General features: G+C 61.8%; 69 protein-coding genes and 1 pseudogene (1 of these 70 running past the window's edge). 50 read left to right on the forward strand and 20 right to left on the reverse strand.

What is annotated here, in order from left to right:
* The 31 genes and pseudogenes from FFS13_RS15865 to bfr all read left to right on the forward strand — a co-directional run.
* Positions 1 to 105 (forward strand): annotated as a pseudogene (locus FFS13_RS15865) (elongation factor Tu); the annotation flags it as partial.
* A 140-nt stretch (positions 106 to 245) separates the two neighbouring features.
* Complete coding sequence (gene rpsJ, locus FFS13_RS15870; protein ID WP_003186070.1) at positions 246 to 557, forward strand: 30S ribosomal protein S10; 312 nt, start codon at positions 246 to 248, stop codon at positions 555 to 557.
* 84 nt (positions 558 to 641) lie between these two features.
* Positions 642 to 1,277: a 50S ribosomal protein L3 gene (gene rplC, locus FFS13_RS15875; protein WP_122453851.1), complete on the forward strand. Its 636-nt coding sequence runs from the start codon at positions 642 to 644 to the stop codon at positions 1,275 to 1,277.
* 12 nt (positions 1,278 to 1,289) lie between these two features.
* On the forward strand, positions 1,290 to 1,892 hold the full coding sequence (gene rplD, locus FFS13_RS15880; RefSeq protein WP_137820055.1) for a 50S ribosomal protein L4: 603 nt from the start codon (positions 1,290 to 1,292) through the stop codon (positions 1,890 to 1,892).
* On the forward strand, positions 1,889 to 2,188 hold the full coding sequence (gene rplW, locus FFS13_RS15885) for a 50S ribosomal protein L23 (RefSeq protein ID WP_002555488.1): 300 nt from the start codon (positions 1,889 to 1,891) through the stop codon (positions 2,186 to 2,188). Before rplD ends, rplW begins: the two co-directional genes overlap by 4 nt.
* A 14-nt stretch (positions 2,189 to 2,202) precedes the next feature.
* The gene (rplB, locus tag FFS13_RS15890) at positions 2,203 to 3,027 is read left to right on the forward strand and encodes a 50S ribosomal protein L2 (protein WP_137820056.1); all 825 of its coding nucleotides are present in this window, start codon (positions 2,203 to 2,205) and stop codon (positions 3,025 to 3,027) included.
* Between the two features lie 16 nt (positions 3,028 to 3,043).
* Complete coding sequence (rpsS, locus tag FFS13_RS15895; RefSeq protein ID WP_010486981.1) at positions 3,044 to 3,319, forward strand: 30S ribosomal protein S19; 276 nt, start codon at positions 3,044 to 3,046, stop codon at positions 3,317 to 3,319.
* 13 nt (positions 3,320 to 3,332) lie between these two features.
* Positions 3,333 to 3,665: a 50S ribosomal protein L22 gene (gene rplV, locus FFS13_RS15900; RefSeq protein WP_003103908.1), complete on the forward strand. Its 333-nt coding sequence runs from the start codon at positions 3,333 to 3,335 to the stop codon at positions 3,663 to 3,665.
* A gap of 13 nt (positions 3,666 to 3,678) precedes the next feature.
* On the forward strand, positions 3,679 to 4,365 hold the full coding sequence (rpsC, locus tag FFS13_RS15905; protein WP_119952552.1) for a 30S ribosomal protein S3: 687 nt from the start codon (positions 3,679 to 3,681) through the stop codon (positions 4,363 to 4,365).
* Between the two features lie 12 nt (positions 4,366 to 4,377).
* Positions 4,378 to 4,791 (forward strand): 50S ribosomal protein L16, encoded by a 414-nt coding sequence (gene rplP / locus FFS13_RS15910; RefSeq protein ID WP_110618209.1) that lies wholly within the window; start codon positions 4,378 to 4,380, stop codon positions 4,789 to 4,791.
* Positions 4,791 to 4,982: a 50S ribosomal protein L29 gene (gene rpmC / locus FFS13_RS15915; RefSeq protein ID WP_002555481.1), complete on the forward strand. Its 192-nt coding sequence runs from the start codon at positions 4,791 to 4,793 to the stop codon at positions 4,980 to 4,982. The genes rplP and rpmC overlap by 1 nt, the downstream gene beginning before the upstream one ends.
* Positions 4,983 to 4,984: 2 nt before the next feature.
* The gene (gene rpsQ, locus FFS13_RS15920; RefSeq protein WP_119952551.1) at positions 4,985 to 5,251 is read left to right on the forward strand and encodes a 30S ribosomal protein S17; all 267 of its coding nucleotides are present in this window, start codon (positions 4,985 to 4,987) and stop codon (positions 5,249 to 5,251) included.
* Between the two features lie 23 nt (positions 5,252 to 5,274).
* Positions 5,275 to 5,643, forward strand: coding sequence for a 50S ribosomal protein L14 (gene rplN, locus FFS13_RS15925; RefSeq protein ID WP_003289207.1), 369 nt, complete (start codon positions 5,275 to 5,277; stop codon positions 5,641 to 5,643).
* Between the two features lie 11 nt (positions 5,644 to 5,654).
* Complete coding sequence (rplX, locus tag FFS13_RS15930) at positions 5,655 to 5,969, forward strand: 50S ribosomal protein L24 (protein WP_119952550.1); 315 nt, start codon at positions 5,655 to 5,657, stop codon at positions 5,967 to 5,969.
* A gap of 20 nt (positions 5,970 to 5,989) precedes the next feature.
* Positions 5,990 to 6,529 carry a 50S ribosomal protein L5 gene (gene rplE / locus FFS13_RS15935; RefSeq protein ID WP_119952549.1) on the forward strand — a complete coding sequence of 180 codons (540 nt, stop codon included), beginning with the start codon at positions 5,990 to 5,992 and terminating at the stop codon, positions 6,527 to 6,529.
* A 13-nt stretch (positions 6,530 to 6,542) separates the two neighbouring features.
* Positions 6,543 to 6,848 (forward strand): 30S ribosomal protein S14, encoded by a 306-nt coding sequence (gene rpsN / locus FFS13_RS15940; RefSeq protein ID WP_137820057.1) that lies wholly within the window; start codon positions 6,543 to 6,545, stop codon positions 6,846 to 6,848.
* A 217-nt stretch (positions 6,849 to 7,065) separates the two neighbouring features.
* Positions 7,066 to 7,458 (forward strand): 30S ribosomal protein S8, encoded by a 393-nt coding sequence (gene rpsH / locus FFS13_RS15945; protein ID WP_137820058.1) that lies wholly within the window; start codon positions 7,066 to 7,068, stop codon positions 7,456 to 7,458.
* A 12-nt stretch (positions 7,459 to 7,470) separates the two neighbouring features.
* Positions 7,471 to 8,004, forward strand: a complete 534-nt coding sequence (gene rplF, locus FFS13_RS15950; RefSeq protein WP_137820059.1) for a 50S ribosomal protein L6 — start codon at positions 7,471 to 7,473, stop codon at positions 8,002 to 8,004.
* Between the two features lie 10 nt (positions 8,005 to 8,014).
* Positions 8,015 to 8,365, forward strand: a complete 351-nt coding sequence (gene rplR / locus FFS13_RS15955) for a 50S ribosomal protein L18 (RefSeq protein WP_119952545.1) — start codon at positions 8,015 to 8,017, stop codon at positions 8,363 to 8,365.
* A gap of 3 nt (positions 8,366 to 8,368) precedes the next feature.
* Entirely contained in the window at positions 8,369 to 8,887 is a 519-nt protein-coding gene (gene rpsE, locus FFS13_RS15960; protein WP_119952544.1) for a 30S ribosomal protein S5, read from the forward strand.
* A 2-nt stretch (positions 8,888 to 8,889) separates the two neighbouring features.
* Entirely contained in the window at positions 8,890 to 9,066 is a 177-nt protein-coding gene (gene rpmD, locus FFS13_RS15965; RefSeq protein WP_003186033.1) for a 50S ribosomal protein L30, read from the forward strand.
* Positions 9,067 to 9,069: 3 nt separating this feature from the next.
* Complete coding sequence (gene rplO / locus FFS13_RS15970; RefSeq protein ID WP_119952542.1) at positions 9,070 to 9,504, forward strand: 50S ribosomal protein L15; 435 nt, start codon at positions 9,070 to 9,072, stop codon at positions 9,502 to 9,504.
* Positions 9,505 to 10,833 carry a preprotein translocase subunit SecY gene (gene secY, locus FFS13_RS15975; RefSeq protein WP_137820060.1) on the forward strand — a complete coding sequence of 443 codons (1,329 nt, stop codon included), beginning with the start codon at positions 9,505 to 9,507 and terminating at the stop codon, positions 10,831 to 10,833.
* 28 nt (positions 10,834 to 10,861) lie between these two features.
* Complete coding sequence (gene rpmJ, locus FFS13_RS15980; protein WP_002555468.1) at positions 10,862 to 10,978, forward strand: 50S ribosomal protein L36; 117 nt, start codon at positions 10,862 to 10,864, stop codon at positions 10,976 to 10,978.
* A gap of 131 nt (positions 10,979 to 11,109) precedes the next feature.
* On the forward strand, positions 11,110 to 11,466 hold the full coding sequence (gene rpsM / locus FFS13_RS15985) for a 30S ribosomal protein S13 (RefSeq protein ID WP_108096520.1): 357 nt from the start codon (positions 11,110 to 11,112) through the stop codon (positions 11,464 to 11,466).
* Positions 11,467 to 11,496: 30 nt separating this feature from the next.
* The gene (rpsK, locus tag FFS13_RS15990; protein ID WP_002555466.1) at positions 11,497 to 11,886 is read left to right on the forward strand and encodes a 30S ribosomal protein S11; all 390 of its coding nucleotides are present in this window, start codon (positions 11,497 to 11,499) and stop codon (positions 11,884 to 11,886) included.
* Between the two features lie 17 nt (positions 11,887 to 11,903).
* Positions 11,904 to 12,524 (forward strand): 30S ribosomal protein S4, encoded by a 621-nt coding sequence (gene rpsD, locus FFS13_RS15995; protein WP_119952540.1) that lies wholly within the window; start codon positions 11,904 to 11,906, stop codon positions 12,522 to 12,524.
* A gap of 22 nt (positions 12,525 to 12,546) precedes the next feature.
* A complete protein-coding gene (rpoA, locus tag FFS13_RS16000) occupies positions 12,547 to 13,548 on the forward strand; it encodes a DNA-directed RNA polymerase subunit alpha (protein WP_119952539.1) in 1,002 nt (333 codons plus the stop codon).
* A gap of 42 nt (positions 13,549 to 13,590) precedes the next feature.
* Positions 13,591 to 13,977 (forward strand): 50S ribosomal protein L17, encoded by a 387-nt coding sequence (rplQ, locus tag FFS13_RS16005; RefSeq protein WP_119952538.1) that lies wholly within the window; start codon positions 13,591 to 13,593, stop codon positions 13,975 to 13,977.
* 354 nt (positions 13,978 to 14,331) lie between these two features.
* Positions 14,332 to 15,780 (forward strand): catalase, encoded by a 1,449-nt coding sequence (locus FFS13_RS16010; RefSeq protein ID WP_137820061.1) that lies wholly within the window; start codon positions 14,332 to 14,334, stop codon positions 15,778 to 15,780.
* Between the two features lie 147 nt (positions 15,781 to 15,927).
* Positions 15,928 to 16,392 (forward strand): bacterioferritin, encoded by a 465-nt coding sequence (bfr, locus tag FFS13_RS16015; protein ID WP_137820062.1) that lies wholly within the window; start codon positions 15,928 to 15,930, stop codon positions 16,390 to 16,392.
* Between the two features lie 58 nt (positions 16,393 to 16,450).
* On the opposite strand, the gene uvrA is transcribed toward bfr, so the two are convergent.
* The gene (uvrA, locus tag FFS13_RS16020) at positions 16,451 to 19,297 is read right to left on the reverse strand and encodes an excinuclease ABC subunit UvrA (protein ID WP_137820063.1); all 2,847 of its coding nucleotides are present in this window, start codon (positions 19,295 to 19,297) and stop codon (positions 16,451 to 16,453) included.
* A gap of 129 nt (positions 19,298 to 19,426) precedes the next feature.
* Here uvrA and FFS13_RS16025 point away from each other — a divergent pair, with 129 nt between their 5' ends.
* The 4 genes from FFS13_RS16025 to FFS13_RS16040 are packed head-to-tail and all read left to right on the forward strand — an operon-like array spanning position 19,427 to position 23,165.
* Positions 19,427 to 20,821, forward strand: coding sequence for an MFS transporter (locus tag FFS13_RS16025; RefSeq protein WP_137820064.1), 1,395 nt, complete (start codon positions 19,427 to 19,429; stop codon positions 20,819 to 20,821).
* A 9-nt stretch (positions 20,822 to 20,830) separates the two neighbouring features.
* The gene (locus FFS13_RS16030; protein ID WP_137820065.1) at positions 20,831 to 21,334 is read left to right on the forward strand and encodes a single-stranded DNA-binding protein; all 504 of its coding nucleotides are present in this window, start codon (positions 20,831 to 20,833) and stop codon (positions 21,332 to 21,334) included.
* Positions 21,335 to 21,355: 21 nt separating this feature from the next.
* Complete coding sequence (locus FFS13_RS16035) at positions 21,356 to 22,240, forward strand: sugar nucleotide-binding protein (RefSeq protein ID WP_137820066.1); 885 nt, start codon at positions 21,356 to 21,358, stop codon at positions 22,238 to 22,240.
* Positions 22,233 to 23,165: an NAD-dependent epimerase/dehydratase family protein gene (locus tag FFS13_RS16040; RefSeq protein WP_137820067.1), complete on the forward strand. Its 933-nt coding sequence runs from the start codon at positions 22,233 to 22,235 to the stop codon at positions 23,163 to 23,165. The genes FFS13_RS16035 and FFS13_RS16040 overlap by 8 nt, the downstream gene beginning before the upstream one ends.
* A 57-nt stretch (positions 23,166 to 23,222) precedes the next feature.
* On the opposite strand, the gene FFS13_RS16045 is transcribed toward FFS13_RS16040, so the two are convergent.
* From FFS13_RS16045 to FFS13_RS16065, 5 genes are all read right to left on the reverse strand, one after another.
* Positions 23,223 to 23,891: an OmpW family protein gene (locus FFS13_RS16045; protein ID WP_137820068.1), complete on the reverse strand. Its 669-nt coding sequence runs from the start codon at positions 23,889 to 23,891 to the stop codon at positions 23,223 to 23,225.
* 132 nt (positions 23,892 to 24,023) lie between these two features.
* Complete coding sequence (locus FFS13_RS16050; RefSeq protein WP_137820069.1) at positions 24,024 to 24,557, reverse strand: DUF3299 domain-containing protein; 534 nt, start codon at positions 24,555 to 24,557, stop codon at positions 24,024 to 24,026.
* A 10-nt stretch (positions 24,558 to 24,567) separates the two neighbouring features.
* A complete protein-coding gene (locus tag FFS13_RS16055; protein WP_137820070.1) occupies positions 24,568 to 25,833 on the reverse strand; it encodes an ABC transporter permease in 1,266 nt (421 codons plus the stop codon).
* Position 25,834: 1 nt separating this feature from the next.
* Positions 25,835 to 26,545 (reverse strand): ABC transporter ATP-binding protein, encoded by a 711-nt coding sequence (locus FFS13_RS16060; protein ID WP_137820071.1) that lies wholly within the window; start codon positions 26,543 to 26,545, stop codon positions 25,835 to 25,837.
* A gap of 54 nt (positions 26,546 to 26,599) precedes the next feature.
* Positions 26,600 to 27,157: a DUF2796 domain-containing protein gene (locus FFS13_RS16065; RefSeq protein ID WP_137820072.1), complete on the reverse strand. Its 558-nt coding sequence runs from the start codon at positions 27,155 to 27,157 to the stop codon at positions 26,600 to 26,602.
* Between the two features lie 133 nt (positions 27,158 to 27,290).
* On the opposite strand from FFS13_RS16065, the gene FFS13_RS16070 reads away from it, so the two are divergent.
* Positions 27,291 to 27,629, forward strand: coding sequence for a hypothetical protein (locus FFS13_RS16070; protein ID WP_137820073.1), 339 nt, complete (start codon positions 27,291 to 27,293; stop codon positions 27,627 to 27,629).
* 59 nt (positions 27,630 to 27,688) lie between these two features.
* Here the strand turns inward: FFS13_RS16070 and trxA are convergent, their stop codons facing one another.
* The 3 genes from trxA to FFS13_RS16085 form a co-directional block, all read right to left on the reverse strand.
* Positions 27,689 to 28,561, reverse strand: a complete 873-nt coding sequence (gene trxA, locus FFS13_RS16075; RefSeq protein WP_137820074.1) for a thioredoxin — start codon at positions 28,559 to 28,561, stop codon at positions 27,689 to 27,691.
* 100 nt (positions 28,562 to 28,661) lie between these two features.
* On the reverse strand, positions 28,662 to 29,318 hold the full coding sequence (locus FFS13_RS16080; protein WP_137820075.1) for a methyltransferase: 657 nt from the start codon (positions 29,316 to 29,318) through the stop codon (positions 28,662 to 28,664).
* Positions 29,315 to 29,746 (reverse strand): hypothetical protein, encoded by a 432-nt coding sequence (locus FFS13_RS16085; RefSeq protein WP_137820076.1) that lies wholly within the window; start codon positions 29,744 to 29,746, stop codon positions 29,315 to 29,317. Before FFS13_RS16085 ends, FFS13_RS16080 begins: the two co-directional genes overlap by 4 nt.
* A gap of 124 nt (positions 29,747 to 29,870) precedes the next feature.
* Between FFS13_RS16085 and nrdR the strand changes: the two genes are divergently transcribed.
* The 12 genes from nrdR to FFS13_RS16145 all read left to right on the forward strand — a co-directional run bounded on the left by nrdR (position 29,871) and on the right by FFS13_RS16145 (position 38,721).
* Positions 29,871 to 30,335, forward strand: coding sequence for a transcriptional regulator NrdR (nrdR, locus tag FFS13_RS16090; protein WP_137820077.1), 465 nt, complete (start codon positions 29,871 to 29,873; stop codon positions 30,333 to 30,335).
* On the forward strand, positions 30,335 to 31,474 hold the full coding sequence (ribD, locus tag FFS13_RS16095; RefSeq protein ID WP_137820078.1) for a bifunctional diaminohydroxyphosphoribosylaminopyrimidine deaminase/5-amino-6-(5-phosphoribosylamino)uracil reductase RibD: 1,140 nt from the start codon (positions 30,335 to 30,337) through the stop codon (positions 31,472 to 31,474). The genes nrdR and ribD overlap by 1 nt, the downstream gene beginning before the upstream one ends.
* A gap of 46 nt (positions 31,475 to 31,520) precedes the next feature.
* A complete protein-coding gene (locus FFS13_RS16100) occupies positions 31,521 to 32,183 on the forward strand; it encodes a riboflavin synthase (protein ID WP_137820079.1) in 663 nt (220 codons plus the stop codon).
* A gap of 16 nt (positions 32,184 to 32,199) precedes the next feature.
* Positions 32,200 to 33,294, forward strand: coding sequence for a bifunctional 3,4-dihydroxy-2-butanone-4-phosphate synthase/GTP cyclohydrolase II (gene ribBA, locus FFS13_RS16105; protein ID WP_137820080.1), 1,095 nt, complete (start codon positions 32,200 to 32,202; stop codon positions 33,292 to 33,294).
* Positions 33,295 to 33,508: 214 nt separating this feature from the next.
* A complete protein-coding gene (gene ribE, locus FFS13_RS16110) occupies positions 33,509 to 33,985 on the forward strand; it encodes a 6,7-dimethyl-8-ribityllumazine synthase (protein WP_137820081.1) in 477 nt (158 codons plus the stop codon).
* Complete coding sequence (gene nusB, locus FFS13_RS16115) at positions 33,982 to 34,479, forward strand: transcription antitermination factor NusB (protein ID WP_137820082.1); 498 nt, start codon at positions 33,982 to 33,984, stop codon at positions 34,477 to 34,479. The genes ribE and nusB overlap by 4 nt, the downstream gene beginning before the upstream one ends.
* Positions 34,480 to 34,497: 18 nt before the next feature.
* Entirely contained in the window at positions 34,498 to 35,466 is a 969-nt protein-coding gene (gene thiL / locus FFS13_RS16120) for a thiamine-phosphate kinase (protein ID WP_137820083.1), read from the forward strand.
* Positions 35,459 to 35,947, forward strand: a complete 489-nt coding sequence (locus FFS13_RS16125) for a phosphatidylglycerophosphatase A (protein WP_256657924.1) — start codon at positions 35,459 to 35,461, stop codon at positions 35,945 to 35,947. Before thiL ends, FFS13_RS16125 begins: the two co-directional genes overlap by 8 nt.
* Positions 35,948 to 36,090: 143 nt before the next feature.
* Positions 36,091 to 36,738 (forward strand): TIGR02281 family clan AA aspartic protease, encoded by a 648-nt coding sequence (locus FFS13_RS16130; protein WP_137820084.1) that lies wholly within the window; start codon positions 36,091 to 36,093, stop codon positions 36,736 to 36,738.
* A 152-nt stretch (positions 36,739 to 36,890) separates the two neighbouring features.
* Positions 36,891 to 37,511, forward strand: a complete 621-nt coding sequence (gene ribA, locus FFS13_RS16135; RefSeq protein ID WP_137820085.1) for a GTP cyclohydrolase II — start codon at positions 36,891 to 36,893, stop codon at positions 37,509 to 37,511.
* Positions 37,508 to 37,924 (forward strand): MFS transporter, encoded by a 417-nt coding sequence (locus FFS13_RS16140; protein WP_137820086.1) that lies wholly within the window; start codon positions 37,508 to 37,510, stop codon positions 37,922 to 37,924. The genes ribA and FFS13_RS16140 overlap by 4 nt, the downstream gene beginning before the upstream one ends.
* A complete protein-coding gene (locus FFS13_RS16145; protein ID WP_137820087.1) occupies positions 37,924 to 38,721 on the forward strand; it encodes a cobalamin-binding protein in 798 nt (265 codons plus the stop codon). The genes FFS13_RS16140 and FFS13_RS16145 overlap by 1 nt, the downstream gene beginning before the upstream one ends.
* Here FFS13_RS16145 and dxs read toward each other — a convergent pair.
* Positions 38,718 to 40,625 (reverse strand): 1-deoxy-D-xylulose-5-phosphate synthase, encoded by a 1,908-nt coding sequence (gene dxs, locus FFS13_RS16150; protein WP_137820088.1) that lies wholly within the window; start codon positions 40,623 to 40,625, stop codon positions 38,718 to 38,720. The genes FFS13_RS16145 and dxs overlap by 4 nt on opposite strands.
* Positions 40,626 to 40,901: 276 nt before the next feature.
* On the opposite strand from dxs, the gene FFS13_RS16155 reads away from it, so the two are divergent.
* A complete protein-coding gene (locus FFS13_RS16155) occupies positions 40,902 to 41,771 on the forward strand; it encodes a phosphatase PAP2 family protein (RefSeq protein WP_137820089.1) in 870 nt (289 codons plus the stop codon).
* Between the two features lie 54 nt (positions 41,772 to 41,825).
* Here FFS13_RS16155 and ispA read toward each other — a convergent pair whose 3' ends face one another.
* The 10 genes from ispA to FFS13_RS16205 all read right to left on the reverse strand — a co-directional run bounded on the left by ispA (position 41,826) and on the right by FFS13_RS16205 (position 51,746).
* Positions 41,826 to 42,713: a (2E,6E)-farnesyl diphosphate synthase gene (gene ispA, locus FFS13_RS16160; protein WP_137820090.1), complete on the reverse strand. Its 888-nt coding sequence runs from the start codon at positions 42,711 to 42,713 to the stop codon at positions 41,826 to 41,828.
* Positions 42,710 to 42,952: an exodeoxyribonuclease VII small subunit gene (locus FFS13_RS16165; protein WP_137820091.1), complete on the reverse strand. Its 243-nt coding sequence runs from the start codon at positions 42,950 to 42,952 to the stop codon at positions 42,710 to 42,712. Before FFS13_RS16165 ends, ispA begins: the two co-directional genes overlap by 4 nt.
* A 117-nt stretch (positions 42,953 to 43,069) precedes the next feature.
* Positions 43,070 to 43,597, reverse strand: coding sequence for an inorganic diphosphatase (ppa, locus tag FFS13_RS16170; protein ID WP_137820092.1), 528 nt, complete (start codon positions 43,595 to 43,597; stop codon positions 43,070 to 43,072).
* Positions 43,598 to 43,704: 107 nt separating this feature from the next.
* Positions 43,705 to 44,523, reverse strand: coding sequence for a zinc-dependent peptidase (locus FFS13_RS16175; protein ID WP_137820093.1), 819 nt, complete (start codon positions 44,521 to 44,523; stop codon positions 43,705 to 43,707).
* A gap of 13 nt (positions 44,524 to 44,536) precedes the next feature.
* The gene (locus tag FFS13_RS16180; protein ID WP_137820094.1) at positions 44,537 to 45,202 is read right to left on the reverse strand and encodes a DedA family protein; all 666 of its coding nucleotides are present in this window, start codon (positions 45,200 to 45,202) and stop codon (positions 44,537 to 44,539) included.
* A 288-nt stretch (positions 45,203 to 45,490) separates the two neighbouring features.
* Entirely contained in the window at positions 45,491 to 45,946 is a 456-nt protein-coding gene (locus tag FFS13_RS16185) for a GNAT family N-acetyltransferase (protein WP_137820095.1), read from the reverse strand.
* Between the two features lie 202 nt (positions 45,947 to 46,148).
* Entirely contained in the window at positions 46,149 to 46,997 is an 849-nt protein-coding gene (eutC, locus tag FFS13_RS16190; RefSeq protein WP_137820096.1) for an ethanolamine ammonia-lyase subunit EutC, read from the reverse strand.
* Between the two features lie 29 nt (positions 46,998 to 47,026).
* Positions 47,027 to 48,421: an ethanolamine ammonia-lyase subunit EutB gene (locus FFS13_RS16195; protein ID WP_137820097.1), complete on the reverse strand. Its 1,395-nt coding sequence runs from the start codon at positions 48,419 to 48,421 to the stop codon at positions 47,027 to 47,029.
* Between the two features lie 270 nt (positions 48,422 to 48,691).
* A complete protein-coding gene (gene eat, locus FFS13_RS16200) occupies positions 48,692 to 50,062 on the reverse strand; it encodes an ethanolamine permease (RefSeq protein WP_137820098.1) in 1,371 nt (456 codons plus the stop codon).
* Positions 50,063 to 50,225: 163 nt separating this feature from the next.
* Positions 50,226 to 51,746, reverse strand: coding sequence for an aldehyde dehydrogenase family protein (locus FFS13_RS16205; RefSeq protein WP_137820099.1), 1,521 nt, complete (start codon positions 51,744 to 51,746; stop codon positions 50,226 to 50,228).
* A 346-nt stretch (positions 51,747 to 52,092) separates the two neighbouring features.
* On the opposite strand from FFS13_RS16205, the gene FFS13_RS16210 reads away from it, so the two are divergent.
* Positions 52,093 to 52,388: the beginning of a sigma-54-dependent Fis family transcriptional regulator gene (locus FFS13_RS16210; RefSeq protein WP_137820100.1), read on the forward strand. The gene runs 1,630 nt beyond the window's last position; 296 of the gene's 1,926 nt are visible here — the first part of the coding sequence; it begins with the start codon at positions 52,093 to 52,095; the stop codon falls past the right edge of the window.

Consider the following 52,388-nt stretch of genomic DNA (forward strand, 5'->3'; position numbering starts at 1 on the left):
GTCACCCTGATTGCTCCGATCGCGATGGAAGACGGTCTGCGTTTTGCCATCCGTGAAGGCGGTCGTACCGTTGGCGCTGGTGTAGTAGCCAAAATCATCGAGTAATCGTTGATTCTTGAAAAAAGCCCCCGCTTGCGGGGGCTTTTTTATTGAGTTGACACCTAGAGGGGGCGTCTATAGAATTGCGCCTCCTTTTAACGGGCGTATTGCGTCCGCTGGGAATAGCAGCTGGGAGTCTGAGGTCAATGCAAAATCAACAAATCCGGATACGGTTGAAGGCTTTTGATCATCGCCTAATCGACCAATCCACCCAGGAAATCGTGGAAACCGCGAAACGTACTGGTGCTCAGGTGCGTGGTCCGATTCCTCTGCCTACTCGCAAAGAGCGGTTTACGGTTCTGGTTTCTCCGCACGTCAACAAAGACGCGCGCGACCAGTACGAAATCCGTACTCATAAGCGCGTGCTGGACATCGTTCAGCCAACGGATAAAACCGTTGATGCTCTTATGAAGCTCGATCTTGCGGCTGGCGTGGAAGTGCAGATCAGCCTCGGCTAAGACCTGTAAGGTTTTAGTCGTGTAACGCTCTGAAATGGGCGGCCATAGCGGGTGAAAGCCCCGTACACTCATGAGGTTTACAACATGACTATTGGTGTAGTCGGTCGTAAGTGCGGTATGACCCGTATTTTCACCGAAGAAGGTGTCTCCATTCCGGTTACGGTCATTGAGATCGAGCCGAATCGCGTCACTCAGTTCAAAACCGAAGAAAGCGATGGCTATCGTGCAGTGCAAGTCACTGTCGGTGAGCGTCGTGCTTCGCGCGTGACTGCTGCTCAAGCAGGTCACTTCGCTAAAGCAAACGTAGCTGCCGGTCGCGGCGTCTGGGAATTCCGTCTTGAAGAAGGCGAGTACCAGGCTGGCGATCTGATCAATGCAGAAATTTTCCAAGCAGGTCAGCTGGTGGATGTCACCGGTCAGTCCAAGGGTAAAGGCTTCGCCGGTACCATCAAGCGCTGGAACTTCCGCGGTCAAGATAACACCCACGGTAACTCCGTCTCCCACCGCGTCCCTGGCTCCATCGGCCAGTGTCAGACTCCTGGTCGTGTTTTCAAGGGCAAAAAGATGTCCGGTCATATGGGCGCTGAGCGCGTGACCGTGCAGTCCTTGGAAGTTGTGCGCGTCGACGCTGAACGCAATCTGCTGCTGGTCAAGGGCGCTGTGCCTGGCGCTACTGGCGGCAACCTGGTTGTGCGTCCGGCAGCCAAGGCTCGCGGTTAAGGGGAAGCTGACATGCAATTAAATGTAAATGACGCTCAGGCGATCGAAGTTTCCGAAGCAACCTTCGGCGGCGAATTCAACGAGACGCTGGTACACCAGGCGGTCGTGGCCTACATGGCTGGCGGTCGTCAGGGCAGCAAGCAGCAAAAGACTCGTTCCGACGTTTCCGGTGGCGGTAAGCGCCCGTGGCGTCAGAAGGGTACTGGCCGTGCTCGTGCCGGTACTATCCGTAGCCCAATCTGGCGTGGCGGCGGTACCACTTTCGCAGCGCGTCCGCAGGATCACTCCCAGAAGCTGAACAAGAAGATGTACCGCGCAGCACTGCGCTCCATCCTTGCTGAGCTGGTGCGTACCGATCGTCTGGTTGTGGTTCAAGACTTCGCTGTCGAAGCGCCGAAAACCAAAGATCTGCTGAACAAGCTGAATGGCATGGGTCTGACGGATGTTCTGATCGTGTCTGATGCTGTTGATCAGAATCTGTACCTGGCTGCTCGCAACCTGCCGCACGTCGACGTACGTGATGTGCAGGGTTCCGATCCGGTCAGTCTGATCGCATACGACAAGGTGTTGATCACTGTGTCGGCCGTGAAGAAATTCGAGGAGCTGCTGGGATGAACCAGGAACGCGTATTTAAAGTGCTACTTGGCCCGCACGTCTCTGAGAAAGCCACGGTTTTGGCTGACAAAAAAGGCCAGTTCGTTTTCAAGGTTGCGACCGATGCAACCAAGCTGGAAATCAAGAAGGCCGTCGAAAGCCTGTTCAGCGTGAAAGTAGAGCGTGTGACTACCCTGAATGTTCTGGGTAAGAGCAAGCGTACTGCTCGCGGTCTGGGCAAGCGTAATGACTGGAAGAAGGCAGTAATCTCCCTTCAGCCGGGCCAAGATCTCGACTTCAGCAGCAGTGCTGAGTAAGGAAGGGGTGCATCATGGCAATCGTTAAATGCAAACCGACTTCCGCTGGCCGCCGTTTTGTGGTCAAGGTGGTCAACCAGGAGCTGCACAAAGGCGCTCCTTACGCACCGCTGCTCGAGAAGAAGTCGAAGTCTGGTGGTCGTAACAACAATGGCCGTATTACCACGCGTCACATCGGTGGTGGTCATAAGCAGCATTACCGTCTGGTCGATTTCCGTCGCAACGACAAAGATGGCATTCCGGCCACTGTCGAGCGCATCGAATATGACCCGAACCGTACCGCGCACATCGCTCTGCTGATGTACGCAGACGGCGAGCGCCGCTACATCATCGCCCCTAAAGGCGTGAGTGCTGGCGACCAGCTGATCGCAGGTGCCCTGGCACCGATCAAGCCGGGCAATGCTCTGCAACTGCGTAACATGCCGGTCGGTAGCACCGTGCATGGTGTTGAACTGAAGCCGGGTAAAGGTGCTCAGATCGCTCGTTCCGCTGGTGCTTCGGCTCAGCTGATCGCTCGTGAAGGTGCTTACGTGACCCTGCGTCTGCGTTCCGGTGAAATGCGTAAAGTGCTGGCTGAGTGCCGTGCGACCCTGGGCGAGGTCTCGAACTCCGAGCACAGCCTGCGTTCGCTGGGTAAAGCTGGTGCCAAGCGCTGGCGTGGCGTTCGCCCGACCGTTCGTGGTGTTGCCATGAACCCAGTCGACCACCCGCATGGTGGTGGTGAAGGTCGTACCTCTGGTGGTCGTCATCCGGTGTCTCCATGGGGCTTCCCGACTAAGGGCGCGAAGACTCGTGGTAACAAGCGCACCGATAAAATGATCGTCCGTCGTCGCAAGTAAATAGAGGGATACGACAGTGCCACGTTCTCTGAAAAAAGGTCCTTTTATTGATCTTCACCTACTGAAGAAGATCGAAGTGGCGGTGGAAAAGAACGATCGCAAGCCGGTGAAAACCTGGTCGCGCCGTTCCATGATCCTGCCACAGATGGTTGGTCTGACCATTGCTGTACATAACGGTCGTCAACATGTCCCAGTTCTCGTGAACGAAGACATGGTCGGTCACAAACTGGGCGAGTTTGCCGGTACCCGCACTTATCGTGGGCACGTGGCTGACAAGAAAGCCAAGCGTTAAGGGGTAAGGAACGATGGAAGTAGCCGCTAAGTTGTCGGGCGCTCGAATCTCCGCCCAGAAAGCCCGCTTGGTCGCCGACCAGATCCGCGGGAAGAAGGTGGGCGAAGCGCTCAACCTGTTGGCTTTCAGCAGTAAGAAAGCCGCCGAGATCATGAAAAAAGTGCTGGAGTCGGCTGTAGCCAACGCCGAGCACAACGAAGGCGCAGACGTGGATGACCTCAAGGTTTCCACTGTTTTCGTCAACGAAGGGCGTTCGCTGAAGCGCATCATGCCACGTGCCAAAGGCCGTGCTGATCGCATCGTCAAGCGGTCTTGCCATATCACTGTCAAGGTTGCTGACAAGTAACGGAGTCGAAGAGATGGGTCAGAAAGTACATCCCATTGGCATTCGCCTGGGTATCGTCAAGGAACACACCTCCGTCTGGTACGCCAGCGGTCGGACTTATGCGGACTATTTGTTCGCTGATCTGAAGGTGCGTGAGTATCTCCAAGACAAACTAAAAAGCGCGTCCGTCAGCCGTATCGATATTCATCGTCCGGCTCAAACAGCACGTATCACCATCCACACCGCTCGTCCCGGCATCGTGATCGGCAAGAAAGGTGAGGATGTTGAGAAGCTGCGTCAGGACCTGACCAAGCAAATGGGTGTGCCTGTGCACATCAATATCGAAGAGATCCGCAAGCCGGAGCTCGACGGTATGCTGGTTGCGCAGAGCGTAGCTCAGCAGCTGGAGCGTCGTGTGATGTTCCGTCGCGCCATGAAGCGCGCTGTACAGAACGCCATGCGCATTGGTGCCAAAGGCATCAAAATCCAAGTGAGCGGTCGTTTGGGCGGCGCAGAAATTGCCCGTACCGAGTGGTATCGCGAAGGTCGTGTGCCGTTGCACACCCTGCGTGCCGATATCGACTATGCCACGTACGAAGCGCACACCACTTATGGTGTGATCGGTGTCAAGGTTTGGATCTTCAAGGGCGAAGTAATTGGTGGTCGCCAGGAAGAACTGAAGCCGCAAGCACCTGCGCCTCGTAAAAAAGCTGCTAAGTAAGGGGTACGCCAAATGTTGCAACCAAAGCGTACGAAGTTCCGCAAGCAGATGACTGGCCACAACCGTGGCTTGGCTCAGCGCGGTAGCAAAGTCAGCTTCGGCGAGTTCGCGCTGAAGTCTGTTGCTCGTGGTCGTCTCACCGCCCGTCAGATCGAGTCCGCTCGTCGTGCTCTGACTCGTCACGTTAAGCGTGGCGGGAAAATCTGGATTCGAGTGTTCCCTGATAAGCCGGTCACCAAGAAGCCTCTCGAAGTGCGGATGGGTAAAGGTAAGGGTAGCGTCGAGTATTGGGTTGCCCAGATTCAGCCAGGCAAAGTCCTGTATGAAATCGAGGGTGTTTCCGAAGAGCTGGCGCGTGAGGCTTTCGCCCTGGCTGCTGCAAAGCTGCCGCTCGCCACCTCCTTTGTTAAGCGGACGGTGATGTGATGAAAGCGAATGAACTTCGTGAAAAATCAGCACAGCAGCTGAACGAGCAACTGCTCGGCCTGCTGCGCGACCAGTTCAATCTGCGTATGCAGAAGGCAACTGGCCAGTTGGGGCAGTCTCACCTGCTCTCGCAAGTTAAGCGTGACATCGCTCGCGTGAAGACTGTGCTCAACCAGCAGGCAGGTAAGTAATCATGGCTGAAGCCGAAAAAACCGTCCGTACGCTGACTGGCCGTGTCGTCAGCGACAAGATGGACAAGACCATCACCGTCCTGATCGAGCGTCGCGTAAAGCACCCGATCTACGGTAAATATGTGAAGCGTTCGACCAAGCTGCACGCCCACGACGAAACCAATCAGTGCCATATCGGCGACAAGGTCACTATTCGTGAGACTCGTCCGCTGGCCAAGACCAAAACTTGGGCACTGGTTGAAGTCGTTGAACGCGCAGTGGAAGTCTAAGGACTAGGGGTCGGAGAAATTATATGATTCAGACTCAATCCATGCTCGATGTGGCCGACAACAGCGGTGCACGCCGTGTTATGTGCATCAAGGTGTTGGGCGGTTCGCATCGCCGTTACGCTGGCATCGGCGACATCATCAAAGTCACCGTCAAGGAAGCAATTCCGCGCGGTAAAGTGAAGAAAGGCCAAGTGATGACTGCTGTCGTAGTCCGCACTCGCCACGGTGTTCGTCGTCCAGACGGCTCCATCATTCGCTTTGATGGCAACGCTGCTGTTCTGCTGAACAACAAGCAAGAGCCGATCGGCACCCGTATCTTTGGGCCCGTGACCCGTGAACTTCGCTCTGAGAAGTTCATGAAGATCGTCTCGCTCGCCCCTGAAGTGCTGTAAGGAGATCCGACATGCAAAAGATTCGTCGTGACGACGAGATCATCGTGATCGCCGGCAAAGACAAAGGTAAGCGTGGCAAGGTGCTCAAGGTTCTCGCTGACGACCGTTTGGTCGTTGGTGGGATCAACCTGGTAAAGCGCCATACCAAGCCGAACCCGATGTCGGGCGTTCAAGGCGGTATCGTCGAGAAGGAGGCGCCGCTGCACGCCTCTAACGTCGCCATTTTCAACGGTGAAACCAGCAAGGCTGACCGCGTTGGTTTCAAAGTAGAAGACGGCAAAAAAATTCGTGTCTTCAAGTCGACCCAAAAAGCGGTTGATGCTTGAACACTGCTAGGTAGAAGACCATGGCACGACTAAAAGAGATTTATCGGAAAGAAATCGCTCCGAAGCTTAAGGAAGAACTTAAGCTGTCGAACGTGATGGAAGTTCCGCGCGTTACCAAAATCACCCTGAACATGGGTCTTGGCGAGGCGATCGGTGATAAGAAAATCATCGAGCACGCGGTAGCGGATTTGGAAAAAATCACCGGTCAAAAAGTCATTGTGACTTACGCTCGGAAATCCATCGCAGGCTTCAAAGTCCGTGAAGGTTGGCCGATCGGCGTCAAAGTTACTCTGCGTCGCGATCGTATGTATGAATTCCTGGATCGTCTGCTTTCGATCTCCCTGCCGCGCGTGCGTGACTTCCGCGGCCTGAATGCCAAGTCCTTCGATGGTCGTGGCAACTACAGCATGGGCGTCAAAGAGCAGATCATTTTCCCGGAAATCGATTACGACAAGATCGATGCTCTGCGCGGTCTGGACATTACCCTGACCACCACTGCTCGTACGGATGATGAAGGTCGCGCCTTGCTGCGTGCTTTCAACTTCCCGTTCCGCAACTGATTGGAGTAGGAACATGGCCAAGCAAAGCATGAAAAACCGCGAGCTGAAGCGTCAGCAAACGGTAGCAAAGTTCGCTAAGAAGCGTGCCGAGCTGAAAGCTACCATCGTCAATCCGAACACCAGTCCGGAAGCTCGTTGGGAAGCGCAGATCGCTCTGCAGAAGCAGCCACGTGACGCCAGCGCCTCGCGCCTGCGTAACCGCTGCCGCCTCACCGGTCGCCCGCACGGAGTGTACCGCAAGTTCGGCCTCGGCCGTAACAAACTGCGCGAAGCTGCCATGCGCGGTGACGTACCGGGTCTGGTGAAAGCTAGCTGGTAAGTCGTCTTGTCTCGATTCGTGGCTGCCTGGCTCGCAAGGGTTCGGCAGTTGCGTTGAGCGATAATGAATCAAGCCCCTTTTGGGGCTTGATTCATTTTTAAGCAGTCTCTAGAATGATCGGCTCGCCTGAGCCTGGGTTTTTAATTTGCCCAGAGTTTTTTCTAGCGACTGTAGTAGCCGTAAGGCTAATTCTTTTTGTATCAGGAGCGTCTAGCCCATGAGTATGCAGGACCCGTTAGCGGACATGCTAACTCGTATCCGTAATGCCCAGATGGCTGAAAAGTCCGTCGTCAGCATGCCTTCCTCCACGTTGAAGGTGGCTGTAGCCAAAGTCCTCAAGGACGAAGGTTACATTGCGGGTTTTCAGATCAGCAGCGATATCAAGCCGTTGCTATCCATCGAGCTGAAATATTTCGAAGGCCGTCCGGTCATCGAAGAAGTGAAGCGCATCAGCCGTCCAGGCCTGCGCCAGTACAAGTCCGTCGATGATCTGCCAAAAGTTCGTGGCGGTCTTGGCGTATCCATCGTCTCCACCAACAAAGGTGTGATGACGGATCGTGCTGCGCGCGCTGCCGGTGTCGGCGGTGAAGTGCTTTGCACAGTGTTCTAAGGGGGGATAAGCATGTCTCGCGTTGCTAAGAACCCCGTTAAGCTGCCAGCTGGTGTTGAGATCAAACTCGCCGGCCAACAGCTTTCGGTGAAGGGTGCTAAAGGCGCTCTAGAACTGAACGTTCATTCGTCCGTTGAAGTGGTTGAGGAAGCCGGTGAACTGCGTTTTGCAGCTCGCAATGGCGATCAGCAAACACGTGCAATGGCCGGTACCACCCGTGCGTTGGTTAACAACATGGTGATCGGCGTCAGCCAAGGCTTCGAGCGTAAGCTTCAGCTGGTTGGTGTTGGTTACAAAGCACAGGCAAAAGGCGAAGTGCTGTCCCTGGCGCTGGGCTTCTCGCATCCGGTGGAATACGAACTTCCGCAAGGCGTCACCGCCGAAACCCCCAGCCAGACCGATATCCTGATCAAGGGCATCGATAAGCAGCTGGTTGGTCAAGTGGCCGCTGAGATCCGCGACTTCCGTCCGCCAGAGCCCTATAAGGGCAAGGGTGTGCGTTACGCAGACGAAGTCGTCCGCCGTAAAGAAGCCAAGAAGAAGTAGGGCATAGCAAATGACCGACAAAAAAGTTACTCGACTGCGTCGCGCTCGCAAAGCACGCCTGAAAATGCACGAGCTAGAAGCCGTGCGTCTCTGCGTGTATCGCTCTTCGCAGCACATTTACGCCCAGGTCATTTCGGCCGACGGCAGCAAAGTCCTGGCAAGTGCCTCGACTTTGGACAAGGATCTGCGTGATGGTGCCACCGGCAACATCGATGCGGCCACGAAAGTTGGTCAGCTGGTTGCTGAGCGTGCGAAAGCCGCTGGCGTCACTCAGGTGGCATTCGACCGTTCTGGCTTCAAGTACCACGGCCGTGTTAAGGCACTGGCTGATGCTGCTCGTGAAGGCGGGCTGGAGTTCTAAGTTATGGCAAATGATCAAAGACGCGACAGCCGCGACGAAGGCCGCGACGAAGGCTACATCGAGAAGCTGGTTCAAGTTAACCGCGTTGCTAAGACCGTAAAAGGTGGCCGTATTTTCACTTTTACCGCGTTGACCGTGGTGGGTGATGGTAAGGGTCGCGTAGGTTTCGGTCGTGGCAAGTCCCGCGAAGTGCCGGCTGCTATTCAGAAAGCAATGGAAGCTGCTCGTCGCAACATGATTCAGGTGGACCTCAATGGCACCACTCTGCAGTACGCGATGAAGTCTGCCCATGGCGCCTCCAAGGTGTACATGCAGCCTGCTTCTGAAGGTACCGGCATCATCGCGGGCGGCGCTATGCGTGCCGTTCTCGAAGTGGCTGGCGTGCAGAACGTATTGGCCAAGTGCTATGGCTCGACTAACCCGGTGAACGTGGTTCACGCCACATTCAAGGGTTTGAAGGCTATGCAATCTCCTGAGTCTATTGCGGCTAAGCGCGGCAAGAGCGTTAAGGAGATCTTCTGATCATGGCTACCGTTAAAGTAACGCTGATCAAAAGCATGACCGGCCGTATCCCCAACCACAAACTCTGTGTGAAGGGGTTGGGTCTGCGTCGTATCGGTCACACCGTAGAAGTGCTGGATACTCCCGAGAACCGCGGGATGATCAACAAGGCTTACTACATGCTGCGAGTCGAGGGTTAACACATGTACCTGAACGATCTGAGTCCTGCGCCGGGTTCCCGTCGCGAGAAGCACCGTCCGGGCCGTGGTATCGGTAGCGGTTTGGGTAAGACTGGTGGCCGCGGCCACAAAGGTCAGACCTCCCGCTCCGGTGGCACCATTGCTCCGGGCTTTGAAGGCGGTCAACAGCCGCTGCACCGTCGTCTGCCGAAGTTCGGCTTCGTCTCCCTGAAGGCTATGGATCGCGCCGAAGTGCGTACCTCCGAGCTGAATAAAGTGGAAGGCGATGTCGTGACTCTGCAGTCTCTGAAGGATGCCAACCTGATTAATCAACACGTACAGCGCGTGAAAGTCATGCTGTCCGGTGAGATTACTCGTGCGGTCACCCTTAAAGGTATCGCTGCCACCAAAGGTGCGCGTGCGGCTATCGAAGCAGCTGGCGGCAAGTTCGAGGACTAAATGGCTAAGCAAGGTGCTCTCTCAGCGCTCAGCAATGGTGGGTTATCCGAGCTCTGGGCTCGACTGCGCTTCCTCTTTATGGCGATTATCGTCTATCGGGTAGGTGCACACATCCCAGTGCCGGGGATCAATCCCGACCGGCTGGCTGACCTGTTCCGACAGAATGAGGGGACTATTCTTAGCCTGTTCAACATGTTTTCCGGCGGCGCGCTGGAGCGGATGAGTATCTTTGCGCTGGGGATCATGCCGTACATTTCGGCATCGATCATCATGCAGCTCATGACCGCTGTCAGCCCGCAGCTGGAGCAGTTGAAGAAGGAAGGTGAGTCTGGCCGTCGCAAGATTAGCCAGTACACCCGCTACGGCACCTTGATCTTGGCTTTTGTGCAGGCGACCGGCATGTCCGTTGGCCTGGCGGGTCAGGGTGTGGCGTTCTCGGTCGATTTCGGCTTCCACTTCGTGGCTGTCACCACCTTCGTGGCGGGTGCCATGTTCATGATGTGGTTGGGCGAGCAGATCACTGAGCGCGGTGTCGGTAACGGCATCTCGATGCTGATTTTTGCGGGCATCGTGGCTGGTCTGCCGAGTGCTGTCGGGCAGTCTTTCGAGTCTGCTCGTCAGGGCGATATCAATATTTTCGCCCTGGTCGCCATTGGTTTGCTGGCGGTAGCGATCATCGGTTTTGTGGTGTTCATTGAGCGTGGTCAGCGTCGCATTGCGGTGCATTACGCCAAGCGTCAGCAGGGCCGTAAGGTCTTCGCGGCGCAGACTAGCCACTTGCCGCTGAAGGTGAACATGGCCGGTGTCATTCCGGCAATTTTCGCCAGTAGCCTTCTGTTGTTCCCGGCTTCGCTGGGTGCCTGGTTCGGTCAGTCTGAAGGTATGGGCTGGCTCCAGGATATTTCACAGGCTATCGCTCCTGGTCAGCCGTTGAACATTTTGCTGTTTAGTGCAGGGATTGTTTTCTTCTGCTTCTTCTATACGGCACTGATGTTCAATCCGAAAGACGTAGCAGAAAACCTGAAGAAGTCCGGTGCCTTTATTCCGGGTATCCGTCCGGGCGAGCAGTCCGCGCGCTATATCGATGGCGTGTTGACTCGTTTGACCATGTTCGGTGCTTTGTACATGACGGCCGTTTGTTTGCTGCCCCAGTTCCTGGTGGTGGCTGCCAACGTACCGTTCTACCTTGGCGGGACCTCGTTGCTGATCGTGGTAGTGGTTGTGATGGACTTTATGTCGCAAGTACAATCGCACCTCGTTTCACACCAGTACGAATCCCTGATGAAGAAAGCCAACCTGAAGGGCTACGGCAGCGGCATGCTCCGCTGATGTGTCCATAAGGTTCGAGGAGTTGGTGATGAAAGTTCGTGCATCGGTGAAAAAGCTGTGCCGTAACTGCAAAATTATTCGCCGTGAAGGTGTCGTGCGAGTGATCTGCAGTGCTGAACCGCGTCACAAGCAGCGCCAAGGCTGAGTGTGATCAAAAGCTATAAGCCCGGCAGCTAGTGCGCTGCCGGGTTGCTTATTTGTTATTACAGCGTTAATATCTCGCGCCCTTTTCTTGGCTTCCCGGGCGTAGGTAGCTGTCAATTGGAGTCTCACTGAATGGCCCGTATTGCAGGCGTCAACATTCCAGATAACAAGCATACTGTTATCTCGCTGACCTACATCTTTGGTGTTGGTCGCACTACTGCGCAGAAAATTTGCGCAACCACTGGGGTTAACCCAGCGGCAAAGATTAAAGATCTGAGCGATGAGCAGATTGAACTCTTGCGTGGCGAAGTTGCGAAGGTAAACACCGAAGGTGACCTTCGTCGTGAAGTCAACATGAAAATCAAGCGCTTAATGGACCTGGGTTGCTACCGCGGCCTGCGTCATCGTCGCGGCCTTCCGGTCCGCGGTCAGCGTACCAAGACCAACGCACGTACCCGTAAGGGTCCGCGTAAGCCGATCCGCAAGTAATCGCACCCGCGAATCGACAGGAATCTAGTCATGGCAAAACCTGCTGCTCGTCCTCGTAAAAAAGTCAAAAAGACAGTGGTTGATGGCATCGCCCACATCCACGCGTCTTTTAACAACACCATTGTGACCATTACCGATCGTCAAGGTAACGCCCTGTCCTGGGCTACCTCTGGTGGCTCGGGTTTCCGCGGTTCACGCAAGAGCACCCCGTTCGCCGCCCAGGTGGCTGCTGAACGTGCTGGTCAAGCTGCGCTGGAATACGGCCTGAAGAACCTCGACGTTAACGTCAAGGGTCCCGGTCCGGGTCGTGAGTCCGCTGTCCGTGCATTGAACGGCTGCGGTTACAAGATCGCCAGCATCACCGACGTGACGCCAATCCCGCATAACGGGTGCCGTCCGCCGAAGAAGCGTCGCGTGTAATCAGGAGACAGTAGAAAATGGCTCGTTACATTGGTCCCAAATGCAAACTGTCCCGTCGTGAAGGCACTGACCTCTTTCTGAAGAGCGGTGTTCGCGCTATCGAATCGAAGTGCAACATCGAGGCAGCCCCTGGTATCCACGGTCAACGTCGTGGTCGCCAATCCGATTACGGTACTCAGCTGCGTGAAAAGCAGAAAGTTCGTCGTATCTACGGCGTACTAGAGCGCCAGTTCAGCGGTTACTACAAGGAAGCTGCCGGTCGTAAAGGCGCAACCGGTGAGAACCTGCTGCAACTGCTCGAGTGCCGTCTGGATAACGTCGTATACCGTATGGGCTTCGGTGCTACTCGTGCCGAATCCCGTCAGCTGGTTTCGCACAAAGCGATCAGCATCAACGGTAAAACCGTAAACGTACCGTCCTACCAGGTTCGTGCTGGTGACGTGGTTGCGGTTCGCGAGAAATCGAAGAATCAGCTGCGCATTGTTCAAGCTCTTGAGCTGTGTGCCCAGCGTGGCCGCGTTGAGTGGGTCGAAGTGGACACTGAGAAGAAAACGGGTGTGTTTAAAAACGTACCGGCTCGCAGTGACCTCTCCGCCGACATCAACGAAAGCCTGATTGTCGAGCTCTACTCCAAGTAAGGGCTAGAAAATAGGTGCATCCATGCAGATTTCGGTAAATGAGTTCCTGACCCCCCGCCATATCGATGTGCAGGTGGTCAGTCCGACCCGTGCCAAGATCACTCTCGAGCCTCTCGAGCGTGGTTTCGGCCATACCCTGGGCAACGCGCTGCGTCGTATTTTGTTGTCCTCAATGCCTGGCTGTGCAGTAGTCGAGGCCGAAATTGACGGTGTACTCCATGAGTACAGCGCCATTGAAGGTGTTCAGGAAGACGTCATTGAAATCCTGCTCAACCTGAAAGGTCTGGCTATTAAGCTGCATGGTCGCGACGAAGTGACTCTGACACTGGCGAAGAAGGGCTCGGGCGTAGTTACCGCTGCCGATATTCAGCTGGATCATGATGTCGAGATCGTCAATGGTGATCACGTTATTGCCAACTTGGCTTCTAACGGCGCACTGAATATGAGGCTCACTGTGGCTCGTGGTCGCGGCTATGAGCCGGCTGACTCGCGTCAGAGTGATGAAGACGAAAGCCGCAGCATTGGTCGCTTGCAGCTTGACTCTTCGTTCAGCCCGGTACGCCGTGTGGCGTACGTGGTTGAGAACGCCCGTGTTGAGCAGCGCACTAACCTCGACAAGCTGGTTATTGACCTGGAAACCAACGGTACCCTGGATCCGGAAGAGGCTATCCGCCGTGCCGCGACCATTCTGCAGCAGCAGTTGGCCGCGTTCGTCGACCTCAAAGGTGACAGTGAGCCCGTGGTGATCGAGCAGGAAGACGAGATCGATCCGATCCTGCTGCGCCCGGTTGACGACCTGGAACTGACCGTACGTTCGGCCAACTGCCTCAAGGCGGAGAACATCTACTACATCGGCGACCTGATTCAGCGCACCGAAGTAGAGTTGTTGAAGACTCCGAACCTGGGCAAGAAGTCCCTGACAGAGATCAAGGACGTCCTGGCCTCCCGTGGTCTGTCCCTCGGCATGCGCCTCGACAACTGGCCGCCGGCAAGTCTTAAGAAAGACGACAAGGCTACGGCCTGATCGTCGTAATCACCGAACGTGAGTTTGGTAAGGAATTGAACCATGCGTCATCGTAAGAGTGGTCGTCACCTGAGCCGCACCAGCGCTCACCGCAAGGCCATGTTTCAAAACATGGCGGTGTCGCTGTTTGAGCACGAGCTGATCAAAACTACCCTGCCTAAGGCCAAGGAACTGCGTCGCGTCGCCGAGCCGCTGATCACCCTGGCTAAAGAAGATAGTTTGGCTAACCGTCGTCTAGCTTTCGACCGTACCCGTTCGAAAGCCATCGTCGGCAAGCTGTTCAATGACCTGGGCAAGCGCTACGCCACCCGTCAGGGCGGTTACCTGCGTATCCTCAAGTGCGGTTTCCGCGCTGGCGACAATGCTCCAATGGCTTATGTTGAGCTGGTTGACCGTCCGGTCGGCGGCGCAGTAGAAGCTGCTGAGTAAGTCGTAGGTTGTAGAAAGAACCGGGCCATTGGCCCGGTTTTTTTATGTGCGTAAAAAGTGTCGAGAATAGTGCTTGTTGTTGTCCGCGGTAGGTGTGTTTTTAGGCGCGCCTGCCTGTGGTTTCTGCCATTAGGCATGCTGCCTGCCTGCCTGCCTGCCTGCCTGCCTGGTTGTGAGTGGTGAGGTGGTCTTGGGCGATGAGCTGGGGTCTTCTGTTTTGCTTATCTTAATTCTGTAAAAGAATAAGACTATCGAGAGCTTTTACTTAATAAATTGGCTCTGTTTCCCGGGTGGATCTAGCCTTTCATCCATTGCCGGACAGCACCGGTTGTATAACTGATGAGGAGAGCCAGGATGAGCCAGAAGCCTATTCTTACTAGCAGTAGCGGTAGCCCAGTTGCCGATAACCAGAATTCTCGTTCTGCCGGGCCGCGCGGGCCCTTGCTGCTGGATGACTTTCATTTGGTCGAAAAGCTGGCCCATTTCAACCGTGAGGTGATCCCTGAGCGCCGTGTGCACGCCAAGGGGTCGGGTGCTTACGGGACCTTCACCGTCAGCCGCGCTATCACCCAGTACACGCATGCCAAGCTGTTCGAGTCAGTGGGTAAACAGACGCCGGTATTCCTGCGCTTCTCCACTGTGGGTGGTGAGCGCGGTTCGGCGGATACCGAGCGTGATCCGCGTGGCTTTGCCTTGAAGTTCTACACCGAGGAAGGCAACTGGGATGTGGTCGGTAACAACACCCCGGTGTTCTTTATCCGTGACCCGTTGAAGTTCCCTGACTTCATTCATACCCAGAAGCGTTTGCCGCAGAGCAACCTGAAGAGCCCGCAAGCCATGTGGGACTTCTGGTCGCTGTCGCCGGAGTCGCTGCATCAGGTCACTATCCTGTTCTCGGATCGTGGCATTCCGGACGGTTATCGTTTCATGCACGGCTTTGGCAGTCACACCTTCAGTCTGATCAACGCCAAGGGTGAGCGGCATTGGGTCAAGTGGCACTTCAAAACTAAGCAGGGCATCAGGAACTTGGCGCCAGCCGATGCCGCGCGTTTGGCCGGTACTGACCCGGATTACGCCCAGCGCGACCTGTTTGGCGCGATTGAGCGTGGCGACTTCCCGAAATGGCGGGTGTGCATTCAGCTGATGACCGAGGCCCAGGCGGCAGCGCATCACGAGAACCCGTTCGATGTGACCAAAACCTGGTCGCAGAAGGAGTATCCGCTAATCGAAGTGGGTGAGCTGGAGCTCAATCGCAATTCGCAGAACTATTTTGCCGAGGTTGAGCAGGCGGCTTTTGCCCCGAGCAATATCGTGCCGGGTATCGGCTTGTCGCCGGACAAGATGCTGCAAGGCCGGGTGTTTGCTTACGCCGATGCGCATCGCTATCGCGTGGGGACCAATCACCAGCAGTTGCCGGTTAACGCGCCGAAGTGCCCCTACCACAACTATCAGCGGGATGGCTCGATGCGTTTCGATGGCAATGGTGGGGCGACGCCGAACTACGAGCCTAACAGCTATGTAGATGCGCCCAAGCAAGCGCCCGAATATCGCGAGCCGGCGTTGGCGTTGAGTGGTGCGGCGGATCGTTTTGACCATCGCGTCGATGATGATTACTACAGCCAGGCGGGTGCGTTGTTCCGTTTGATGGACGCAGGGCAGCAAGCGTTGTTGATCGACAACATCGCCGGCGCGATGAAAAGCGTCACGCGCGACGTTCAACTGCGCCAGATCGGGCATTTCCTCAAGGCCGATCCGGCCTATGGTGAGGGTGTCGCCAAGGCCTTGGGAGTTGCCCTGAGCTAAGTGGCGTCCTGTATGAAAAACCGCCCTAGTTCGAGGGCGGTTTTTTATGCGCGTAGATTTTTGCCGAGCGAATGGCTCGGGCTAAAACCGTGACCCGCCGGGGTTGTTCGGTCAAACTTGGCGTTTTGCTCAGGGAGAAGCGGGCGGATGAAAGGGCACCCGGAAGTCATCGACTATCTCAACACCTTGCTGGCCGGCGAGCTGGCGGCTCGCGACCAATACTTCATTCATTCGCGGATGTACGAAGACTGGGGCTTCAGCAAGCTTTACCAGCGCATCAATCATGAGATGGAGGAAGAGGCGCAGCATGCGGATGCGTTGATCCGCCGAATCCTGATGCTTGAGGGCACACCGCGCATGCGGCCTGACGACCTTGATCGCGGAGCCACGGTGCCGGAGATGCTGGCCAGCGATCTGCGCCTGGAGTACAAGGTTCGGGCTGCGCTGTGTAAGGGCATCGAGCTCTGTGAACAACACCAGGATTACATCAGCCGCGATATTTTGCGCGTACAGTTGGCCGACACCGAAGAGGACCACACCTACTGGCTCGAACAGCAGCTCGGCCGAATCAAGCTGATTGGCTTGGAGAACTACCTGCAATCGCAGCTCTGAACTGCTCGAGCAGGCACAAAAAAGCCCCTGCGCCCAACCGGCAGCAGGGGCTTTTTTTTCAGGCTCTGTCGCGCTCCAGCAAGGGTTTGAGGAAGTAGCCAGTATGCGATTGCGGCATCTCGGCCACTTGCTCCGGGGTGCCGCAGGCGATGATCTGTCCACCTCTGGAGCCGCCTTCGGGGCCGAGATCGACCAGCCAGTCGGCGGTCTTGATCACGTCGAGGTTGTGCTCGATCACCACCACTGTGTTGCCGTGGTCGCGCAGGCGGTGCAGCACATCGAGCAGTTGCTGGATATCGGCAAAGTGCAGGCCGGTGGTCGGCTCGTCAAGGATATACAGGGTCTTGCCGGTATCGCGCTTGGACAGCTCGCGCGACAGCTTGACCCGTTGGGCCTCGCCGCCAGAGAGCGTAGTGGCAGACTGGCCGAGCTTGATATAGGACAACCCGACGTCGACCAGCGTCTGCAGCTTGCGCGACAGGGCCGGCACCGCATCGAAGAACGGCCGAGCCTCTTCGATGGTCATCTCCAGCACCTCGTGGATGCTCTTGCCCTTGTACTTGATCTCCAGGGTTTCGCGGTTGTAGCGCTTACTCTTGCACACGTCACAGGGCACGTAGATGTCCGGCAGGAAGTGCATCTCGACCTTGATCAGACCGTCGCCCTGGCAGGCCTCGCAGCGTCCGCCCTTGACGTTGAAGGAGAAGCGCCCGGGGCCATAGCCGCGTGAGCGCGACTCAGGCACGCCGGCGAACAGCTCGCGGATCGGCGTGAACAGGCCGGTGTAGGTCGCCGGGTTGGAGCGCGGCGTGCGGCCGATCGGGCTCTGGTCGATATCGACGACCTTGTCGAGGTGCTGCAGGCCGTCGCAGCTGTCATGGGCGGCCGCTTCCAGTGTGCTGGCGCCGTTCAGGGCGGTGGCGCTAAGCGGATAGAGGGTGTTGTTGATCAGCGTCGACTTGCCCGAGCCGGAGACGCCGGTCACACAGGTCAGCAGGCCGAGCGGAATCTCCAGGTCGACGTTGCGCAAGTTGTTGCCGCGCGCGCCCTTGAGTTTCAGCGAACGCTTCTTATCGCGCTCGGTGCGTTTGGCCGGCACCGGGATTTTCACCCGCCCGGAGAGGTATTTGCCGGTCAGCGAATCCGGGTGCGCCATCACCTCGGCCGCCGTGCCTTCGGCCACGATTCGCCCGCCATGCACGCCCGCGCCGGGGCCGATATCGACCACATAGTCGGCCATGCGAATGGCGTCCTCGTCGTGCTCGACCACTATCACAGTGTTGCCGATGTCGCGTAGGTGCCGCAGGGTGCCGAGCAGGCGCTCGTTGTCGCGCTGGTGCAGGCCGATGGACGGCTCGTCGAGGATGTACATGACGCCCACTAACCCTGCCCCTATCTGGCTGGCCAGACGAATGCGCTGCGCCTCGCCGCCGGAGAGCGTGTCGGCGCTGCGATCGAGGGTCAGGTAGTCGAGGCCGACGTTGACCAAAAACTGCAGGCGTTCACGAATTTCCTTGAGGATCTTCTCGGCGATTTCGCCGCGGCGGCCGGTCAGGCTCAGGCTGCCGAAATACTCGGTGGCATCGCCAATCGGCAGGCCGGTGACGGCCGGCAGGGTTCTGTCCCCCACCCAGACATGCCGCGCTTCGCGGCGCAGGCGGGTGCCGCGGCAATCCGGACAGGGCTGGGTGCCGAGGAACTTGGCCAACTCCTCGCGCACCGTGGCCGATTCGGTCTCGCGGTAACGACGTTCCAGGTTCGGCACTATGCCTTCGAAGGGGTGGGCGCGTTTGACGATATCGCCGCGGTCATTCAGGTAGCGGAACTCGACGTTGGCGCTGCCGCTGCCATAGAGAATGACTTTCTGCTGTTCGGCACTGAGGTCGTCGAAGGGCAGCTCCAGGCTGAAACCGTAGTGTGTGGCCAGCGAGCCGAGCATCTGGAAGTAATAGACGTTGCGCCGGTCCCAGCCACGAATCGCGCCTTCCGCCAGGGTCAGCTCGCCGTTGACCAGGCGCTTGATGTCGAAGAACTGCTTCACGCCCAGGCCGTCGCAGGTTGGGCAGGCGCCGGCGGGGTTGTTGAAGGAGAACAGCTTGGGTTCCAGTTCGCTGATCGAGTGGCCGCAGAGCGGGCAGGCGAAGCGCGCGGAGAAGATGATTTCGTCGCCTTCCTCGCCGTGCTCATCGTCCGGGAGTGGCGCGACGAAGGCCAGGCCGTCTGCCAGCTTGAGGGCCGTCTCGAAGGATTCGGCCAGGCGCTGCTGTAAGTCGGCGCGTGCCTTGAAGCGGTCGACTACCGCATCGATCGAATGCTTCTTCTGCTTGTCCAGCTTGGGCAGCTCGTCCAGTTCATGAAGCTTGCCGTTAATCCGCACGCGGACGAAGCCCTGGGCGCGCAGCTCATCGAATACCGCCAGGTGCTCGCCTTTGCGCTCGCGCACGATCGGCGCCAGCAGCATCAGTTTGCGCCCTTCAGGCAGCGCCAGGACTTGGTCGACCATCTGGCTGACGGTCTGGGCTTCCAGCGGCAGATCGTGGTCCGGGCAGCGCGGAGTACCGACGCGGGCATAGAGCAGGCGTAGGTAGTCGTAGATTTCGGTGATGGTGCCGACGGTGGAGCGCGGGTTGTGCGAGGTGGATTTCTGCTCGATGGAAATCGCTGGCGACAGGCCTTCGATGGTGTCGACGTCAGGCTTTTCCATTATCGAGAGGAACTGCCGGGCATAGGCCGACAGCGACTCCACATAGCGCCGCTGGCCTTCCGCATAGAGGGTGTCGAAGGCTAGCGACGACTTGCCGGAGCCGGACAGCCCGGTGATCACGATCAATTTATCGCGCGGCAGGGTCAGGTCGATGTTCTTCAGGTTGTGGGTTCGTGCCCCACGAATCAGGATCTTGTCCACTGCGGCCTCGCATGGCGGGCGGAAACCCGCGAGTATACGGCTCGCAGCGACCTAGCGGCAAAGCGTCGCGCCTGTGCGAGGGTGAGACGGGGCTGGTAGAATCGCTGCGCATTTTCAAGAGGTTCTTCCATGCACGATCCGCACAGCGAACGCATGAGTGGTAGCGAGACCCGCGCGGCAAGCGGGCTGGCGCTGGTGTTCGCGTTCCGTATGCTCGGGATGTTCATGGTGCTGCCGGTGCTGGCCACCTATGGCATGGATCTGGCGGGCGCCACGCCGGCGCTGATCGGGCTGGCGATCGGCGCCTACGGCCTGACCCAGGCGCTCCTGCAAATCCCCTTCGGGGTGATTTCCGACCGTATCGGCCGGCGCCCGGTGATTTATCTCGGCCTGCTGATTTTCGCCGCCGGCAGTGTGCTGGCGGCGAATGCGGACTCCATCTGGGGGGTGATCGGCGGGCGCGTGCTGCAAGGCGCCGGGGCGATTTCGGCCGCAGTCATGGCGCTGCTCTCCGACCTCACGCGCGAGCAACACCGGACCAAGGCCATGGCCATGATCGGCATGAGCATCGGCCTGTCCTTCGCGGTGGCGATGGTGGTGGGGCCGTTGCTGACTCGCGTCTTCGGTCTCTCCGGGCTGTTTTGGGCCACTGCGGGCATGGCGTTGCTGGGGCTGGCGATTGTCGCCTGGCTGGTGCCGCGCTCAGACGGGCCCTTGCATCATCGCGAGTCTGAGCTGGCGCGCGAGGCGCTGGGCGCGACGCTGCGGCATCCGGACTTGCTGCGCCTGGATCTCGGGATCTTCGTGCTGCACGCGATTCTGATGGCCAGCTTCGTCGCGTTGCCGCTGGCGCTGGTGCAGGAGGCCGGGTTGCCCAAGGAGCAGCACTGGTGGGTGTATCTGACGGCGCTGCTGGTCAGCTTTGTCGCGATGATCCCGTTCATCATCTATGGCGAGAAAAAGCGCCAGATGAAGCGCGTCCTGCTGTGGGCGGTCACGGTGCTGCTGCTGTGTGAGCTGTTCTTCTGGCAGTTTGGCGGCAGTTTGCGCGCGCTGGTGCTGGGCACCGTGGTGTTTTTCACCGCGTTCAACCTGCTGGAAGCCTCGTTGCCCTCGCTGATCAGCAAGGTGTCGCCCGCGGGCGGCAAGGGCACCGCGATGGGGGTGTACTCCACCAGTCAGTTCCTCGGCGCGGCGGTGGGCGGCATTCTCGGTGGCTGGTTGTTTCAGCATGGCGGGTTGGGGTTCGTGTTCCTGGGTTGTGCTGCGCTCTGCGCGCTCTGGCTGGCCTTTGCTGTTACTATGAACGAGCCTCCGTATGTCACTAGCCTGCGCTTGCCATTGTCATCTGTAGCTGTGCGTGATGCTGGTTTAGTCGAGCGTTTACTGGCGGTGGCCGGAGTGACGGATGCTGTGGTGGTGGCCGAGGAGGCCGCCATCTATATCAAAATGGATACCGAACAATTGGATCGCACGTCCCTTGAGCGCCTGATCGAAGCGGCGCCGGCACGTGCTGAAGCCTAGGAGAACGTTATGGCCCGTGGGGTTAACAAAGTCATCTTGGTCGGAACCTGTGGCCAAGACCCGGAAACGCGCTACATGCCAAATGGCAACGCGGTCACCAACCTGAGCCTGGCCACCAGTGAGCAGTGGACCGACAAGCAGAGCGGGCAGAAGGTCGAGAAAACCGAATGGCACCGTGTTGCGCTGTTCGGCAAGGTCGCCGAGATTGCCGGTGAATACCTGCGCAAAGGTTCTCAGGTGTATATCGAGGGCAAGCTGCAGACCCGCGAGTGGGAAAAAGATGGGATCAAGCGGTACACCACCGAAATCGTCGTCGACATCAACGGCACCATGCAATTGCTTGGCGGTCGTCCAGACAGCAGTGGCGACTCCGCCCCGCGTCAGCAGCGCCCGCAACCGCAGCGCGAGCCGCAACAGCAGGCCCCGCGCGAGTCGCGTCCGGCACCGCAGCAGCAACCTGCGGCTCAACCGGCGCCGAACTACGACAGCTTCGACGACGACATTCCGTTCTAGCGACGGAGTTAGCCGGATCTTATGCGTATGCGCCTGATGCTGCTGGGCGGTGGTAATGCTCTTGGGCAGGCGCTGATTCGCCTGGGCGCCGAGGAGGACATTGGCTTCCTCGCGCCGCGCCCGCCGGAAGGGGGCTGGGATGCCGCCAGCCTGACCCAGTTGCTCGATGAAACCCGCCCCGATGCGCTGATCAATCTCGCCTACTACTTCGACTGGTTCCAGGCCGAAGTAGTCAGCGAAGAGCGCTTTGTGGCCCAGGAACGGGCGGTCGAGCGCTTGGCTGAACTGTGCCAGCATCACGCTATTCGCCTGCTGCAACCGTCGAGCTATCGGGTGTTCGACGGCTCGCGTGCCACCGCCTACAGCGAGAAGGAGGAGCAGGTTCCGCTCGGTTTGCGTGGGCAAACGCTCTGGCGGATCGAGCAGAGCGTGCGCGCGGCCTGTCCGCGGCATGTGTTACTGCGCTTTGGCTGGTTGCTCGACGAAAGCGTCGATGGCCTGCTCGGGCGCTTTCTCAGCCGCGCCGAGCAGGATGCTGAGTTGTTTCTAGCGGACGACCGGCGTGGTAATCCGACTCCGGTCGATGATGCCGCGCGGGTGATTATCGCCGTGTTGAAACAGCTGGACTGCCTGGCGCCGCTGTGGGGCACTTACCACTACGGTGGCTACGAGGCGACCACCTCGTTGGCGCTGGGCCAGGCCGTTCTGGCGGAGGCCCGGGCCTTCCGAAGTTTACGGGTGCAAGAGATCAGCCCGCAGGCCCATGCGGCCCGCCCAGATGCCGCCGATGAGCCGCAACATGCGGTGCTGGCCTGCAAGAAAATTCTGCATACCTTCGGCATCAAGCCGCGTGCTTGGCGGGCTGGGCTGCCGAGCCTTCTGGATCGTTATTATCGTCATGTCTGATTCGCCTATTTTGGTCACCGGTGGAGCCGGTTTTATCGGCTCGCATCTGGTCGATGCGCTGCTCGCCAAGGGCTATGCCGTACGCGTGCTGGATAATCTGTCGACGGGCAAGCCGGGCAACCTGCCGCTGGAAAACCCGGCGCTGGAGCTGATAGTCGGTGATGTCGCCGATGCGGCGCTGGTGCTGCGGGCGGTCGCCGGCTGCCAGGCGGTGGTGCATCTGGCGGCGGTGGCCTCGGTGCAGGCTTCGGTGGACGATCCGGTCAGCACCCACCAGAGCAATTTCGTCGGCACCCTGAATGTGTGCGAGGCGATGCGCCAGCACGGCGTCAAGCGGGTGCTGTTCGCCTCCAGCGCGGCGGTGTATGGCAACAATGGTGAAGGCCAGGCGATCGATGAAGACACGCCCAAGGCCCCGCTGACGCCTTATGCGGTGGACAAGCTGGGCAGTGAGCAGTACCTGGATTTCTATCGTCGCCAGCATGGCCTGGAGCCGGCGATCTTTCGCTTCTTCAATATCTTCGGGCCGCGCCAGGATCCGTCCTCGCCCTATTCCGGGGTGATCAGCATCTTTATCGAGCGTGCGCAGCAGGGCCTGCCGATCACGGTGTTTGGCGATGGTGAGCAGACTCGCGACTTCGTCTATGTCGGCGATCTGGTCGGGCTGCTGCTGCAGGCGCTGGAGTTGCCGACGCTCGAGGGGGGCGCGGTGAACGTCGGTTTGAACCGTGCCACTAGCCTCAACCAGCTGTTGGCCGAGATCGCCGGAGTGCTCGGCGGCCTGCCGCAAGTGAGCCATGTGGCGGCCCGTGCCGGCGATATTCGTCATTCGCGGGCGAACAATCGGCGCCTGTTGAGCCGTTACCGCTTCCTCGAGCCGACGCCTATGAGTGTTGGCCTGGCGCGCTTGCTGGGGCGTGACTAAGCCTTAGTGCCGGCAGCAAAAAAGCCGGCGAGTGATTCGCCGGCTTTTTTATCCACATCAGAATTTGTAACCGAGGCCAACCATATACACCCAGGGGTCGACATCCACGTCGACCTTGACCTTGGTATCGCCCAGATAAGTCGTGGCCGTGGTGTCGATATCCACGTACCAGACCGCGGCGTTCAACAGCAGTTGCTCGCTCAGCATCAGGTCGACCCCGGCTTGCAGGGCCAAGCCCATCGAATCGTCCAGCTCCAGGTTGTTGAAACCTTGCGACTTGCGTGTGCTGGTCAGCTCTTCGTCGAAGAACAGCGTGTAGTTCAGGCCGGCGCCGACGTAGGGCTGGACCTGGGATTTTGCAGCGAGCGGGTAGTACTGCAGGGAAAGGGTCGGCGGCAGCTGTTTGAGGTCGGCCAGTTTGCCGTCCAGCGCGCCGAGACCTTTGACGCCGACGCTGTGCTGGAAGGGTGTGGCGGCCAGTAGTTCGACCGCAACATGGTCGCTGAGCATATAGGCGGCGGTCAGGCCGAGCTGGGTGTCGCTATCCAGCGTGGCCTGGCTGCCGGCGACCTTGGCGCCGGCGATGGCCAGGCTGGAGCTGTCCTCATGGGGATCTGTGCTGGCGGCGCCGGCGCGGATGATCAGGTCGCCCGCTTGATGGGCCTGGGCCATGGGGGTGGCGAGGGCCAGTGCGAGCAGCGAGGCGGCAAACAGAGACTTGTGCATTAAGGGGTCCTTAACATTGAACGGGTTGGCTGAGTTCAATGTTAAGGAGCGCCTGCGGCGCCATCTTGATCCAGAGCAAGGCTTGCCGAATCTGCGTGCTAACGGGCTCTTACTTTTCGGCAATGCTCAGCGTTAGCTGTCGGGCATCTCGTAGGGATAGATCTTGCTGGCGTCCATCTGATAACCGGCCTCCGCCAGTTCGCTGCTGCTGGCTTGCACTTGCAATGGGCCTTCGATCCAGAAGGGTTGATACAGGGCATCCATCAACACGCCCAGTTCGCTGGTGACGTGGACGATCTGATTGGACGGCGGTGGCGGCACGTGGATGCAGGCGCCGAAATAGGGCACCAGGAGAAACTCGGTGACGCGGCCTTCTTCGGTGACCTCCAGCGGCACTATGTAGCCGGGCAGTTTCACGTCCTGGCCATCCAGGGCTTGGACCACCGGTGCGGCAGGCGACTGTTGCGTGGCCGCCGGAGCGGATTCGGCAGCCAAGGCGTCGGCCAGTTGCGAGAGGTCATGGAGCGGCGCTGGCGCTTGGCTTGCCGCCGGTGCGTCCGCCGGAATCAATTGCGACCAGGTCAGCTCGCGCACCTGCGCCGCCTCGACGTGCAGGGCCAGTGGGGTCGCCAGTAACAGCGCAAGGGTCAGTGAGCGGCGCAACATCAAGCGATCCTCATATGCGTATGGACAGGCCATCGGCCAGCGACTGCCGATAGGCGCGCCAGGCCGGCACACAGCCCATCAGCAGGGCAGTGGCCAGAATAGCGCCGAGCAGCGTCCACTCATAGCGGCTCGGCAGCGCCAGCGGCAGATACAGGCCGTAATTGGCCTGCACATAGCCTTGGGCGCCGGCGATGCCGACGTAGAGCAGCAGCGTGCCGAGCAGCACGCCAGCGCAGGCCAGGGCAAAGGCTTCCAACACCAGCAGGCTGGCGATATGCCAAGGCCGCGCGCCGACCGAACGAAGGATCGCCATCTCGCGGCGCCGCTCATTCAGGCTGGTCAGGATTGCCGTGAGCATGCCAATCAGCCCGGTGATCACCACGAACAGCGAGACCACGAACAACGCCTTCTCTGCGGTGCCCATCAGGCTCCACAGCTCTTGCAGGGCTACGCCAGGCAGGATCGCCAGCAGCGGTTCGCCACGAAACTCGTTGATCTCGCGCTGCACGCTGAAGGTGGCGATCTTGCTGTTCAGCCCCAGCATGACCGCGGTGATGGCTTGTGGAGTCAGGTCCATGGTGCGCGCCTGCTCGGCGCTGAGCCGCCCGGCGCCTTGCGCCGGCACACCGCCCTGCCAGTCGATATGCAGCGCCTGCATGCCGCCCAGGCTGATATGCAGGGTGCGGTCTACCGGGGTGCCGGTGCGTTGGAGGATGCCGACCACGGTGAAGGGTTTGTCGTCGTGCTTGACCAGGCTCACCGTCGCCACGCCGTGGGCAAGCACGATCTGCTCGCCGAGCCGGTACTTGAGGGCGGCGGCCACTTCGGCACCGAGGACCAGCTCGAAGGGGTCGCTCGCGAAGGCCCGGCCCTGCGCCAGCTGCAGGGCTTGCCCGCGGCCGTAGTGGTAGTGCTCGAAGTAGGCCGTGCTGGTGCCCATCACTCGGTAGCCGCGATGGGAGTCGCCGAGGGACAGCGGAATGGCCCATTTCACCCGCGGGCTGTGGGCGAAATGCTCGAAACTGTCCCAGCGAATATTGTTGGTGGCGTTGCCGATACGGAACACCGAATACAGCAACAGGTTGATCGAGCCCGAGCGGGCGCCGACGATCAGGTCGGTGCCGCTGATGGTGCTAGCGAAGCTGGCACGCGCCTCGCTGCGCACCCGCTCGACGGCCAGCAGCAGGCAGACCGACAGGGCGATGGCGAACACGGTGAGCCAGGCGGTAAAGCGCCGATTGGCCAGGCTGGCCATGGCCAGACGAAACAGATACATCTCAGACCTCCGCGGGCTTGGCTGCGCGATTGAGTTCGGCCAGGGACAGATGGCGATCGAACAGCGGCGCCAGGCTCTGATCGTGGCTGACGAACAGCAGGCTGGCGCCGGCCTCGCGACATTCGGCGAACAGCAGCTGGAGGAAGGCTTCGCGGGCGTCGGCATCCAGCGCCGAAGTGGGTTCGTCGGCGATCACCAGTTCCGGCTGGCCAATCAACGCACGGGCGGCGGCAACCCGCTGTTGCTGACCGATGGACAGTTCATCGGCGCGGCGCGCCAGCAGGTTCGGGTCCTTCAAGCCCAGGTGCGCGAGCAGGGTGGCGGCGGCCTGATCGACACTGCCGTGGCGCTGCCTGGCGCGGCGGGCACGGAGTTTGGAGAAGTGGCAGGGCAGCTCGACGTTCTCGCGTACCGAGAGAAACGGCAGCAGGTTGAATTGCTGAAAGATGTAGCCGGTGTGATCGACCCGATAGTGATCGCGCGCGCCCGCGGACAGCGCCGTCAGCTCCTGCCCGAGCAGGCGGATGCTGCCGCGATTGGGCTTCTGCACGCCGCCGAGCAGGCCGAGCAGGGTGGTCTTGCCGCTGCCGCTGGGGCCTTTGAGGAACAGGGTTTCCCCGCGCTCCAGGCGGAACGCCGGAATATCCAGAAGCTCCGCGTGGCCAGGCCAGGCGAAGCCGAGGTCGGTAAGCGCTATCAGTGCTGGGCTCATAAATAAGCGGCCGGGTTACCTCAGCCGGTTCTGCTGCGAATTAAAAAGGATGTTTTAGAAGCTCAGGGTGGGGTTGGCCGCCGTGGCCTCGATCCCTTGCTGACCTTTGGGGCCGATCAGTTGTACCTGAATTTTTTCGGTGCCGGGGAATTTGTCGAACAACCCACTCAGGCTCACCGCTTTGAGTTCGGCAGGGGCACTACAGCTCAGCTGATAGCGAGCGTGGACCTCGCTATGTTCAATCTCGCCTGCTCTCTCGGCCTTGGCCTCGGCGAACAGCGGGCTTTCCAGTTCCTGTTTGGCCACTGTGCAACCGGCGGCGACTGGCAGGCCGAACAGGCTCAGCGGCTGTTCCAGCTCGGCGCGGGCAGCGGCGACCTTGGCTTGGTCGGCCGCGCTCTTGGCCAGATGTTCGAAGCCGAGCAGATTCTTCGCCGGGCTTTCCAGTTCGATTTCCAGGCTCTGGCCATCCAGCACCACGTTCAGCTCGGCCACGCCATGCTCGTGTTTTCCCAGGCTGGCGTGTTCCTCATGTTGGTGTTCATCGCCATGGGCGTAAGCGCTGGCCAGGGGCAGCAGGGCAAAGGGTAGGGCGAGCAGCAGGCGGCGCATGGACAATCTCCGTGGCGGGCAAGGCGAAGCGGCGAGGTTGTTATGTTATAACAGCTTTTGCGTGCTGGCTAGCCTGCTTGGCGGCGCGCGATGTGCGTGGGAGCATGGCGACAGTGAACTCGAGGGTGTTTCTATGCTGCGCATTCGTGGACAGATCGGCGAGTGGCCGGTCGATCTGACGCTGGAACTGGGAGACGAGGACTGGGCGCGCCTGGCGGCACAGTTGCCGCGCAAGGCCGCAGTCGTCGAGCCGTCCAGCGCGCCGGAGCTGTCGGGCGAGGGGCTTTGGCGGACGGTGCAGGAGCTGTTGCGCAACGCCGGGCAAATGGAGGGGCCGGACTTATTGGCGGAGTTGCAGGCACTGACCGGCAGCGCCGCGGCCAGCAAGCGCCTGCTGGTGCGGCTGCGGCATTGCCCGCAGGTGCAGTTGGAAAACGGCGCGGATGCGCCGCTGTATCGCTGGGTGGGGTAGGGCGCTCGGGTTCGCTTTTGTCTCTGTGCTGCGGCCTCACCCCGCCGAGCCTGGGCCGATCAATACAACGCCTGGTACAACTTGCGCCGGTAGTTGCTGACCAGCGGATGCTCGTTACCCAGCAGGTCGAACACCTGCAGCAAGGTCTTGTGCGGCAGGCCCTCGGCGTAGCCGCGGTTGCGGATGAACAGGCGCAGCAAACCGTCGAGTGCCGGCTCGTATTGCTGGCGGGCCAGTTGCTGCACGGCCAGCTGATAAACCGCTTCATCATCTTCGGCGTTTTGCGCCAGGCGGGTTTTCAAGCTGGCGACTTCCGGCAGGTCGGCGGCTTGGCGCAGGAAGGTCAGTTGTGCACGGGCGCTGGCCAGGGCTTGTTTGTGCCCATCGCCTTTCACTGCGTCCAGCACGTTTTGCGCTTCGCTTAGCTCGCCACGTTCGGCCAGGCAGTGCGCGTACAGAATCAGTGCGGCGGGCTGCTCGCTGTCTTCGCTCAGCAGCTGTTTCAGCAGGCTTTCGGCGTCGCCGATGCGGCCTTCGGCGAATAGCGCCTGGGCGCTTTCCAGCGGATCGGCGGCGGGCGGCGGCGGTGCCTGGACGTGCGGCTCGAGGATCGCGCGGATCGCCGACTCCGGCTGGGCACCGGTGAAGCCATCGACCGGCTGACCATCCTTGAACAGCACCACGGTCGGCAGGCTGCGGATGCCGAAACGGGCGACGACGTCGGGCTCGAGATCGCAATTGACCTTGGCCAGCAGCAACTCGCCGCGGTAACCCTCGGTGATCTGCGCCAGCAGCGGCATCAGCGCCTTGCAGGGGGCGCACCAGTCCGCCCAGAAATCTACCAGCACCGGTTTGTGAAAGGAGTTCTGGATTACCAGTTGGTCGAAGCTGGCCGTGCTGACGTCGAAGATGTAGGGCGTGTCCTGGCTCATCGGAATTCTCGAAAACGCGGAAAGGGTTGGCGCGCAAGGGCGCTCACTGCTGAGTGGCTGCAACTATAAGTGGGGATTGAGTGACGGGAAAGCCAGCGCTTCAGTCGCGCGAAGCGTGATACAGGCTGACCTGGCGGAATTCGGCGGGCTCTGCCAGGTCCGGCCAGGTGCAGGCTTCGACTATATCCAGGCGCCGATACCTCGGGTGCTGAAAGTCGCGCACTCGCGAGTCGGCCACCAGCGCGTGCTTGCCGCGCGTGAGGAACTGATCCAGCAGCGGCAGATTGGCGCGGTCGTAGAGCACGTCGGCGACCAGAATCAGGTCGAAGCGGTCGGCCTCGGCAAAGAAATCCAGCGAGTAGCTCAACTCCACGCCGTTCAGTTCGGCATTCGCCCGGCAGGCCGCGATGGCCAGCGGGTCCAGATCGCAGGCCACTACTTCGGCGGCGCCGGCCTTGGCCGCGGCAATCGCCGCGACGCCGGAGCCGGCGCCGAAATCTAGCACGCGTTTGCCGCGCACCCACTCCGGGCGTTCGGCCAGCCAGCGCGCCAGCACCAGGCCGCTGGCCCAGCAGAAACTCCAGTACGGCGGCTCTTCGAGGATGCGTCGGGTTTCCTCGGGGCTGAAGGCGTGATCCATGTTGGCGGCGTCGATCAGCCAGAGTTTCAGCGTGGTGCCGGGCAAGGTTTCGGCGACTAGCTGGGCATCGCCGAGCAGTTCGCCGAGGGCCGCTTGCAGCGTGCTGGGCGCCTTCATGGTGCGCTCTCGAAGCGCAGTTCGCCGAGCGCCTGGCTGGTCGCGGACTGAATGCGTAGCGGCGGCAGGCGCAAGATCAGTTGTGCCGAGCGGCTGACTCTGCCGCGCAATTCGACGCGCGCGCCGGGCGGAAAAGACTCGGGGTTGAAGCGCAGGCTGAAGCGCAGCGTCGCGCCGTTACCGCTCAGCGTGATATTGCCGAGCAGGCGCTGTGGGCGGTTGCGCTCATCGATCACCAGCAGTGCCAGTTCCACATCGCCGCCGGCCGGTACATCGAGCAGGCTGCCGCTCAGTTCGCGCAGGTGGGCCGGCAGCGGTGTCGCCGTGGCGGCTGCCTTGGCGGGTGCTGGCAGCGGCGCGGGCGCTTTACTCGTGCAGGCGGCGAGCAGGCCAAGGGCGATGAGCAGAGCAAGCGGGCGCAGCAGCATGGGGCGGTTCCGTTACGACAAGAGCAATTTAAGGTGCGGGCGCCTATATACCGCAAAGCACGTGGCTTGTCTTGCCAGTGGGATGCGCTACCATGGGCCTCCTTTTTTCTGCTGCCTGCTATCTATGCACTGTCCCTTCTGCGGCGCCAATGACACCAAGGTTATTGACTCGCGTTTGGTCGCCGAGGGCGAGCAAGTGCGCCGTCGGCGCGAATGCCTGGCCTGCGAAGAGCGCTTCACCACCTTCGAAACCGCCGAGCTGGTGATGCCGCGCCTGATCAAGCAGGACGGCAGCCGCCAGCCCTTCGACGAAGACAAGTTGCGCGCCGGCATGCAGCGCGCGCTGGAGAAGCGCCCGGTCAGTATCGAGCGCCTGGAAGCGGCGATCGCCCATATCAAGCACAAGCTGCGCGCCGCCGGCGAGCGCGAGATCAAGTCGCTGGTGCTGGGTGAGCTGGTGATGGGCGAGCTGCAGAAGCTCGATGAAGTCGCCTATATCCGCTTCGCCTCGGTGTATCGGCGCTTTCAGGATCTCAACGAGTTCCGCGAGGAAATCGACCGGCTGTCCCGCGAGCCGTCGAAAGAGTGATGAGCCCTCCCGATCCGACCGTTCTCGACCCGCAATTTATGGCCCGCGCCCTCGAACTGGCCCGCAAGGGCCTGTATTCCACCCATCCGAATCCGCGGGTCGGCTGCGTGATAGTGCTCGACGGGCAGATCGTCGGCGAAGGCTGGCATGCCCGCGCCGGCGAGCCACATGCGGAAGTGCATGCCTTGCGCCAGGCGGGTGCTAGAGCCCGTGGCGCCACCGCCTACGTCACCCTGGAACCCTGCAGCCATCACGGGCGTACGCCACCCTGTGCCGCTACCCTGGTGGAGGCCGGTGTTACGCGGGTGGTGGCGGCCATGCAGGACCCCAATCCGGAGGTCTCCGGGCGTGGCCTGCTGCGGCTGATGCAGGCCGGCATCGCGGTGCAGAGCGGCGTGCTGGAAAGCGAAGCGCGGGCGCTGAATGCCGGTTTTATCAAGCGGATGGAGCACGGCCTGCCGTTCGTGCGGGTGAAGCTGGCGATGAGCCTGGACGGGCGCACCGCCATGGCCAGCGGTGAAAGCCAGTGGATTACCGGGCCCGCCGCGCGTGCCGCGGTGCAGCGCCTGCGCGCCCGCGCCAGCGTGGTGCTGACCGGTGCCGATACGGTATTAACCGATGCGGCGCGCTTGACCGTGCGCCCGGATGAACTGGGTCTGAATGCGGAATTGACCGCGCTGGCCATGACCCGCCCGCCGCTGCGGGTGCTGGTCGACGGGCGCCTGCGCGTGCCGCTGACGGCGCCGTTTTATCAGGCCGGTGCGGCCTTGGTGGCGACCTGTGCGGCGGCCGCGGCGCGGGAGCGCTTCCTCGAGGAAGGCCACGAGTTGCTGGCAATCCCGGGCAGCGATGGGCATGTCGATCTGCGCAAGTTGCTCACCGAGCTGGCTGCGCGCGGGGTCAACGAAGTGCTGGTGGAGGCCGGTCCGCGCTTGGCTGGGGCGTTTGCCCGGCAAGGGCTGGTGGATGAGTATCAGTTGTTCGTCGCGGCCAAGTTTCTCGGCTCCAGTGCGCGCCCCTTGCTCGATCTGCCCTTGGCGCGGATGGCCGAGGCGACGCCGTTGAAAATCATCGAGATGCGTGCGGTCGGCGACGACTGGCGGATCATTGCCGTGCCGACAGCGGCAGGCAGCGTATAATTCCCGGCCCGCGCCCGGCGCGGGTTAAGTGCTCGTGGAGGATCTTATGTTTACCGGCATTATCGAAGCCCTCGGCACCATCCGCGCGCTCAGCCCGAAAGGCGGCGATGTGCGCGTCTATGTCGAGACCGGCAAGCTGGATCTGGCCGACGTCAAGCTGGGTGACAGCATCGCGGTGAACGGCGTGTGCCTGACCGCGGTGGAGCTGCCGGGCGATGGCTTCTGGGCCGACGTCAGTCGCGAAACCCTGGCCTGCAGTGCGTTTATCGACCTCAAGGCTGGCAGCAAGGTCAACCTGGAAAAAGCCCTGACCCTGAGCAGCCGCCTGGGCGGTCATCTGGTCAGTGGCCATGTCGATGGCGTCGGTGAAGTGCTGTCTCGCGAGGATAAGGCCCGCGCCGTGCAGTTTCGCATTCGTGCCCCGCGTGAGCTGGCCAAGTACATTGCCCTCAAGGGCTCGATCACCGTCGACGGCACCAGCCTGACGGTGAACGCCGTGAATGGCTCCGAGTTCGAGCTGTGCATAGTGCCGCACACCCTGGGTGAAACCATCATGGCCGACTACCGGCCGGGGCGGCAGGTCAACCTCGAAGTGGATTTGTTGGCGCGCTATCTGGAGCGCTTGTTGCTGGGCGACCAGGCTGCCGAACCCAAGGCCTCGGGCCTGACTGAAAGCTTTCTGGCCGAAAACGGCTACCTCAAACATTGAATTGAAGGGACGCCCCATGGCTCTCAATAGTATTGAAGAACTGCTTGAAGACATCCGTCAGGGCAAGATGGTCATCCTCATGGATGACGAGGATCGCGAGAATGAAGGCGACCTGATCATCGCCTCCGAGTGTGTGCGGGCCGAGCACATCAACTTCATGGCCAAGCATGCCCGTGGCCTGATCTGCATGCCGATGAGCCGTGAGCGCTGCGAGCTGCTCAAGCTGCCGCTGATGGCGCCACGCAATGGCTCCGGTTTCGGCACCAAGTTCACCGTCTCGATCGAGGCGGCGGAAGGGGTCACCACCGGCATCTCGGCCGCCGACCGGGCGCGTACCGTGCAGGCGGCGGCGGCACCCGGCGCGAAAGCCGAAGACATCGTCAGCCCCGGGCATATCTTCCCGCTGATGGCCCAGCCCGGTGGCGTGCTGGCGCGTGCCGGGCATACCGAGGCGGCCTGTGACCTGGCGCGGATGGGTGGCTTCGAGCCGTCCGGGGTGATCTGCGAAATCATGAACGACGACGGCACCATGTCCCGGCGTGCCGAGCTCGAGGCGTTCGCCGCCGAGCACGGGATCAAGATCGGCACCATCGCCGACCTGATTCACTACCGCCTGATCCACGAGCGCACGGTCGAGCGCATCGCCGAGCAGCCGCTGGATAGCGAGCTGGGTCACTTCAACCTGGTCACCTACCGTGATTCGGTGGAAGACGCCGTGCACATGGCGCTGACCCTGGGCAAGATCTGCCCGGAAGAGCCGACCCTGGTGCGCGTGCACAACATGGAGCCGCTGCGCGACCTGTTTATGGTCAGGCAGCCGGGCCGTTGGAGTCTGCGTGCGGCCATGGCCAAGGTGGCGGAAGCGGGTAGCGGTGTGGTGCTGCTGTTGGGTAATCCGCTGACCGGTCCAGACCTGTTGGCGCACCTGGAGCGCCAGTTGGGTAGCGAGCCGAAGATTACCAATCCGACCACCTACAGCACGGTCGGTGCCGGCTCGCAGATCCTGCGTGACCTCGGCGTGCGCAAGATGCGCCTGCTGAGCTCGCCGATGAAGTTCAACGCGATATCCGGTTTCGACCTGGAGGTAGTAGAATATCTGCCCTCTGAATAAAGGCCGCGTGAAAACTACTGCGCATCGGTGATGCTGCGTTAAAAACAGGCTCGGAATGCTCATTGACTGCAGTCAACTCCGCGTCCTCGCCTGTTTTTGCTTTGCCTGACCTTCGCTCGCACGTTTTCACACAGCCTGTTAACAGCCCGATGGGACGCGGATTCGCGCCCAGGGTTTTTCAATATAGATTTGCTCTTTCACGACGAGAACGCTCATGACCCTGAAGACCATCGAAGGTACTTTCATCGCCCCCAAAGGCCGCTATGCCCTGGTGGTCGGCCGCTTCAACAGCTTCGTGGTTGAAAGCCTGGTGAGCGGCGCCGTTGATGCGCTGGTTCGTCACGGTGTGAGCGCAAGCGACATCTGCATCATCCGCGCGCCGGGTGCCTTCGAGATTCCACTGGTCGCCCAGAAAGTCGCTCAGCGCAGCGAATATGACGCGATCATCGCCTTGGGCGCGGTCATTCGTGGCGGCACGCCGCACTTCGAATACGTCGCCGGTGAATGCACCAAGGGCCTGGCCCAGGTGTCCATGGAGTTCGGTGTGCCGGTGGCCTTCGGCGTCTTGACCGTCGACTCCATCGAGCAAGCCATCGAGCGTTCCGGTACCAAGGCCGGCAACAAGGGCGCCGAAGCTGCACTCTCCGCCCTGGAAATGGTCAGCCTGCTGGCACAGTTGGAGGCCAAGTGATTAACGACGAAGACGACACCTTCAACCCGCCCGCCGAAAAAGGCCCGAACGCCCCGACCGGCAAGATCGCGGCGCGCCGGCAAGCGCGCAGCCTGGCCATGCAGGCGCTGTATCAGTGGCACCTGGCCGGCCAGGCGATCAACGAAATCGAGGCGCAATTTCGCGTCGACAACGATTTCACTGCGGTCGACGGTGCCTACTTCCGTGAAATCCTCCACGGCGTCCCGGCCAATAAGACCGAGATCGACGAGGCCTTGACGCCTTGCCTGGATCGTCCGCTGGAAGAACTCGATCCGGTTGAACTGGCGATTCTGCGCCTGTCGACCTTCGAGTTGCTCAAGCGCGTGGACGTACCGTATCGCGTGGTGATCAACGAAGGCATCGAGCTGGCCAAGGTGTTTGGCGCCACCGACGGGCACAAGTTTGTCAATGGCGTGCTGGACAAGTTGGCGCCGCGCCTGCGCGAAGCTGAAGTCCGCGCCAACAAGCGCTGACCGCACTCAGCCTGCCGCGTGGGTGAATTCGAACTGATCCGCCACTACTTCGCCGCTGCGCCCTGTGCGCAGGCTGGCGAAGGCGTGGTGCAGGGTATCGGCGATGACTGTGCGCTGCTGGCCGTGCCGGCGGGCGAACAGTTGGCGATCTCCACCGACACCCTGGTCGCCGGGGTGCATTTCCCCGACCCCTGCGATCCTTTCCTCCTGGGCCAACGGGCCCTGGCGGTCGCGGCCAGCGATCTGGCGGCGATGGGCGCCAACCCTGTCGGTTTTACCCTGGCCTTGACCTTGCCGCACGCCGAACCCGCCTGGCTGGAGGCTTTTGCCCGCGGGCTCGACCGCATGGCACAAGGCTGTGGCCTGACGCTGATCGGTGGCGATACCACCCGCGGCCCGCTGAGTCTGACCCTGACCGTGTTCGGTCGGGTGCCGGCCGGCCAGGCGCTGACGCGCAAGGGCGCCCGGCCGGGCGAGCTGCTCTGTGTCGGCGGGCCCTTGGGCGATGCCGCGGCGGCTTTGCCGCTGGTGCTCGGTCAGCGGCAGGCGCCGGCGGAGATCGCCGCGCCGTTGCTGGCGCGCTACTGGTCGCCGCAACCGCAGTTGGGCCTGGGACTGGCCTTGCGCGGTAAGGCCTCGGCGGCGCTGGATATCTCCGACGGCTTGCTGGCGGACTGCGGGCATATCGCCGCGGCCTCCGGCGTCGCGTTGCGGGTCGAGCGCGACCAGCTGCCAATGTCCTCGGCCGTGCGGGCGTTGCTCGATGAGGCCGCGGCTTGGCAGTGTGCGCTCAGTGGCGGGGATGACTACGTACTGGCCTTCACCTTGCCGGCGGAACACCTGTCGGCATTGCAGGCGGACGGTTGGCCGATCCAGGTGATTGGCCGGGTCGAAGCGGGGCAGGGTGTACGGCTGGTGGATACGGCCGGTCAGGCCATCACCCCGCCGGTGCGCGGCTATCAACATTTTGGGAGTGGCGGTGACTGATTCCATCAGCAAGGTGCCGCCTTCGGTATGGCGCAATCCCTGGCATTTCCTCGCCTTTGGCTTCGGCTCCGGTACCCTGCCGAAAGCGCCGGGCACCTGGGGCTCATTGGTGGCGCTGCCATTCATTCCGCTGTGGCAGCTGCTGCCGGATTGGGGCTATTGGCTGATGCTCGGGGCAACCATGCTGTTCGGCTTCTGGCTGTGCGGCAAGGTCGCCGATGACCTGCGCGTGCATGACCACGAAGGCATCGTCTGGGACGAAATGGTCGGCATGTGGATCACCCTCTGGCTGGTACCGGAAGGCTGGCAGTGGCTGCTGCTGGGCTTCCTGGTGTTTCGCTTTTTCGACATCATCAAGCCCTGGCCGATCCACTGGATCGACCGGCATGTGCATGGCGGCGTCGGCATCATGCTGGATGACGTGCTGGCCGGGGTCTTCGCCTGGTTGACGATGCAGTTGGTGGTCTGGGGCGTGGCCTGAGGGAACGGCTTATGCGTGACTTCTGCTTAGCACTACTGCTCGGCGCTCAAGAGCCTGGCCCAGTTGGTAAACACCGCTAATCGGCGTCGGCTGTACGCCCGTTGGCAGCAACCCTAGCCCTTTTAAGGATCGAGAGGAACCCGATGCGTAGCCTGAACCTATTCTGTGCCGCTGTACTGCTGACGACTGCTGGGAGCCTCTGGGCCGCTACTCAGGTGCGGGTGGTCGGCCTGTTTCCGGGGGCCGCGGTGCTGAGTGTCGAGGGCCAGCGCAAGCTGGTGAGGGTCGGCCAGACCGGCCCCGGTGGGGTGCTGGTGGTCAGCGCCGACAGCCGCGGCGCGGTGCTGCGGGTGGATGGCGTGGAGCGCGCCTACGGCCTCAGCCGCGAGTACAGCGAAGGCTTTGCCGCGCCGACCAAGACGCAGCTGAGCATCGCCAAGGGCGTCGGTGGGCATTATTGGATTGCCGGTGCGGTCGATGGCCAGCCGGTGCAGTTCCTGGTCGATACCGGCGCCACCTCCGTCGCGCTGAACGATGCCCAGGCCAAGCGCCTGGGGATCGATTATCGGGTGGAGGGGCGGCCGATGGTGGTCAACACCGCGAGCGGCACGGCCAAGGCCTGGCGCATCACCCTCGATCGGGTCAAGGTCGGCGGCCTGGAAGTGCTCGGGGTGGAAGCGATGGTGCTGGAAGGCGCTGGGCCGACCGAGGCGCTGCTCGGCATGAGCTTCCTCAATCGCGTGAGTTGGCGCGAGGAGCAGGGCGTGCTGGTGCTGGAGTCCAAGCTCTGAGCTAAAAACCGCAAGTTTTGATCTTGAACAGGTTCTAAAGATCAAAGGCTTTGATCTTTATGGCCAGCAATTCAGGCTGACTCGCCGGCGGATGCTGCTGTTACAATGCCGCCCTTGCAAATTTTCCGCCCTCTTATCTACAGGAGCATCCGGTGCCTGTCGTCTTCGTCGCCGCCTCCCAGCTGCCTACCCCTTTCGCAGTGTTCACCATGCATGGCTTTCGCGAGGAGGCCACCGGGCGTGAACATGTGGCGCTCACCCTGGGCGATGTGGCGGATGGTGCGCCGGTACTCGGTCGTCTGCACTCCGAGTGCCTGACCGGTGATGCCTTGTTCAGCCTGCGCTGCGATTGCGGCTTTCAGCTGGAGGCCGCGCTGCGCGCCATCGCCAAAGAAGGCCGCGGTGTGCTGCTCTACCTGCGGCAGGAAGGCCGCGGGATTGGCTTGCTGAACAAGATCCGCGCCTATGAGTTGCAGGATGGCGGCGCCGATACCGTCGAGGCCAATGAGCGTCTGGGGTTCGGTGCCGATCAGCGCGACTACGGCATTTGCCTGCCGATGCTCAAGCACTTGGGGATCGGCTCGCTAAAGTTGATGACCAATAATCCGCGCAAACTGAAGGCGTTGGCCGACATGGGCATTCCGGTCGCCGAACGTATGCCGCTGCAGATCGAGCACAACCCGCACAACAAGCACTACCTCGCGACCAAGGCCGGCAAGCTCGGCCATCTGCTGGGCAACCAGCACCAAGGCGAGGCCGAGGACAGTCTGTGACCCGCAATGCGGTGCGGCGGCGTCTGGCTCTGGTCTGGTGGCGGCAGTTGGCTCTGACCCTGGCGCCGCTGTTGCTTCTCAACCTGTTGTTCGGTGCCGACCAGGCGGTCTCGGTGTTGGCGATGCCGTTGTTCATTGCCGGGTTGGCCTCGATGTTCGTCAGCCTGCCGCTGTTCGGCGCCTACAAGCGCGCGCTGATCGCCACCGAAAAGGCCCTCGATACGCCAGCCGAGCCGGATGCCTGGCGGGAACTGGCGAATCGGCGGCGCCTGGCGTTTCTCGGCGCCGGGCTGCCGGCCTGGATCGCGGCGCTCGCGGTGTTCGCCGGGCTGGAGGCGATCCCGCTGATCCTGCTGGCGTTGTCCAGTCTGGTGCTGTTGTACCTCTACCGCATTCCCCGCCAACTCGGCTGATGCGCCCACTACTCGTCTGTCTGCTGCTGGCGCTGGCTTGGCCGGCGGCGGCGTTCGAGCGGGTGGTCAGCCTGGCGCCGTCCCTCAGTGAAATCATGCTGGAGCTGGATGCCGCTGGCCTGTTGGTCGGCGTGCTGGATGGCGGTGAGCGTCCGGCCGCGCTGGCGCATCTGCCTTCGGTCGGGCGTTATGGCCAGCTGGAATTGGAAAGCCTGCTGGCGCTTAAGCCCGATCTGGTGCTGCTCTGGCCCGGCAGCATCAGCGCCAGCCAGCGTGAGCAGCTAAAGCGCTTCGGCATTCCGTTGTATGAAGCCGAGCCGCACAGCCTGGAGGCGCTCGGCCAGCAAGTGCTCGAACTCGGCCGCCGCCTCAATCGTGCCCAGCGCGCCGAGCAGTTGGCGGCCGACTTCCAGGCGCGCCTGAGCGAGCTGCGCCGGCGTTATCGGCGCGCAGTGCCGCTGCGGGTGTTCTATCAGATCTGGGACACGCCGCTCTATACCATAGGTAACCGGCAGATCATCGGCGATGCGCTGCGGGTCTGCGGCGCCGAGAACCTGTTCGCCGATTTGCCCCTGCCGGCGCCGCAGGTCAGCGTCGAGGCGGTGCTGGCGCGTGATCCGCAGGTGATTCTGCTCAGCTCGCCGGGCTTGGCTGCCGCCTGGCAAGCCTGGCCGCAACTGACGGCAGTGCAACGCCGGCAAGTCTGGGCGATTCCGGATAAGGGCCTGGAGCGCCCCAGTTTGCAGATGCTCGGGGCGACCGAGAAGCTCTGCCAACTACTAGCTCGCGCCCCCTAGGCCAGCAGCGCCAGGCGTGCGCGCACGGACGCTTCGATGCCGGCGGCATCCAGGCCGCACTCGGCGAGCATGGCCGCCGGTTTGGCGTGCTCGACGTAATAGTCGGGCAGACCCAGGTGCAGGATCGGCTGCAGCAGGTTCTCACGGGCGAGGAATTCGCTGACGGCCGAGCCGGCACCGCCCATCACCGAGTTCTCTTCGATGGTCACCAGCAGGTCGTGGCTGGCCGCCAATTGGCGAACCAGCGCCTCGTCCAGTGGTTTGACGAAACGCATGTCGACCACGGTTGCATCCAGGTTCGCGCCGACTACCAGGGCCTCGGCCAACTGTACGCCGAACACCAGTAGGGCGACTTTCTGGCCTTGGCGGCGAACCAGGCCCTTGCCGATTTCCAGTGGTTCGAGTCCCGGCTCGATCACGGCATTCGGGCCACTGCCGCGCGGGTAACGCACCGCCGCCGGGCCTTGAAACAGATAACCGGTGGTGAGCATCTTGCGCAGTTCGCTCTCGTCGCTCGGGGTCATCACCAGGATGCCGGGGATGCAGCGCAGGTAGGAGAGGTCGAAGCTGCCGGCGTGGGTCGGGCCGTCTTCGCCGACCAGGCCGGCGCGGTCGATGGCGAACAGCACGTCGAGGTGCTGCACCGCCACATCGTGAATCAGTTGGTCATAGCCGCGCTGGAGGAAGGTCGAATAGATCGCCACCACCGGTTTGGCACCCTCGCAGGCCATGCCGGCGGCGAGGGTGACGGCGTGCTGCTCGGCAATCGCGACGTCGAAGTAGCGCTGCGGGAAGCGCTCACTGAAGGCCACCAGATCCGAGCCTTCCTTCATCGCCGGGGTGATGCCGGTGAGGCGCGGGTCGGTCTCGGCCATGTCGCACAGCCATTGGCCGAACACGCTGGAGTACTTCGGCCCGGCGGCCTGCTTGGGAATTGAGAGGGGGGCGCTGGCCGGGGCGTTGATCGGCTCCAGCTTGGTGATCGCGTGATAGCCGATCGGGTCCAGCTCGGCCGGGGCGAAGCCTTTGCCCTTCTTGGTGATCACATGGAGGAACTGCGGGCCTTCCAGGTCGCGCATATTGCGCAGCGTGGTGATCAGGGTCGGCAGGTCGTGGCCGTCGATCGGGCCGATGTAGTTCCAGCCCAATTCCTCGAACAGGGTGCCGGGCACCAGCATGCCCTTGGCGTGCTCTTCGGTCTTGCGGGCGATCTCCCAGGCGCCGGGCAGGCGTGACAGCACTTTCTTGCTGCCCTCGCGCATGCTCGCGTAGGTGCGGCTGGAGAGGATTTTCGCCAGGTAATTCGACAGGCCGCCGACGTTGTGCGAGATCGACATGTCGTTGTCGTTGAGCACCACCAGCATGTTGGCTTTGACGTCCGAGGCATGGTTCAGCGCCTCGAAGGCCATGCCTGCGGTCAGCGCGCCGTCACCGATCACGGCCACCGACTTGCGCTTGCTGCCTTGCAGCTGCGCCGCAATGGCCATGCCCAAGGCGGCGCTGATCGAGGTGCTGGAGTGACCGACGCCGAAGGTGTCGTACTCGCTCTCGCTGCGCCGAGGGAAGGCGGCGATGCCGTCCTTCTGGCGCAGCGTGGTCATCTGCTGGCGGCGGCCGGTGAGGATCTTGTGCGGGTAGGCCTGATGGCCGACATCCCACACCAGGCGATCTTCCGGAGTATCGAAGACGTAGTGCAGGGCGATGGTCAGCTCGACCACGCCGAGGCCGGCACCGAAATGCCCGCCGGTCTGCCCGACCGTGTAGAGCAGGTCTTGGCGCAGTTCATCGGCGAGCGTCTCCAGCTCCGCCTCGCCCAGGCGACGCAGCCCGGCCGGCGTCTCTGCGCTGTCGAGCAGAGGCGTTGCGGGGCGTTCGCGGGGAATCTCGTGAAACGTCGTGGGCATCAGGCAGATCGTTATAGGTATAAAAGATGCGGCAGTTTACCTGATGCGCCTTGGCGGCCCAAGCCAAGGTGTCGGTTATGCCGCTGCCCTCGCTTGGGCCGCCGGCGCCGCGCAGAGGAAGCGTGCTGCTCGGGGCGAATGTTTGGCCACAGGCCGCGCCGATAATGCCGTGTGTGCCTGCCCAGCTTGCAAAGTGGTACGGCGGTGCATTAGAAGTGGCGAGCGCTGCCCACCCATAATCCCTAACCAGCGGTTGCAACCGCTTAAGGCCCCGCGATGCTCGACCTGCTGCACAATCTCGACTGGGTGTTGCCCCTGCGCAGCGACTGGCTAACGCCGCTGATGCGACTGTTCACGCTGCTTGGCTACGAAAAATTCATCCTGTTCTTTTTGCCCTTGGGCTATTGGGCCTGGAGCAAGTCGGTGTTTATGCGCTTGTTCGTGCTGGTGGCGATCACGGCGGTATTGAACGCCTACCTGAAGGATCTCTGGCAGGACCCGCGGCCGGATCTGGCCTTGCGCATGGATCATGCGGTAGGCGATAGCTTCGGCATGCCCAGCGGCCATGCGCAGATCGCCGTGGTGCTCTGGCTCTGGCTGGCCTATGAAGTGCGCCGCCCCTGGTTCTGGCTGCTGAGCGGGGTGGTGGTGACGGGGATTATCTTCAGCCGGCTCTATCTCGGCGCCCATGACCTTGAGGACGTACTGGCGGGTGCGCTGCTTGGCGGCGTGACCCTGCTGCTGTTTGCGCAGGTCAAGAATTGGAGCTGGTGGCGGCAGGCCAATGCACTTTGGCATCTGGCGCTGATCACGGTGGTGGCGCTGCTCTGCTCCTTCACCTGGCAGGGTGTGGCGCCGAACTATGTGCCCTTGCTCACGGGTTTGCTGGCCGGGGTGTTGTTCGGTTACCGGCAGGTCGGCTTTGCCACGGCAACCCTGTGGTGGAAGCGGGCGTTGGCGGCCGCGTTGGGCGCACTGGCGTTTATCGGCTTGCAGGCGCTGCTCAAATGGCTGGGCCCGCAGTTGGCGCTGCAACCGCTGTTCTGGCAGGGCATTCGAGGCCTGACCATGGGGTTGTTCGTGGCGGCGTTGATGCCCTGGTTGTTGCTCAGGCTGCGGTTGTTGCCGGCGCGCGAAACGCTCTAAGGCAGAGGTCGACACAACAACGCCGGGCAGTGCCCGGCGTTGTTTTATTGCGGCTCAGCTGCGTCGTTCAACTATGTAGCGCGCCAGTTCGCGCAGCGGTTCGGCGGCTTCGTCGAAGGGGCGCAGAGCGTGCAGCGCCTGGTCGCGCAACTCCAGGGCGTAGGCCTTGGCGGCGTCGAGGCCGAGCAGGGCCGGGTAGGTCGGTTTGTCGCGCGCGATATCGGCGCCTTGGCGTTTGCCCAGGGTGGCGGTATCGCTTTCCACGTCGAGGATGTCGTCCTGCACCTGGAACGCCAGGCCGACCGCCTGGGCGTAGCTCTGCAAGGCCTTCAGCGTCCGCTCATCCGCGCGGCCACTGGCCAGCGCGCCGAGGCGCACGCTGGCCTCGATCAGCGCGCCGGTCTTGTGCCGGTGCATGACTTCCAATGCGTGCCGATCGAGCTTGCGGCCCACCGAGCCGAGGTCGATGGCTTGGCCGCCGACCATCCCGGCGGGGCCGGCGGCAACGGCCAGGCTGGTGATCATCGTCAGGCGCAGGTCGGCGTCCTGCGGGTTGCGCTGCGGGTCGGCGAGCACTTCGAAGGCCAGGCTCTGCAGGCCGTCACCGGCGAGGATCGCGCTGGCCTCGTCGAAGGCCTTGTGGGTGGTCGGCTGACCGCGACGCAAGTCGTCATCGTCCATCGCCGGCAGGTCGTCATGCACCAGCGAGTAAGCGTGGATCAGCTCGACCGCGCAGGCTGCGGCGTCGGCGCGTCCGATGTCGCCCTCCAGCGCTTCGCAGGCGGCGTACACCAGTAACGGGCGCACGCGCTTGCCGCCGTTGATCACGCTGTAGCGCATGGCCTGATAGAGCCGCGTCAGTTCGCTACGCGGGGCCGCGAAGAGGTCTTCCAGCGCCGCGTCGACGCGCATCTGACAGCTTTTCTGGTAGGCCGCGATCATGCGGATTGCTCCGCGTCGAAGGGGGCTTCCTCCAGCTCGCCGTCGCGCTCGAGGAGGATCTGCACCTTCTGCTCGGCTTGGGCGAGCGCCGTTTGGCAGTCACGCGTCAAACGGATGCCTTGCTCGAAGGCGGCCAGCGAGTCTTCCAGCGACAGCTCGCCGTTTTCCAAGCGCTCGACCAGATTTTGCAGGTCGGCGAGGGATTGTTCGAAATCTAAGGCGGCTTTTTTGCGGGCCATGGGCAACTCGGCGGGGGTATACGGATGCCCGCGACACTAGCAGAGCCATGGGCGCTCGGGCAAATTGCGGGCATAAAAAAGCCGGCTTGTGGCCGGCCTTTCGGGGGTGGGTTTGGCTTATTTTTGGTAAGCCGCAACCGCCTTAAGAATTTCGGCGCGGGCCGCGTCAGCGTTGCCCCAGCCTTCGACCTTGACCCATTTGCCTTTCTCGAGATCCTTGTAGTTCTCGAAGAAGTGCTTGATCTGCTCCAGCAGCAGGGCTGGCAGGTCGGTGTATTCCTGCACGTCTTTGTACAGCACGGACAGCTTATCGTGCGGTACCGCGAGCAGCTTGGCGTCGCCGCCGGCTTCGTCGGTCATGTGCAGGATGCCGACCGGGCGCGCGCGGATCACCGAGCCTGGGGCCACCGGATACGGGGTCACCACCAGCACGTCGAGGGCGTCGCCATCGTCGGCCAGGGTGTTGGGGATGTAGCCGTAGTTGGCCGGGTAGAACATCGGCGTGGCCATGAAGCGGTCGACGAACAGGCAATCGCTGTCCTTGTCGATTTCGTACTTGATCGGCGCGTGGTTGGCCGGAATCTCGATGGCGACGTAGATGTCGTTCGGCAGATCAAGGCCTGCCGGGATCTTGCTGTAGCTCATGGGTGATGTTCCCTGGGTTGGCCAAACAGGCTTTGACCTCTGTGGCTCAGGTCAAAAAGTGGGCGCGATTATAGGCATATTCCCCGGCCGTTACCATGTTTGGGCGCTTAGCCTTTGGTCGCGTGCGGGTAGCCCGGTCGGCTGGCCTGCAATAGGCGCAGCCGCGCCAGTGGGTCTTGCCGGTAGAAGGCTTTCAGTTGCGCGTACACCGCGGGGTAAGCGCTTGCCAGCACATCCGGGGCGCTGAAGAAGTATTCGCTGGTGACGGCGAAGAACTCGGCGGGGTCTTCCGCGGCGTAAGGGTCAATCGGCGTGTCGGCATCCGGATGCCGGTCGAGGCGGGCATTCAAGTCGTCATAGGCACTCTGCATGGCGCTGGACCAGTCTTCGAGGCGCATATCGCTGTGCAGCGGCGGCAGGCCGTTGGCATCGCCGGTGAGCATGTCCAGCTTGTGCGCCAGTTCGTGGATCACCAGGTTGTAAGCCTCCCAGCCGCCGCTGCTGAGCACGCCGGGCCAGGCCAGAATCACCGGGCCGCGCAGCCAGGCTTCGCCGCTGTGTTCGCCCTGCCACTCATGCACCACGCCGCTGGAGTCGCGATGGCGCTGCGGGCTGACGAAGTCGTCCGGGTAGAGCACCAGTTCGTGAAAACCCTGGTACCAGTCCAGGTCGGCCAAGTGCAGCAGGGGTAGTTGTGCTTGGGCGGCCAGCAGCAGGCGCCCCTCGGCATCCAACTCGACGCCGGGCAGCGCGGTCAGGTGCTTGGCATGCAGAAACAGCACGGCACGCTGGCGCAGGCGTTGATCCTCGGCGCCGCTCAGGCCGTCGAGAATCGGCAGGCGTTGGTGTACGCGGGTCCAGAGGGCGGGATCAAGCGGATGTTTGGCGAGGATGCGGCGGTGGCGCCAGGAGCGGAGAAACCACATGGGCGCCGGCTCGTCAGTTGGGTTGCTTGGCGTGGTTGCTGGACGCTGTCGGGTGCAAGCGATGCTTCAGCCAGCCGATCAGCATAGGCAGCAGGGACAGACCGATGATGGCGATGATCGCCAGCGTGAGGTGCTGCTTGATAAAGGGCACGTTGCCGAAGAAGTAACCGAGCGTGACCAGGCCGCCGACCCAGGCCAGGGTGCCGGCCGCGCTGAAGGCGAGGAAACGCGGGTAGGGCATCTTGCCAACGCCGGCGACGAAGGGTGCGAAGGTCCGTACTATCGGCAGAAAACGTGCGAGGGTCACGGTTTTGCCGCCGTGGCGATCGTAGAAGTCGTGGGTGCGTTGCAGGTAGTCGCGGCGGAAGATTTTTGAGTCCGGGTTGCGGAACAAGCGTTCGCCGACGGTGCGGCCGATCAGGTAGTTGGTGCTGTCGCCGCTGATCGCCGCCAGCATCAGCAGTCCGGCCAGCAAGAGCGGGTCCATGCCGCCGCTAGCGCAGACGGCGCCGGCGATAAACAGCAGGGAGTCGCCGGGCAGGAAGGGCGTCACCACCAGGCCGGTCTCGCAGAAGATCACCAGAAACAGGATGGCGTAGATCCAGGCGCCGTAATTCGCGACCAGCAAGTCCAGGTAGACGTCGAGGTGCAGGATAAGGTCAAGCGGGTTGAATTCCATGTAACGCCTGTTTCGCTGCGCGGGGAGTCGATGCACGGGCCTGGAGGGCGCCGGCGCTGAAGTCGGCATTATAAGGGCAAGGGCAAGTCGTGGCGGTTCAGTTTGTTGCAGCGGTTGTCCGAGCTTGCGACGAAGGGCTGCTGGCGCGGGCGACGGCTCGCCAAGCGCGGTAGTTCTTAAGCGGCCGGTTAGCCGTACTCACGGCTGGATTAGCGTTTGTGCAGCTGACGCCGTTCCGCACCAAATGGATGCGTTGGTGCGGCACGGCGAGCCTCTCGGGCTGCCCGCTCAGTCGCCGTTGATCGGTAGCACGTAGTTCTTGAACTGGGTGTCTTCGCGAAAGCCGATCGACTCGTAGACCTTCTGCGCCACTGCGTTGTTGCTGCTGGTGGATACGCGCATCCGCACGGCCTGGGTCTCTTTGGCCATCTTCTTGGCGGTTTGCAGCAGGCGGTCGGCGACCAACTGGCGGCGGGCGTCTTCGGCGACGTAGATGTCGTTGAGGATCCACACGCGCTTGAGCGACAGCGAGGAGTAGCTCGGGTAGAGCTGGCAGAAGCCGAGCAGCTTGTCGTCGTCATCGGCCAGCGCCAGGTAGATCACCGACTCTTTGCGGCGCAGGCGCTTCTCGAGAAATTTTTTCGACGAGTCGGGATAAGGCAGCTCGCCATAGAACTCGCGGTATCTGACGAATAACGGAGCCAGCAGATCCAGATGCTCCAGGGTGGCTTGGACGATGCGCATGGTGGGCCTCGGCTGCAATTGAATGGGGCGGGGCAGGCAAGGCAGGTGCTATGCCAGCGGTCGAAGCGATGCTGCCTAAAGCTTATAGAAAGCGCAATCCAAGCAAGCGTTTGATTTTTTCGGATGAATCAACAGCCTTTTGCCTGGTTTCGCCCTGCCCGGCCTGCGGCACTAAGGCGAGAGACGGTATTTAGGTTGGCAATCAGCTCGGGTTCTTTGGCCTCTGCGGCTCCGCGAGGAGGAAGTTGGCCGTTAGGCCCTGGCCTTCTCCGGACGTCAGGGTCTGCACTTCGGCCTCATCCTTGAGGTTGACCCCGGACAGCTGGCGCCGACAGGCCTCGCGCATCAGGTAGAGCAGGCGGTGCGCGGCCATGCCATAGCTCAAGCCTTCCAGGCGCACGTTGGAGATGCAGTTGCGGTAGGCGTCGGTCAGGCCGACCCTGGGCGCATAGGTGAAGTACAGGCCGAGGCTATCCGGCGAACTCAGGCCCGGGCGTTCGCCGATCAGGATCACCACCATGCGGGCGCCGAGCAGTTCGCCGATTTCATCGGCTACCGCGACCCGGCCCTGTTCCACCAGCAGCACCGGCGATAGCGACCAGCCTTCGGCCAACGCCTGCTCTTCCAGGCGCGCGAGAAACGGCAGGCTATGCCGATGTACGGCGAGCGCCGAGAGACCGTCGGCCACCACTATCGCCAGGTCGACGCCGCCGGGATTGGCCTGGGCGTAGGCGCGCAACTGCTGTGCCGAGGCGTCATTCAGGCGGCGGCCCAGATCGGGCCGTTGCAGGTAGCTGTGGCGGTCGCCGGCGGCGCTGTGCAGCAGCAAGCTGGCACGGCCGCGCTCGGCCAGTTGGGCGCTGAGGCCGGGGTGATCGAACTGCAGGTGCACGGCGTCGCGCGCCTGCGCGTGGGCATATTGAAAGTCCAGCTGCGCGCCGGTCGGCAGGCTGGTGCCGGCGCGCCCGAGGGCGATCCGCGCCGGGGTCAGGCGGCGCAGCTCCTGCCAGGGGTTTTCGCTGGTGCCGGAGATAGGGTTGTCGTTGTTCATGCCGTGTTCTCGCTCCTACAGGTTCGGCGTTAGCTCAGCTGTGCCAGCGCCTGGCGGAACGCCGGCGGCAGCTTGTCGCCGAAGCGTACACGGCCATCGGCCTGGGTGAAGATGCCCATGTTGTGCAGCCAGGCCTCGAATTCCGGCGCCGGTTTCAGGCCGAGCGTCTGCCGCGCATAGAGCGCGTCGTGGAACGAGGTGGTCTGGTAATTGAGCATGATGTCGTCGGAGCCGGGGATGCCCATGATGAAGTTGATGCCGGCCACGCCGAGCAGCGTCAGCAGCATGTCCATGTCATCCTGATCGGCTTCGGCGTGGTTGGTGTAGCAGATGTCGCAACCCATCGGCACACCGAGCAGCTTGCCGCAGAAGTGATCCTCCAGCCCGGCGCGAATGATCTGCTTGCCGTTGTAGAGGTATTCCGGGCCGATGAAGCCGACCACGGTGTTGACCAGGAACGGCTTGAAGTGCCGGGCCACCGCATAGGCGCGGGTCTCGCAGGTCTGCTGGTCGAGGCCATGGTGGGCGTTGGCCGACAGCGCGCTGCCCTGGCCGGTCTCGAAGTACATCAGGTTGTTGCCGAGGGTGCCGCGCTTGAGGCTCAGCCCGGCTTCGTAGCCTTCCTGCAGCAGCTGCAGGTTGATGCCGAAACTGGCATTCGCCGCCTCGGTGCCGGCGATCGACTGGAACACCAGGTCCAGCGGCACGCCGCGCTCGATCGCGGCGATCGAGGTGGTGACGTGGGTCAGCACGCAGGCCTGGGTCGGGATCTCATAACGCTGGATGATCGCGTCGAGCATCTCCAGCATGGCGCAGATCGAGGCGATGCTGTCGGTGGCCGGGTTGATGCCGATCATGGCGTCGCCGTTGCCGTACAGCAGGCCGTCGAGAATGCTCGCGGCGATCCCGGCCGGTTCGTCGGTCGGGTGGTTGGGCTGCAGGCGGGTGGACAGCCGGCCACGCAGGCCGAGGGTGCCACGAAAACGGGTGACCACGCGGATCTTCTGCGCCACCAGGACCAAGTCCTGCACGCGCATGAGCTTCGACACCGCGGCGGCCATCTCCGGGGTCAGGCCGGGGGCGAGGGCGCGCAGGCTGGCCTCATCGGCATGCTCGCTGAGCAGCCAGTCGCGCAGGCCGCCGACGGTCAGGTGGCTGACGGTGGCAAACGCCTGGGCATCGTGGCTGTCGATGATCAGCCGGGTGACTTCGTCCTCTTCGTAGGGGATCAGCGCCTCGTCGAGGAAGTGTTTGAGCGGGATGTTGGCCAGCGCCATCTGCGCGGCGACACGCTCGCCATCGTTGCTCGCGGCCACGCCGGCGAGAAAATCGCCGGAGCGGGCGGGGCTGGCCTTGGCCATGACTTCTTTGAGGCTGTCGAAGCGGTAGGTTTCCACTCCGACGGAATGGGAAAAACGGGCCATACGCGGGGTACTCCTGAAACGGCTCGTCATCTCTATATAAAGGCAAACCGCACGACGCTTATAGCATGGGCGGTTGCCTGCACCCGAATGGAGCCTCTGTCGGGCCAGGGCCCGGCAGAGGTGCAGCTTAGAACCTGTTCAATATCTACTGCGCTGGGTCATGCTGCGTTGAAAACAGGCTCAAAATGCTCATTTACCCTGTGTAAACTGCGCTTTTTCGCCTGCTTTCGCCTTGCCTAACCTGCGCTCGCAACGATCTTGAACAGGTTCTTAAGCGCCGGTCAGCATGGCGTCGACCGGAGCGCTGGAGCGCTGATGAGCGGTCAGTTGGAAGTAGATGAAGCCCGCAGCCATGAAGCCGAGGAAGATCAGGCCGATCAGTGTGTTGAACCAGGCCATCGCCACCAGGCAGACCACCGCCAGCAGCAGCGCGATGCCCGGCACAATCGGGTAGCCCGGTGCGCGGAAGCTGCGTTCCAGATGCGGCTCGGTTTGGCGCAGTTTGAACAGGCTGAGCATGCTGATGATGTACATGACTATGGCGCCGAACACCGACATGGTGATCATCGCCGCAGTCAGGGTCATGCCTTGCAGATTGATCAGGCCATCGCTGTAGATGGCCGCGATGCCGATCACGCCACCGGCGATGATCGCCCGGTGCGGGGTCTGGAAGCGGTTCAGCTTGGCCAGGCCGGCCGGCAGGTAACCGGCGCGCGCGAGGGCGAAGAACTGCCGCGAGTAGCCGAGGATGATGCCGTGGAAGCTCGCCACCAGACCGAACAGACCGATCCACACCAGCATGTGCATCCAGGTGGAGTTGTCGCCGACCACGGCTTTCATCGCCTGCGGCAGCGGGTCGTTGATATTCGACAGTTGGCGCCAGTCGCCCACGCCGCCGGCCATGATCATCACGCCGAGCGCCAGGAACACCAGGGTCAGAATGCCGCTGACGTAGGCTCTGGGGATGGTGCGTTTCGGGTCTTTGGCTTCTTCGGCGGCCATGGCGGCGCCTTCGATGGCGAGGAAGAACCAGATGGCGAAGGGAATCGCCGCGAAAATGCCGGAAATCGACGCGCTGCTGAAGGTGTCGGAGCCGGCCCAGCCATTCAGCGCGAAGTTGCTGAAGCTGAAGCCTGGCGCGACCACGCCCATAAACACCAAGAGCTCAGCCACCGCCAACACGGTGACCACCAGCTCGAAGGTGGCGGCGATGCTGACGCCAAGGATATTCAGGGTCATGAACACGAAGTAGGCGCCGACCGCCGCGTGCTTCGGGTCGAGCTCCGGGAACTGCACGTTCAGGTAGGCGCCGATGGCCATGGCAATCGCCGGTGGCGCGAAGACGAACTCGATCAGCGTGGCGATCCCGGCGATCAGTCCACCTTTTTCACCAAAGGCGCGGCGGCTGTAGGCGAACGGGCCACCGGCATGGGGAATGGCGGTGGTCAATTCGGTGAAACTGAAGATAAAGCAGGTGTACATCGCCGCCACCATCAGCGCGGTGATGAGAAAGCCCAGCGTACCGGCGGTGCCCCAGCCGTAGCTCCAGCCGAAGTATTCCCCGGAAATCACCAGGCCGACGGCGATACCCCATAGATGCAGGGTGCCGAGTGTAGGTTTGAGTTGCGTTGCCGTAGTCATTGAGTACCCGCCCTGAGAGTTGAACAGACCAAGAGACTTGCGGATGCACGCAACGCCCATGCCAGCTGCAACAAGATGTTACGGCTGGCGCGGACGGTTGCGTTTTTAGCTATGTGGAAGGCGTTTTCAGACTCTTTCCGCTTGTGCGCAGAGAATTCGAGTCTTAGAAAAAGCCCAGCGGGTTGGTGTCGTAGCTGACCAACAGGTTCTTGGTCTGCTGGTAGTGTTCCAGCGCCACTTTGTGGGTTTCGCGGCCGACGCCGGACTTCTTGTAACCGCCGAACGCGGCGTGCGCCGGGTACAGGTGGTAGCAGTTGGTCCACACCCGGCCTGCCTTGATCGCCCGGCCCATGCGGTAGGCGCGGTTGATGTCGCGGGTCCAGAGGCCGGCGCCGAGGCCGAACTCGGTGTCGTTGGCGATCGCCAGGGCTTCGGCTTCGTCCTTGAAGGTGGTCACGCTGACCACCGGGCCGAAGATTTCCTCCTGGAACACGCGCATCTTGTTGTGGCCCTTGAGCAGGGTCGGCTGGATGTAATAACCGCCGCCCAGGCTGCCGGCCAGTTGTTCCACGCCGCCGCCGGTGAGCAGTTCGGCGCCTTCGGTCTTGGCGATCTCCAGGTAGGAGAGGATCTTGTCGAACTGCTGCTCGGAGGCCTGGGCACCGACCATGGTCTCGGTGTCCAGCGGGTCGCCGCGCTTGATCTGCGCGACCTTCTTCATCACCTCTTGCATGAACGCCGGGTAGATCGACTCCTGCACCAGCGCCCGCGACGGGCAGGTGCAGACCTCGCCCTGGTTGAAGAACGCCAGCACTAGGCCTTCGGCGGCCTTCTCGATAAAGCTCGGCTCGGCCTGCATGATGTCTTCGAAGAAGATGTTCGGCGACTTGCCGCCTAACTCGACGGTGGAGGGGATGATGTTCTCGGCGGCGCACTTGAGGATGTGCGAGCCGACCGGGGTCGAGCCGGTGAAGGCGATCTTGGCGATGCGCTTACTGGTCGCCAGCGCTTCGCCGGCTTCCTTGCCGAAGCCTTGCACCACGTTGAGCACGCCGGCCGGCAGCAGGTCGCCGATCAGCTCCAGCAGCACGCTGATGCCCAGCGGCGTCTGCTCGGCCGGCTTGAGTACCACGCAGTTGCCGGCGGCCAGGGCCGGGGCCAGCTTCCAGGCGGCCATCAGCAGCGGGAAGTTCCACGGAATGATCTGCCCGACCACGCCCAGCGGTTCATGGATGTGGTAGGCCACGGTGTTGCCGTCGATCTCGGCGGCGCCGCCTTCCTGGGCGCGCAGGCAGCCGGCGAAGTAGCGGAAGTGGTCGGCGGCGAGCGGGATGTCGGCATTCAGGGTTTCGCGCACGGCCTTGCCGTTGTCCCAGGTCTCGGTGACGGCCAGCAGTTCGAGGTTGGCTTCGATGCGGTCGGCGATCTTCAGCAGGATGCCCGAGCGCTCCTGCACCGAGGTCTTGCCCCAGGCCTCGGCGGCGGCGTGGGCGGCGTCCAGCGCGCGGTCGATGTCTTCGGCGCTGGAGCGCGGGAACTCGGCGATCACCTGGCCATTCACCGGCGAGGTATTGGTGAAGTACTGGCCCTTGACCGGGGCGACGAACTCGCCGCCGATGTAGTTGCCGTAACGGGCCTTGAAGGCAACGATGGCGCCGTCTGTACCGGGGTGGGCGTAACGCATGGTGAGGTTCTCCTGGCTTTTGTGCTTGTTCTATTAATGCAGGGGGAGGACGCGCTGTTGCGCTGGTTAAAGCCTAGAGCAAGGGCCGGGCCAGACTGCGGAAAGGGGCGGAACAGAGCGGTTTATCGATATTCGAGGGGGCGTGGATAAGCAGCTTTGTGGCGGATCTGGAACAGCGGCGGGTGACACTTTGTCCCAGTCTTGATACAGCCCATGACTGGCTGCTCAGCCTGCGGTTGCAATGCCCATGACCCTGGAGGATGCTGCCGGGCTATGGGGGCCGGACTATGGGTGCCTCAAGAGTCTGGAACTGCCGCCCGTCTCCCCACACCGGAGAACAATAACAATGCAGGACCCCCAGAGCCGCCACCTGCAGCAGGTACTGACAGTGGCGCAAGGCAAGGCCCAGTCCAGCGGGCCGGCCGCCGACCCCTCGATCGCCCGCTCCTGGCTGCGCTGCCTGGAGGACTATCACCTCGATCCGGCGCAGAGCATGGCGCCGACGGTGCTGGAACACGGCCGCGTACTCGAGTGCCGCGAGCGCTTGCAGCAGGTGCTGGAAATCGCCAGCGGCGAGATGAGCAGCCTGCATCAACAGCTTTCCGGCTCCGGTCACGCGGTACTGCTGACCGACGCCCGCGG

The organism is Pseudomonas sp. 2FG (assembly GCF_005502935.1).
Taxonomy (GTDB): domain Bacteria; phylum Pseudomonadota; class Gammaproteobacteria; order Pseudomonadales; family Pseudomonadaceae; genus Aquipseudomonas.

Bases quoted from the DNA above. Each gene is read 5' to 3' on its own strand.
- rplD (WP_137820055.1), top strand. From the start codon at position 1,290: ATGCAATTAAATGTAAATGACGCTCAGGCGATCGAAGTTTCCGAAGCA.
- rpoA (WP_119952539.1), top strand. From the start codon at position 12,547: ATGCAGATTTCGGTAAATGAGTTCCTGACCCCCCGCCATATCGATGTG.
- ispA (WP_137820090.1), bottom strand. From the start codon at position 42,713: ATGATCGCGGCCTACCAGAAAAGCTGTCAGATGCGCGTCGACGCGGCG.
- FFS13_RS16030 (WP_137820065.1), top strand. From the start codon at position 20,831: ATGGCCCGTGGGGTTAACAAAGTCATCTTGGTCGGAACCTGTGGCCAA.
- rplR (WP_119952545.1), top strand. From the start codon at position 8,015: ATGACCGACAAAAAAGTTACTCGACTGCGTCGCGCTCGCAAAGCACGC.
- dxs (WP_137820088.1), bottom strand. From the start codon at position 40,625: ATGCCCACGACGTTTCACGAGATTCCCCGCGAACGCCCCGCAACGCCT.
- FFS13_RS16040 (WP_137820067.1), top strand. From the start codon at position 22,233: ATGTCTGATTCGCCTATTTTGGTCACCGGTGGAGCCGGTTTTATCGGC.
- FFS13_RS16055 (WP_137820070.1), bottom strand. From the start codon at position 25,833: ATGTATCTGTTTCGTCTGGCCATGGCCAGCCTGGCCAATCGGCGCTTT.
- rpsD (WP_119952540.1), top strand. From the start codon at position 11,904: ATGGCTCGTTACATTGGTCCCAAATGCAAACTGTCCCGTCGTGAAGGC.
- FFS13_RS16085 (WP_137820076.1), bottom strand. From the start codon at position 29,746: ATGCTGCTGCGCCCGCTTGCTCTGCTCATCGCCCTTGGCCTGCTCGCC.
- rpsQ (WP_119952551.1), top strand. From the start codon at position 4,985: ATGGCTGAAGCCGAAAAAACCGTCCGTACGCTGACTGGCCGTGTCGTC.
- bfr (WP_137820062.1), top strand. From the start codon at position 15,928: ATGAAAGGGCACCCGGAAGTCATCGACTATCTCAACACCTTGCTGGCC.
- FFS13_RS16025 (WP_137820064.1), top strand. From the start codon at position 19,427: ATGCACGATCCGCACAGCGAACGCATGAGTGGTAGCGAGACCCGCGCG.
- ribBA (WP_137820080.1), top strand. From the start codon at position 32,200: ATGGCTCTCAATAGTATTGAAGAACTGCTTGAAGACATCCGTCAGGGC.
- ribE (WP_137820081.1), top strand. From the start codon at position 33,509: ATGACCCTGAAGACCATCGAAGGTACTTTCATCGCCCCCAAAGGCCGC.
- FFS13_RS16060 (WP_137820071.1), bottom strand. From the start codon at position 26,545: ATGAGCCCAGCACTGATAGCGCTTACCGACCTCGGCTTCGCCTGGCCT.
- eutC (WP_137820096.1), bottom strand. From the start codon at position 46,997: ATGAACAACGACAACCCTATCTCCGGCACCAGCGAAAACCCCTGGCAG.
- ppa (WP_137820092.1), bottom strand. From the start codon at position 43,597: ATGAGCTACAGCAAGATCCCGGCAGGCCTTGATCTGCCGAACGACATC.
- FFS13_RS16145 (WP_137820087.1), top strand. From the start codon at position 37,924: ATGCGCCCACTACTCGTCTGTCTGCTGCTGGCGCTGGCTTGGCCGGCG.
- FFS13_RS16045 (WP_137820068.1), bottom strand. From the start codon at position 23,891: ATGCACAAGTCTCTGTTTGCCGCCTCGCTGCTCGCACTGGCCCTCGCC.
- FFS13_RS16155 (WP_137820089.1), top strand. From the start codon at position 40,902: ATGCTCGACCTGCTGCACAATCTCGACTGGGTGTTGCCCCTGCGCAGC.
- rplV (WP_003103908.1), top strand. From the start codon at position 3,333: ATGGAAGTAGCCGCTAAGTTGTCGGGCGCTCGAATCTCCGCCCAGAAA.
- FFS13_RS16185 (WP_137820095.1), bottom strand. From the start codon at position 45,946: ATGCGCATCGTCCAAGCCACCCTGGAGCATCTGGATCTGCTGGCTCCG.
- FFS13_RS16130 (WP_137820084.1), top strand. From the start codon at position 36,091: ATGCGTAGCCTGAACCTATTCTGTGCCGCTGTACTGCTGACGACTGCT.
- FFS13_RS16050 (WP_137820069.1), bottom strand. From the start codon at position 24,557: ATGTTGCGCCGCTCACTGACCCTTGCGCTGTTACTGGCGACCCCACTG.
- rpsM (WP_108096520.1), top strand. From the start codon at position 11,110: ATGGCCCGTATTGCAGGCGTCAACATTCCAGATAACAAGCATACTGTT.
- rpmC (WP_002555481.1), top strand. From the start codon at position 4,791: ATGAAAGCGAATGAACTTCGTGAAAAATCAGCACAGCAGCTGAACGAG.
- rplQ (WP_119952538.1), top strand. From the start codon at position 13,591: ATGCGTCATCGTAAGAGTGGTCGTCACCTGAGCCGCACCAGCGCTCAC.
- rpmJ (WP_002555468.1), top strand. From the start codon at position 10,862: ATGAAAGTTCGTGCATCGGTGAAAAAGCTGTGCCGTAACTGCAAAATT.
- rpsN (WP_137820057.1), top strand. From the start codon at position 6,543: ATGGCCAAGCAAAGCATGAAAAACCGCGAGCTGAAGCGTCAGCAAACG.
- rplO (WP_119952542.1), top strand. From the start codon at position 9,070: ATGTACCTGAACGATCTGAGTCCTGCGCCGGGTTCCCGTCGCGAGAAG.
- FFS13_RS16100 (WP_137820079.1), top strand. From the start codon at position 31,521: ATGTTTACCGGCATTATCGAAGCCCTCGGCACCATCCGCGCGCTCAGC.
- rpsH (WP_137820058.1), top strand. From the start codon at position 7,066: ATGAGTATGCAGGACCCGTTAGCGGACATGCTAACTCGTATCCGTAAT.
- rplP (WP_110618209.1), top strand. From the start codon at position 4,378: ATGTTGCAACCAAAGCGTACGAAGTTCCGCAAGCAGATGACTGGCCAC.
- rpsC (WP_119952552.1), top strand. From the start codon at position 3,679: ATGGGTCAGAAAGTACATCCCATTGGCATTCGCCTGGGTATCGTCAAG.
- rplC (WP_122453851.1), top strand. From the start codon at position 642: ATGACTATTGGTGTAGTCGGTCGTAAGTGCGGTATGACCCGTATTTTC.
- nrdR (WP_137820077.1), top strand. From the start codon at position 29,871: ATGCACTGTCCCTTCTGCGGCGCCAATGACACCAAGGTTATTGACTCG.
- secY (WP_137820060.1), top strand. From the start codon at position 9,505: ATGGCTAAGCAAGGTGCTCTCTCAGCGCTCAGCAATGGTGGGTTATCC.
- trxA (WP_137820074.1), bottom strand. From the start codon at position 28,561: ATGAGCCAGGACACGCCCTACATCTTCGACGTCAGCACGGCCAGCTTC.
- rpmD (WP_003186033.1), top strand. From the start codon at position 8,890: ATGGCTACCGTTAAAGTAACGCTGATCAAAAGCATGACCGGCCGTATC.
- ribD (WP_137820078.1), top strand. From the start codon at position 30,335: ATGAGCCCTCCCGATCCGACCGTTCTCGACCCGCAATTTATGGCCCGC.
- rplX (WP_119952550.1), top strand. From the start codon at position 5,655: ATGCAAAAGATTCGTCGTGACGACGAGATCATCGTGATCGCCGGCAAA.
- FFS13_RS16175 (WP_137820093.1), bottom strand. From the start codon at position 44,523: ATGTGGTTTCTCCGCTCCTGGCGCCACCGCCGCATCCTCGCCAAACAT.
- FFS13_RS16165 (WP_137820091.1), bottom strand. From the start codon at position 42,952: ATGGCCCGCAAAAAAGCCGCCTTAGATTTCGAACAATCCCTCGCCGAC.
- FFS13_RS16205 (WP_137820099.1), bottom strand. From the start codon at position 51,746: ATGCGTTACGCCCACCCCGGTACAGACGGCGCCATCGTTGCCTTCAAG.
- FFS13_RS16080 (WP_137820075.1), bottom strand. From the start codon at position 29,318: ATGAAGGCGCCCAGCACGCTGCAAGCGGCCCTCGGCGAACTGCTCGGC.
- FFS13_RS16010 (WP_137820061.1), top strand. From the start codon at position 14,332: ATGAGCCAGAAGCCTATTCTTACTAGCAGTAGCGGTAGCCCAGTTGCC.
- rpsJ (WP_003186070.1), top strand. From the start codon at position 246: ATGCAAAATCAACAAATCCGGATACGGTTGAAGGCTTTTGATCATCGC.
- rplB (WP_137820056.1), top strand. From the start codon at position 2,203: ATGGCAATCGTTAAATGCAAACCGACTTCCGCTGGCCGCCGTTTTGTG.
- rplE (WP_119952549.1), top strand. From the start codon at position 5,990: ATGGCACGACTAAAAGAGATTTATCGGAAAGAAATCGCTCCGAAGCTT.
- FFS13_RS16070 (WP_137820073.1), top strand. From the start codon at position 27,291: ATGCTGCGCATTCGTGGACAGATCGGCGAGTGGCCGGTCGATCTGACG.
- eat (WP_137820098.1), bottom strand. From the start codon at position 50,062: ATGACTACGGCAACGCAACTCAAACCTACACTCGGCACCCTGCATCTA.
- FFS13_RS16180 (WP_137820094.1), bottom strand. From the start codon at position 45,202: ATGGAATTCAACCCGCTTGACCTTATCCTGCACCTCGACGTCTACCTG.
- FFS13_RS16035 (WP_137820066.1), top strand. From the start codon at position 21,356: ATGCGTATGCGCCTGATGCTGCTGGGCGGTGGTAATGCTCTTGGGCAG.
- rplF (WP_137820059.1), top strand. From the start codon at position 7,471: ATGTCTCGCGTTGCTAAGAACCCCGTTAAGCTGCCAGCTGGTGTTGAG.
- rplN (WP_003289207.1), top strand. From the start codon at position 5,275: ATGATTCAGACTCAATCCATGCTCGATGTGGCCGACAACAGCGGTGCA.
- FFS13_RS16195 (WP_137820097.1), bottom strand. From the start codon at position 48,421: ATGGCCCGTTTTTCCCATTCCGTCGGAGTGGAAACCTACCGCTTCGAC.
- rplW (WP_002555488.1), top strand. From the start codon at position 1,889: ATGAACCAGGAACGCGTATTTAAAGTGCTACTTGGCCCGCACGTCTCT.
- rpsK (WP_002555466.1), top strand. From the start codon at position 11,497: ATGGCAAAACCTGCTGCTCGTCCTCGTAAAAAAGTCAAAAAGACAGTG.
- rpsE (WP_119952544.1), top strand. From the start codon at position 8,369: ATGGCAAATGATCAAAGACGCGACAGCCGCGACGAAGGCCGCGACGAA.
- FFS13_RS16065 (WP_137820072.1), bottom strand. From the start codon at position 27,157: ATGCGCCGCCTGCTGCTCGCCCTACCCTTTGCCCTGCTGCCCCTGGCC.